Consider the following 54,619-nt stretch of genomic DNA (forward strand, 5'->3'; position numbering starts at 1 on the left):
AAGGCTTCCTCCTAAAAGAAAGCCTTGAATCACGTTCCGTCTGATTTGAGAATCCCAAGAGTCCACACAGCCTAGTCCATTTCGCGAAATTCATGTCATTGGAAACCAAGATACTGAGCCATTTGGCTTCCGCATAAAATAGTAATTCCGTGTATTTCAAATCCCCACGAAGTCTGATGCCGTGCTCCACGGCGGTGCCGCGAACTCGGAGACGCGCAAGACTAGCCGGCACTCAGTTCGGCTATTTGTTGCGGTGTCAGCCAACCTTTTGCGGCTGGAGCGGCACCAGCGTCTTCAAGCTGCGAGGTGCTGCTCGTGCACGGCGTTCGCGGAGGCATCGTTAACCGCCTTGCATAGGAAGCGAGCAAGCGCCGTCTTCCGAGAGTCGCGGTCGAGGGCGTAGGCGGTCTGCTTGAATTCAACACCGTCGAGCAGTCCCTGGATATAGCCGGAGATTGTGTCGGCAGCCATTATGAGAGCGGTGTCAATCGTGTGGATGTACTTGCTTGTGACCGATCCCTTGGCGTGACCGATAAGAGCTGCGATCGTGATCTCGGTGAATCCGAGGTCGTTCGCAATGCTCGCGAAGCTGTGCCTCAATACGTGCGGCGTGATATCGGCGAGTGACGTATCGCGGAAGATTTTCTCCCAATGATTGGGGAAACTGCCGAACGCATTATCGTCACCTTGCCCCGCAAAAACGTAAGTGCCGACCTTGGCCGCCCATCGACCTTCTAGAAATTCCACTACGGGCAACCCGATAGCTCGAGTGGAGGCGCCCTCCTTACTATCTGCCAGACGCAGACAGCTTGCTTCCATGTCAGTCTCGATCCACCGCAGCTTTATCATCTCAGAACGGCGACATCCTGTGAGAGCAATTTGGCGGATGATGTCGGTCGTGATTTGGTAGCTCTCGTCCTCGGCCGCCTTGCGCAAAATTCCACCAAGAATGCGATACTCTGCTTCGGTCAGACGACGGCTACGGACCCTATCCTTCGGCTTGCGAATTCCGCGAGCTGGGTTGGTCTCGATGATGCCGGCGTCGACAGCATAGGAGAGGATCCCTCCGAGGAGACCGACGGTCCGCGTGGCAGTACCGGCTCCTCCTCGCACGATCGCTTTGCCTCGCAATTTTTTGGTCTTGACACTGGCGCGGGTCTTCCCGGCCATGATGTCCTTCAAGACCTTGTTGATGTCAGCCTTGACGAGGTCTTTTACGCGCCTGGTGCCAATCAGCGGCACGATATGGCGGTTAATACGGCCGGTGTCGGTTACGATGGTTGACGCTTTTTTCGCGCGCCCACCTTTTCCAAGTATGAGACCCGCCTTCAGGTCGGTGAAATAGAGGTCGCATAGCTCTTTGACTGTGATCGCATTGTGATCGAGCTGACGCTCCTCGGCCGGATTGTCGCCTTGCGCAACCCGCCCTAACTGAATCTTCGCCTCCTTCCTTGCTAGCTCTGGCGTCCAGACGCCATGCTGCCCGATAGTGTAGCGACGTGAACGGCCGGCCGAACGATACTGAATTAGGTAGCTACGTTTGCCTGACGCGAACACCCGGAGACCAAAGCCGGGCAGTTCGTCATCCCAAATGACGTAGTCCTTTTCCCGGGGTTCCGCGGCGTCGGCGACCCGCTTACTGAGCTTTGTCATCGAATTTCTCCGACTTGAAGCCCGTCTCTCGCGTAAGCACCACGTAAGCAGGTGGAGGGAAATCGGGGCGCACAGCAGGGTAGGAGCTGCGGGCCGCCGGTTCTAGTTTCCACAATGATATTAGTAGGATAGCGAAGCATTGAGTGCCCTATCGCGCATTTGCGTAGGGCAGGTTAAATTGCTCCGAAGGCAAAGGTCACACGTTCGAATCGTGTCGGGTGCGCCATATTGTTGCTTTTTGACCGGTTACACCCTTTGCTTGGCTTACCGCCAACGAGGCGCCGACGGTAGTTCGGATGGGAACGCATCTAGCTGTCTATTCTGAGAAGAATCGGAGTTTTCTTCCGATAGTTACGAAGCTCCCGCTAAAGCCCGAAGGTATAAGACGAGTTTTGGGCAGCCCTCTCCGTTATTGCCTGGGTGCAGAATTCCTCTATCTTCCTGAGCAGTCAGATCGGGCAGGTGAGCTGAAACTTTGCTGGGCCCGTATCGGCTCAATCTCGCTTCCTCAAGTCAAGATGACACGCTCTGTCGACGAGATTGGAGAGTACGATCTCCAATCGCTTGAGCATCTTGATGACGTGAGAATCGGCGATCGATATGTCAAGCGCCAAAAAGAGAAAGACGGCAGGTTCGTAACTGTTGATGAGTTCTGCTCTCAATCGCTAATTGATGGCATCGCGCGTGAACCCGAGGCGCTGTCATCTACATCCCGCGCTGACTTTGAGAATCTGTGCGCAGAGCTTTTTGTTAGACGAGGATTCAAGGTCGACCTGTTTCGGCCATCGAAAGATGGCGGTATCGATTTTCTTGCGGTCCAAGACGAAAGAACTGATCCGATAATATTTGCTGTACAATGCAAGCAGCCCGATATCAGAGAAGGCAAATCGCGACACTCAGTTGGACGTCCGATCGTTCAACAGATTTATGGTGCCGCTAAGGCTTGGGATCTGTCGGGCGGAATTGTTGTGTCCGGTTCAACCTATAGCGTCGAAGCAAAGAGGTTTAGCGAAATAAAGCCGACTGAGATGCAACTCTACTCCGGAGCTGACGTCTTAGAATGGATTACGCGTTACAGGTGGAACGTGGACGAGTGATGCTCGGAGAAGGACCATCCTGACCTACGGCGGCTTCGAATCGGTGTTTCCGTCCTGAGCTTGAACACACTTAGGCTGCACCAGCAATATCTTGGCCCCTCTTGCCGTCGCGAATGTTTTCCGTGCGGAGCGTGATCAAAGGGGCCGTGTCGCATGTTGTGCGGCGTAGGCACCGCAACGATGTACGAGGTCCCGGTCTCGCTCTGCCCGGCGCGCCAGTTTGTCCTTATTTTGCAACCCGGTGTGCGCGCCCCAACCGAGACCGTAGCTCGGTCTCATTCGCGTTGGTCGCTTCGAGCGACATTTCTGGCACGAATGTCCGCTCATTGTCACAAGCGGAGAAACTCGGCTTGAGCGGACGACTTCCGCTCCTCCCGATAACTCACTTCATCGAAATCCTCAGGCCGCTGAGGTTGGCGGCGAACTCCATTCCCGCTTTCGGCCCCTTCAGGATGAGCACGACGCCCTTTTCATTTCTCAAGTTGACGCCTCCTGCGCCGCCAACCAGGGCGCCGCCGGCGCCGACCGCGCTATAGGTGCCGGCAAAATCGGTCACGTCAACTATGCCGGAGGCCCAACCTTCCAGCCGGCTGACGGATGCGCCGGCGGTGACGCCGAGGCTGAGGCCGGAAACCCGGAACGGATAGTTGCGGCCGCGATATGTCAGGACGCCGGTGCCGCCGCCGGCGCCGACCAGCAGGCCCGCTTTCGCGAAATTGACCCGCACGTAGCCCGGCGCTTGCGCTTGCGATGACGTTACCGGAAATACGAAGGCGAGCAGCGCGATCACCGCAAGACGAATTGCAGATGATTCCATTGCAATGTTTCCGCGTTTTCAAGGATTCGTCGCGTCCACCTTCTTCCACGTCTGGTCCGGATCGAACAGATACGTACGCTTGGCGATGACCGCCGTGCGTTCGCCGAGATCCTTCTGATAAACGGTGCCCGCGTGGTTGACCATGAAGGTCATGACACCTGAATTGCCATACTCTGCGGGATAGGCGATCAGCCCGAAGCCGCCGATCATCTTGCCTTTAACGACATAATTCACGGCTCCACCGGGCGCGTTGGGCCCCTGCCCTTTCAGGATTCGGAAGTAGTAGCCGTGGTAGGGCGCGCTGCCCTCCGCGCCAGCCTTATAGCCTTCCGTTGCCGCCTGCGCCGCGAGCTCACCGAGGGGACTTTGGTCGCGATCGTCGCGCCAGAACAGGCCATCCTTCTTGCCGGGAGTGCTGACAATCCGTTGCGCATAGAGCCCGGCGCCGTCGCCGGTGCGATCCTTGTCCGCATACTCGTTCTCGGCATCGACAAAGGCGAGCGCGGTTTGAATGGCATCGAGCTCGTTGCGTCCGATGCGGCGATACAGGATCTCGAGGCGACCCGCGGCGGAATCAAACTCCCAGCCATCCCTGTTGTTAACCAGAGGGATCGGGAACGGGAAGTCATCCGCGCCCAGGATGAGCGTTGCCTTCTTGTTTCCTTCCGCCTTGATCGAATGCTTGGCTTCATACGCGGACACGAAGCGTTCACGCGTCTCGGCGTCGGCGACATCATCGCCTGACGCGATGATGTCCTCGGCGTCCTTGCCGAGAACCTTCAGCACGGCTCTCTTCTCGCCGGTCTTGACGGCGGCAGCCAGCGCGGCCGCGGCGCCCTCCGGCGAAGGATAGGCCTGTTGCGCGTGAGCCGATGTGATCGGGAGCGCCAGCATGATGAGGGCGGCGACAGCGGCCGCGGGGTGCGCCAACCGGAGCGACTGAACGATCGTCATGGTGTTGGCTCCGATGCTGTGGGAATCCGCGCGCCGGCGGCAAGCCAGTCGCCGTAGGTCCGGAATTTCAATCCGAGCTTGTCGTAGTAGACCCTGAGATAGCCGTCGCTACCGCGCGTGACAGCTTCCGGCATGATGCCCTGCACTTCCTGCGCCATCACACCGACATAGGACTTGTTGCTGCCGAGATAGCTGAAGCGGTAGTAGCCAAGACCGTTGGCGAGGTGGCCGAGCAGCACGACGTCATGCTTCAGCGCGATATCGGAGCGCCGTCCGCCGCCACCACGGAAGCCCCCGCCGCCTCCGCCACGGAAACCTCCACCGCCCCCGCGAATCGCGGCGCCCTGGAAACCACCGCCCCCGCGGCCGGCTAAGGCAACAGCGCCTCCCGCCCGTCCGGCAAAGCTTGCCTGGCCTCGGGCGGCCTGCAGATTGGCAGCCCTGCCGGATGACACATTTTTGAAGGCCGTGTCGCGGCCGCCGCCGCCACGCGCCGCATTGCGACCGCGGTCAGCAGCCCCCGCACGACCGCCCCCTGCTTTGGCGCGATCGGCCGCGGCTGAGCGATTGGCGCGATCTCCGCCGGGACGATCACGAGAGGCGACGCCCTCGCGGCCGCGATCACCAGCGCGATCTCCGACGCGATCACCGCCGCCGGGTCGATCCTGTCCGGAACGCAGCACCTGCTCGCCGCCGCGGCCGCGGAAATCCATCCGGTTGGCACTTCCCGCCTTCAGGTTGTTGTTGCCGAAACGCTGCTGAACATTGGCGTTGTTGTATCGGACGCCTTGCCGATGCGCCGGGTTGTGCTGCCAATTGTTTCCGACGTTGGTGACCCTGTTGTAGTGGTTGACGTAGAGGTTGCGGTTGCCCCAATTGAAGCCGCCGCCCCAATAATTACCCCAGCGGCCGATCGCCCAGGCAGTACCGAAGGCAAGGCCCGCCGCGATCACGCCCGCGCCAATATAAGATGGGTAGCCGAAGTAATAGGGCGGATAGTCCGCATATGGCCACGTGCCGTAGACGGTGGCCGGATCGTAATAGGGAACGTACATCGTATTTGGGGCAGCCGAATCGATGACGATCACCTGCTTGTTGTCCTGGGTCTGCACGCTGACCTTCTGCTGCTTGGTCGTCACCAGCTTGTTGTTGGCCTGGGCCTTGGCGCGGAGCCGCTGGATCGCGTCCATCACATCTGGCTGCTGCGCGAGCACGGCATCGCCGAGATTCTTGGTCCAGTCGATCTTGTCGCTCATCATCGAAAGAACCGCTGCGGTGCTGACCAATGCCTTCACGCTGTCGTCCCAGGACTGTTTGTCGACCTCGTTCTTCAGTGCATCGCCCTTCAGGTTCTTGTGCGAAGTCACCCAACGGTCGGCCTGCACGATCTCCAGCGGATAGGTCGACGCCGCGAGCACGTTCGCCAGGAGGTCGTCGGGATAGAGTGCAATCGGCGCGACCAGCGCCTCGAGCTGTTCAGGCTTCAACAATTGTTCGCTCGGCGCAGCCTGTGACGCCCCCTGCGGCTGACCGCCCTGATCGGGCGGAGAACTGGTCGCCTGCGCAAAGGCTGCGACGGGAGCCAACAGAAACAGTGCGAGCGCGAGCAAGATCCTGCCGCAACGAGACATCACAACCTCCATGAGCCTCACATGCCGCAAGCATCAGTCCACGGCATGCGCGTCTCTTGATCGAGATCAAAGAAACCAAGCGCCGTTCATCTGGATAGCGGCATTGCTGCGACGCGACATGTTCGCGCGGATACCTGGATCGGGACCAACTCCCGCGGCGAAGACAGGTCGTGCCGAAGGTTAGCGAGCAAGTGGCAGTTTGATGCGGAACAGCGCCCCGCTGCCGCTCCGGTTTTCCACGGTGATCTGGCCGTGGTGCGCTTCCACGATCGTGCGGGCGATCGCGAGTCCCATTCCCATGCCGTGCGTCTTGGTGGTGAAGAACGGCTCAAAGACATCCTTCAGATGATCGTCGGCGACGCCCGGGCCGGTATCACCGACCAGGATCTCGGCCTGTTCATTCGAGATGCCCATCGCGACGATCACCTCCCGCTTCTCGCTTTGCGATTCCGATATAACGTCGATCGCGTTCATGATGAGATTGAGGACAACCTGCTGAAGTTGGATGGAATCTCCCTTGACGCGCAGCGTCATTGGCGCCGGAACATATTTCAGCATCACATCGCGGCCTTCGGCCGAAGCCGAAATGACGCCGACGGCTTCCCTTACGGTCTCGTTGAGATCAATCTCGCTAACTTCAATTGGCGCCCTTTTCAGCATGTTGCGAAGACGGCGGATCACTTCGCTCGCCCGCTGATCATCACGCCTGATGTCGGCCAGGATTTCTCGTATTTCGTCGAGATCTGGCGAGATCGATTTCAGCATCAGCTCCGCCGTTTCGGTATTGGTGAGAATGGAGCCGAGCGGCTGGTTCAGCTCATGTGCGAGCGAGGTCGCCATCTCTCCGGCAGCCGAATAGCGGTTGACCCGCGCAAGCTCCGCCAGCCGTTGCCGCGCTTCGACCTCAGCGAGACGACGGCGACGACGTTCATGGAGCAATCCACTGATCAGGCCAGCCTGCACCAGAATCACGCTCGCGATGAGCGCGACCTGCCATCGATATCTTTCCCAGAATGTCGGCTCGCGAAACAGGATTTCGCTTCCCGCGGGCAGGTTGCTCTCGCTGATGCCCCAGCGTTGCAGCTCGCGCCAGTCGTATTTCGGAGCTGCAAATCCAATCGGCTCGATCTTGATGTCGGCCGGCTTCTCGCCACCGAGAATCCGGATCACGGCATTGACGGTTTTCTCGCTCGATGCGCTGATGGAATGCATCGGGCCGCCGACCGTGTCCTGGCCGAAAAAGGCTTCCTGGAAGGAAAAGATAGGGGCATTCGCGACTGCATGAAGACTGCGCAATGCGAGATCGCCTTCATGGGCAACACCTGCCGCGTCGACCGACATCAAGCCCCAGAACAGGACGGTGTGTGGCGGAAGTGTCGCCGCCCGCTGCAGGATTTCCTGGAATGACAGGTCCGCGTACCACACGAATGCGATCCGGCTTTCGAACGGCTTCGCTTCCCTTTTTGCTTCCTCGAGCCAGAACTTCTCCAGGGGCGAGGCGCCGATCAGAACGGCAATCGTCTGCGTCTCCGGCAGGACCTTAAGAATGCTGGCGAAAAAGGTTGAGAAATCATTGTGCACCGAAATGACCGTGTCGTTGTCTGTGAGTCCGGCGCGGTTCACCAATCGCTGTTCGACCGCCGTCAGGACCATGGGCGTCCCTGGGAAGAGCTCCGCGCGGTATTTCTGGACGAACCCGGCCGCAGGTGCCCCGATGCTGATCACAATGTCGGGCGCCGCACCCTGATAGAGCGCGCGCAGATAATCGACGAAGGGCGCTTCCGAGCCCGAATTGTTGAATCGCGCCGCCAGTAGCGTCTGTTCCTGGAGGTTCAGCGGCCACGGCGATTGGCGCTCGAGCTCCGCCCGGATGGCCCGGGCAAATTCGCTCCATGGTCGGAAGTCTCGCCCGAACGAATGGAGCAGCAGCACGCGTTTCGGTTCGCCGCGTGCGGCGGCGCTCGCCGGCCCAGGCAGGATGGCAAGCCACGCCAGCAGACAGACGCACAGGCACAGGGCAACAACTGCCCGGCCCGTGCTGACCGCATCAACGATGATGCGTCTGCTCATCTTTCTCCCCGGCAACTTCACCGTTTGGACGGCTGCACTCTATCCCAACTCTAGCGCCAAAATTGCACCGCAGCCTACGGTCTCAACGGTCCGGCCTATAGCTGGCAGCGATGGTACGTGACCTCCATGCCTTCGACGCCGGGAAACAGCCGCGTGACGCTGTTGTCATCGACCACTTTCAGGAAGAATTGCACGTTTGAGAGCATGATGCCATTGGCGCAGCTCACGACGATGTTGATGTTCTGGCCGTCGTCCTTCCTGGACTGATCGAACAGTTCTCGAACTTGCCTCTCAGGCGATCAGGCTCGGCGATGAAGCCACCGCCATAGACGCCGGGAAATCTGGTGAAGGTGACCTGCCTTGCCCTGCCCTTGCGCGTGAATACCTTGTTGCATTGGTCGGCGCTCGTGACCCATGCGCCTGTGAGATCGAACGCGGTCGCCCTTTCTGACAGTCCCAAGACGGAAGCGGCCAATGTTGCAGCAAACAATGCAGACCTGCGAAGTCCTCTCATCTCATGCCCCCTTCCAGAACCCCTCAGGCGCTTTCCGTCCTCACCACGCATCAATGGCCGGTGAACACCAGGGTCTTGATCGGCAACAGCAGCGCCTGGATGCGCAGCAGCAATGCGTGCACCAGTCCCACGCCGTCGACCACGTGCAGCGCGATGCGGCGGCCCGCGCTGGTTTCCTTGTTGGAAATTTCCTCATGATTGCTGGTGTAGGCGTTGACGATGCAACTGCTGCCCGGCGTGACCCCTTCGAGACCTCCCTTAAAGAGCGGCTCCATGAACACCAGGACGGTCCCCGGCCGGAGGATGTTTTGCGCTTCGAGCAGTTGCTCGCCACCTCGGAACTGGCCGGCGGCAATGTAATCCTGGACCGTCGTGACCACCATCGGGATGATGACCCACGGTCTTGAGATGCAGGTCGCTTCCGCCACCATGCCTTCCCTCATCACCTGCGCCTCGATCTGGCCGAACCCGGCCTGCAAGACCCGCCGCCCCGCCCCCTCCGGGATAAGGATCCCGGCCGGCCGCATCAGCGGATTGACGACGTCACCGACGCGAAGAAGGAACTGCTCCACACGCCCATCGACGCCGGCGCGAACGAAAGTCTTGTCCAGATCCACCTGGGCCTGCGCCAAGCTGGCTTCGGCGCTTGCCTTCTCCGCCGGCAGCAGTGTTGAGAGCCGAAGGGTCGCAGACTGCTTGGTAGCCACTGCGGCATCAATCCCGGCTTGCCGCTGATCGACCAGGACTTGAAGTTTTTCAATATCGCGCTGCGGCACGATGCCGGGATTGCGGCGCTGCAGATCGCTCTTGGTATCCAATTCGTCCTTCGCTTGCTGATGCGCGCTCCTGGCTTCCTGTGTCTGCGCCTCGGCCTTGACGACGTCGGCCTCCGCCGCCACCAGCGCAGCATCGACCTCGGCGACTTTGCGCTTGGCTGTCTCAACGGCCGCTTCCTGCTTCGAATTGTCCAGCCTGAAGATCACATCGCCTTTCTTCACCGAGGCACTGAAGCCGAAATTGACTTCCGCGACGCGTCCGGAGGTTTCCGGGAGGATAGGGATCGTCCGGAAGAATAGCGTGGCGCTGTCGGTGGCAGGGTGGAAATAGAAGATCATGGTGATCAGCGCTATCGTGAGCATCAGGCAGCCGGTGATGCCCCACCTCAGCTCGAACCAGACCGAGAAGAACGTGATCTCCTTGCCGAAGCGCTTGCCCTGGACATAGCGGCGATAGAGATAGTCTGGAAGGATCGTCACGAGGGAGCAGATCAGGAGCTCAAGCATTGCTGGGCTCCCTTGCCTTCGTCTCCGATGAGGCGGCCGGAACTGCGGGATCCGGTTTGGTTTCAGGCTTTGCCGCGCCGCCTTCATCCGCTGCGGCACTCGCCATCTTCTCCACCGAGCCGGCAATGCTGCGCAGCGGCGTGCTGAAGTCGGGAAGATCGATCATGGCGAGCAACAGCGCCGCGACCCAGAACAGGTGGATGTGCGTGAAAAGCGCCAGTAAGCCGAGGACCGCGACGATCTCGAACTGCAGCTTTTGCGATTTGTGCGCCATCCGCTCGGGCAGGCTGTGCAGGCGCCAGTAGAGCGTGCCGACCCAGAGCACGACGGCGACCAGGAAGATCCCCATGACAACCATCAGCACGTCGACCTCGTTCGGCGGGGTGATGAAAAAAGGCAGATGGTGGGGCGCCATTGGATGAAGCTGCTCGCTCAACTGTTTCTCCGGGTCAGGAATTGGGTTTGACCCTTCAATCTGGATACCGCCGCCCGGGAGGTCGCTTGATCTGGATCAAAGGTGCGCCCCTACCCGGCCCTAGCCTTTCGCGAACGACCATTGGAAACGGCCACTCAGGAGATGTCAGCCATGCCCGCGAACATTGATGACCTGATCCCCAGCGCCAGCCAGATCCAGAAGGAGGCCGCCCTCCGCGAGGCGGAAAAGGCGGATGAGTATGTCCGCCGCGCGGCCGCCGCCGAGGCCGAGAAGAAAGCACTGATCGAGCGGCTCAGCCGGCCCTCGGGCAAGTCCGAGGAGGAAAAGGTCCAATTGGCATCGACCATCATCCAACGCGCCGTGCGGAATGGATTGACCGAGGTCCTGGTGTATCGGTTCCCGAATTCGCTGTGCACCGACAAGGGCCGCGCCATCAACCAGATGGAAGCGGGCTGGGAAGCCACGCTGACCGGGATTCCCAAGGAGATCTACCAGCTTTGGACCGACTACCTGAAGCCGCGCGGCTACCGCATCCGCTATCAGGTCATCGACTTTCCCGGCGGGGTGCCCGGCGACATCGGCGTTACCATTGCCTGGGGCGATTGAACGGCCGGTTCGAGACGATCTGAAGCAGTGGAAAGCCTAGACATGGCAGATGCGCCCGCCGCACGGATGAAGCGAAAGATCTATGAGAAGGAACTGGAGAAGCTCCAAGTCGAGCTATGCCATCTCCAGGAATGGGTGAAAGCGACCCAGGCGCGGGTCATCATCCTGTTCGAAGGCAGGGATGCGGCGGGCAAGGGAGGCACGATCAAGGCGATCACGGAAAAGGTCAGCCCGCGCGTGTTTCGTGTCGTCGCGCTCCCTGCGCCTTCGGATCGCGAAAAGACGCAGATGTTCATCCAGCGCTACATGCAGCATTTCCCCGCCGCGGGCGAGATCGTCATCTTCGACCGGAGCTGGTACAATCGGGCCGGGGTCGAATATGTGATGGGCTTCTGCACCCCCGCCGAGCACAAGCGCTTCCTTGAGCTGTGCCCCACTGTGGAGCACTACGTCGTTGAGGCCGGCATCGTCCTGATCAAGCTGTGGCTCGAAGTGGGGATGGAGGAACAGGAGCGACGATTCAGGGCCAGGATCAACGATCCGCTGCGACAATGGAAGCTGAGCCCGATGGATACGGAATCCTATCGACGCTGGTACGCCTACTCGCGGGCACGCGACCTGATGTTCAAGGCCACCAACTCGAAACATGCGCCATGGCACATCATCCGCTCCGACGACAAACGCCGGGCGCGGTTGAACTGTATCTCGCAGGTCCTGGACTTGATCCCGTACAAGCGCGTTCGCCGCAACAAGGTCAAGCTGCCAAAGCGCTCCACCAAGGGGCGCTACAACGACCAGACCGCACTGCGCGGGGTGACGTTTGTTGACGAGCGATACTGACGGTTGCGGCGAAGTCTCAAGTTCCTGGATTCTCCGATCGGCTATCCGGGACTCGCGACGCCAGCTTGATCTATGTCAAGGGAGCGACGCCGCGCACAAATAGCATTAGTAATGGCCGCCCATTCCGGCCAAGCAGGGATAGGTTCGAGGATCATCTCACCATCCGTCGCGATTCGCCAACGGCGGCACAGCAATCATTCGGTCTTCGAATCTTGCCCGCAACGAGAGGAGAGCGCAATGACACGGCTGCCAGTGATTGTCGCAGCAGTTCTAGCGATTGCTGCATCTGCCCCACTTGTCTGCACGACAACAAGCCCCGCATCAGCCCAAGGATGGCACGGCAGGGACGGCGATGTGGGCAGCGATTTGAGAGACCTTCTGAGAGACCGGATTCAAACGCGCGAAGACTTGCGGGATCTCATTATCGACCTTCTGCGAGATCGACAGGAGATGCGGGGCCGCCTGCGCGAGCGGATGGGCCAGTGGCGTGATCGCGAGGAGGATGAGGACGATGGAGGCTGGCACGGCGGTCTACGGGGGCGGCTCGCCGAGAGGTTGGCCGAACGACGCGGTGGAGGTGAGGGAGGAGGGTGCTATTTCCTTACCCGCAGCTTGAGCGATGAGGACCGCGACTTTATCCTTATCATTCGTAGGCGCGTGTGCCGCGACTGAGCATCTCAGGGGTGAGCCGGAGCGGATCACGACCAGGATCGTTCCGCTCCGGCGTCTCAACTCGCTCACAATGAGGAGACGCACGATGAATAAAGCCTTTGCCCTCACCGTCACGCTTTTGCTTATCTCTCCGCCCGCCTTCAGTCAGAACGCTCCCAGCTCAGATCAGCGAGACTCATCACACTCCCGAATGGATCGTGATCTGGACGATGTTCTGCGAGCGATCGGCGAATCTGGTCGCGGGGGAGCGCGCCGAGGCGGCGCCTCGTTCTTCCTGCGGAATGGCGACTCGATAGTGGCAGTGCGCTGCGATCCACAAGACTCCATGAAGGCATGCGTTGACACCACTCTGACGCTCCTTGAGCGGGCGCGCTCCATGCAGCCAGGAGGAGGAGCGCAGAGTGGCGCTCCGGGAGCGCAGCCCCAACCTCGCTGACAACTCTGAAAGCCGGAATGTCCGCTTCCATCTACCGTCCAGACTGGCAGGAGGACGCTCCTTGGGCGGATTGACTCTCGCGCATTGCACAAGAGCTCCTCGCCCCCCCGAGAGCGGACCAGGGCAACGCAGCCCTGGCCGCCCCGCGATTATTTCAATCGTATGGTGACGCCACCGACGGCTGCTGACACTTCGGCGCCAATCCTCGGACCGCTGAGCTGCAAGATCACGCCATTGGCATTCTGCAACTGAACGCCTCCGGCGCCGGCGGCAACGGCGCCACCGGCGCCGACCACGGCGTAGCTGCCTTCGATGGACTCAGGCCCCCGCAAATTCAGCGCACGCCCAACAAACTTGGTGGTCGAGGCTCCGATCGTAAAGCCAACGCTCATGCCGGAAACAGTGAATGGATAACGTTTGCCGCGGAGTATCAGCACGCCCTCGCCGCCGCCGACGCCGATGACAAAGCCGCCTTTGGTGAAGACGACTGCAACCTGGCCGGTCTCCGCCCGCGACGGCGTACTCAGTCCTGCCAAGGCCAGCATTGCCATCAGCGCGATCACCCCAACTTGTCTCATGATTTACCTCCAAGAGCGATTTAGAGAAATTTTTCCAACACTACTTCTCGCGTCAGACGCGCTCGACGGCTGATCTCTCCGATCGTCGTGAACGCCGACGTTTGATCGTGCTGGCTCCCTCCGCTGCCCCTTTGATCCAAGTCAATGCCGCGTAACTCGTGGCGAGGTCCTCAGGCGATCGATCATCCGACGGCGTTGCTCTCGCCAAGCACGCTGTCGAGCGTCCGCATCCAGTTGCGGCTATCGGTCTTTTCCGCCAGCCCATCTGCCTGCAACAGGTCGCGCAGTTGGCCATGAGCGCCGACGATGCAGAACGTCACTTCACGATCTGCCAGTTCGTCATGCAGATCATGCAACATGCGCGCCCCGGCCAGATCGATGAAGGGCGATGCCGAGAGATCGCAGACCACCAGCTTGATATCCGACGATTTTCGGAGCGCAGCCAGGACGGCGTCGAGGATCGTCTCGGCGTTGACGTAGAGCAGCGATGCTTCAGGACGGAATGCGATGACGCCAGCCAGCGGCTCCACCCCATGATGCCTGGCGCTGTCCGAATAGCGGCCGGTTCCAGGGAGCCGTCCGAGAAACGCCACATTCGGCTGCGACGCGCGGACGAGCAGCAGGAAGATGGATGCGAGTGCCGCAAGCAGCACGCCTTGCAGGATTCCAAGCAGCAGCACCGAGGCGAGCGCGATCGCCGCAGCATAGAAATCGATCCGGCTGATTTTCCACATGCGCAGTAGCGCCGGGATATCGACCAGCCTGTATACGGCGGCAAGAACGATGGCAGCGAGCACCGCCTTGGGAAGATTTGTCAGCAGTCCCGTGAAGAACAGCAGACACAGCGCGAGCGTGACCGAGCAGAGCACCAGCGCCAAAGGCGTACGGGCCCCAGCCGCGTCGTTCACCGCAGATTGCGACAGGCCGCCGGCAACCGGATAGCCGTGGCCGAACGCCGCCGCGAGGTTGGCCGCACCCAGTCCCAGAAACTCCTGCCGGACATCGAGGCCGTAGCCATGCTTGGCCGCGAAGCTCCGCGCTGCGGAAACCCCCTCGACATAGGCGAGCAACAGACAGCCGGCCGCGATCGGAAACAACTCTTCAGGCTCCGACAGTCCGAATGACGGCACTGCAAACGCCGGCAGCCCTTGCGGGATCGCCCCGGTGATCGGCACTCCGAGCGCCGGCAGGCCAAATATCGATGCGACCAGAATCGACAGTGCGACGACGGCGAGTCCAACCGGCTTGCCCGGCAGGACGCGTTCGCCGATCAACAACAGCAGCAGCGCAGCAAGACCGATCGTCAGAACGAGCAAGTGGACGTCGCCGAGCTGCCCGGCGAGCCGAACAGCCCGGTCAAAGAAGTTGTGGCCACCGCCGGCGACACCGAACAGGCTGGGTAGCTGGGTCATCATGATCGTCAGCCCGGCGCCCGCCTTGAATCCCACCAGGATGCTGTCGCTGATCAGGCGTACCAGAAGGCTCAGCTTGAACAGCCAGGCGATCAGGCAGAGCAACGCCACCGCGCAGGCCACCAGGCTCGCGATGCCGGCGTATCGCGCCGGATCGCCCGCGGCCAAAGCCCCGACCGAGCCGGCGATCATGAGCGAGATCGCGGATGTCGGACCAATCGCTAGCTGACGCGAGGAGCCGAGGAGCGCATAGCCGACGCCGCCAAGCAGATAGCCGTAGATTCCGACATGCGGTGGCAGTCCGGCGAGCGCCGCATAAGCGAGCGAAACCGGTATCGCGTAGGCGGCGAGCGTAATTCCCGCGACGGCGTCCGAAGGCAGAAAGGAAAGCCGATAATTTGTAAGCCACTCCACCGGCGGAAAGAGCCGCGTCCATCCCGGTTGCTGAGATGACGATGACTTCATGTGAATTGGCTCGTCACGAGGCGCTATAGCGGTCGCCGAAATGCTCCGATGAACGGCGGCCTGCGGCCAAGCGGGATTGATCTGGATCAAGCGTCGCTTCGGATTCGATCCGTCAACTCGTCTCGTAACAACGGAGCTCTGATATGGGTCAGGCTTGCTCACGATTCCTGATAATGCTGTTCGTTGTTCTCAGCCAGATCGCGCCGGCGCGCCCTGACGATCAGAACGCTGTCGTGCACATTCAGGAGGAAGTCTGGGCGCTGCCGCTCGTCTTGCCGACCATCGCCTATGTGGTCCGTCCGGTCGGCGGCGGCCCTTTCCCGCTCGCCATCATGAATCACGGCGTGTCACTTGACCCGGTGCAGCGCAGCTTCTTTCCGCTGGTCGAATTCCGCGACGCCGCCATGTGGTTCGCGCGACGCGGCTACCTCGTGGTGGCACCGGTCGGGTCGGGCTACGGCGCCTCGGCCATCGACATACCCGAGCGCGGGCTCTACGGACCGTTCTTCTCCAAGATCGGCAGTTGCACCAATCCGAACTTCCGCGACGCCGGCATGGCTGTTGCGCAGCTCGACCTCTGGATCATCGACTATATGGCTGCCGAGAAGAAGATCGTGCCGAAGGACGTCATCGTGATCGGCCAATCGGCCGGCGGCTGGGCGTCGATCGCACTTTCAAGCGTGAACCCGCCGCAGGTGAAAGCCATCATCACCTTTGCTGCCGGACGCGGCGGCCGCGTCGATGGCAAGCCGAACAACAATTGCGCCCCGGACAGACTGGTCGAGGCTATCAGTGAATTCGGTCGCACCTCGCGGGTGCCGATGCTCTGGATCTACATTGCGAACGACACGTTCTTCGGCCCGACGCTGTCGAAACGGATGCACGAGGCGTTCACCGCCGCAGGCGGCAACGCCGAATACCACCTTCTTCCGCCGTTCGGCGACGATGGACATTTCCTGGTCGGCTCAGCCGACTCCATTCCGATCTGGGCGCCGCCCGTCGGCGCGTTCCTGGACGGGCACAAGTAGCGACGGTGATCGGCGCTGAGGAGCACAGCCATGACGATGCAGCCTCCCGAACCGTTTTCGATCCTGTTCGCCGCCCTGATATTATCAGCGATGATCGCGGCCGGGCCGGCGAATGGACAAAAGGTGCCGACTGGTGCGCAAGCCGGGGAGCCCGAAATCGCGCTTCGCGGCCAACGTGAAGCGCGCGACATCAGGTTCGGCGACTGGGAGAAGGTCTGCTTCAAGCCTGGCGGCGCCAAGATGGTCTGTCGCACCACCATCAGCGGCAGTTTCAATACCGGCCAGACCGCGGTTCGCGTCTATCTGACCGAGCGCGAGGACAATAGCGGCGCGCGGCTACAGCTTTTCCTGCCGGTCGGCCTCTATCTGCCAGCCGGCGCCACGCTCACCGTCGATCAGGGTACGACCTATCGACTTCCGTTCACGTGGTGTCTCACCAATACCTGCATTGCGGGTGACCTCGCCGACCTAAACCTGCTGCACGACATGGACTCCGGCAAGAAACTCCTTCTGCAAGTGGTCGACACGAACTTGCTTTCGGTGAGGACGCTACTCCCGCTCGATCAATTTGCGACCGTGCGCAGAGGCGCACCGGCACGCGTTTTCGAACAGGATATTGATGAGTGAATATCGGCAAGCTCCGCTAGGCGATAGCGGCTGCCATTTTTTCGATCGGCTCGATCAGCGATTTTGCCGAGAACGGCTTGGTCAGGTAAGCGACACATCCCGACTCCGTCGCCGCCGTGCGGTTCGCGTGGCTATCATTGCCAGTGATATAGATGACCGGCAGGGTGATGCCCTTGTCCAGGAGCCGGCGACGCAGATCGATGCCGGATTGGCCATTCAGATTGATATCCAGGATGATGCAGAAGGCGCGGCCGAAATCGCCGTGGCCAAGCAGCGCGCTGGCGGAATCGAACAGCGTCGTGTCAAAACCGTGCTGCCCCAGCAGACGCTTAAGGCTCCTGAGCATGGATCGGTCGTCATCTACGACAAGAACAGATCTTCGATTCGACAAGGTGCTGGCTTCAGCTTTTCGAGGATGTTTTCGGCTATCTTCTGCAGAAGGCGACCTGACCGCGAGCCGAGAAACCATGCTGATTTCACACGCGCCTGATACGCGCTGTCATTAAGATGTGATATTGTCCGTTCGTACAGGTTGTCCTAAGGGAACCCGACAGGGTCTGCGCATTTTTCCTGCAAGATTGCGATACTTCGATTTCGAACGCTAACGGGCTGCATCGTCGCTTGAATCGAGCACGCCGAGCCGTTCCGCGATCGACACCAATTCGGCGAGCGAGTGCACTTGCATCTTTTCCATCACTTGGTGGCGATGTGCTTTCACCGTGCGCTCGGTTGTTCCCAATTGATGCGCGATCTGCTTGTTGATCTTGCCGCGCACGATCAACTCGAACACCTGTCGCTCGCGCGGGGTCAATCTCGCAAGCAGCGAGCGATGGGAATCGAGCCTGATGCGCTGGCTGCGCGTTGCCTCGTGACGGGCAATCGCGCGCTCGATTGCATCGATCAACTGTGCCGAAGACACTGGTTTGGTCAGGAAATCCTCAGCGCCGGCCTTGATTGCCCGCACGGTCGTCGCAGTGTCGGCGTACCCGGTGAGGAACACGATCGGCAGCGTCGAACCGAGTTCGCTGAGACGATCCTGCAGTTCGGGACCGCTCAGGCCTGGTATCCGCACATCGAGCAGGATGCATCCCAGCCGCTCATTGTCCGACAGACGATCCAGTAGCTGCTGAGCGGACGGATAGGTTGCGACCTCATAACCGGCGAGCTTCAGCCGCCGCTCAATGGCCGTCCGAAACGACGCATCGTCATCAACCACGTGAACGAGGCCAGGCAATTTTCCCTCCGAGGAGGCATGGAGCCGCACCGTGACCGGCAATCTCGCCGCCAGTCCGACACCATTGCCTACTTGTCCCATAGTACAATGGTCCGTGGGACAATGATTAGGAATGCTGCCTTCGTCGCAGATCAACCTTGGCGAGACCGGACCCGATACCGAATTCTTGCAGCGCAATAGTTCTAAAGACTGATAGAATTCGTGACGTTCAGGTGAGGAGTTGGGCCATGTTTTCCTATGTTAACATCGATCCGGCAGCGTCCCTACCTAATATGCTCGGCGCGTTCGGCATGGCGAGCGCTTCCAACCCGATGATGACCCTCAACGAATTTACGTACAAGAAAGGGACAGAGATCTACGGCGAGAAAGAGCCTGCCGATTACGTCTACCAGGTCAAGTCTGGCGCGGTGCGAAGCTACAAGCTGCTTTCAGACGGCCGCCGCCAGATTGGCTCGTTTCACCTGGTCGGCGATATCTTCGGGCTGGAGAACGGCAGCGAGCATCGCTTCACGGCCGAAGCGATCGTCGACACCGCGGTGCGCCTGGTGAAGCGTCGCAGCCTTGAACTCGTTGCCGAGAGCGACGCCATGGTCGCCCGCAACCTGCTGAACATGACCACGAACAACCTGCAGCATGCCGAGGATCACATGCTGCTGCTCGGCCGCAAGACGTCGCTTGAGCGGGTTGTCGCTTTCCTGCTCGAAATGGACAAGCGCCTGACCGCGGCCGGCGTCTTGGCGCTGCCGATGTGCCGCCGCGACATCGCTGATTATCTCGGCCTGACGCTGGAGACGGTCTCTCGCGCATTGTCACGGCTGCACGAGCTCGGTATCCTCGGATTCATCGGCAACAACCAGCGTCAGATCGTGCTCCTGGACCGGCCCCAGTTGGCTGGTCTCGATTTGCAGAACTGAACGGCCCTCCCGGTGTCGTCGCTCCGCAATACGGGCGATGGCGACCACAGCGACGGTCACCAGCGCGCGGATCATGATGTTGGATCCGCTGATGGTTGCGACGACCAGGAATTGAAGGGCCATCAGCCACCTCCCGGCCCGCAAGCAAATCAGCTCTTGGGAGTAAACACGCCGGCTGCGGCTTTCATGGCCGATTCGCCCATGCTCCTCCCCTGTTCCATCAGCGCTCGCATCTGGTCCTGGAAGAACTCGGACTGAATTCTGACTACATCAGGCACGTCCTTGGCCTGGATCAGCCGGTCGCAGAGGTCGAAGGTCGCCGAAGTCTGCCGCCGCATATGATCGCAGAACTGCTTGGCCTGCCCGGCAATCGGAAGCTGCGAGGAGCTCAAGCCCTTCTCAAGCATGTCAAAATAGTCCGAATTGGCCTTGCGAACACGGCCGAGATTTTCGGTGAGCATCGCCCGGACGTTGTCCGCTGCCACTTGGGGGTCCGACATTGCATCCTCCTCTCTTGATGAAATCTACTAAAGGTTTCGTCTATTTCGCGAGGCCGCCGAACCAGCCGTCACAGAACGCCGCCAATTCGCGATTCATGCCCAGTGTCGGGCATGAGGACGAGCCGACAGCCCCTCATAGCCTCCGCCATTGTCTTGAAGTCGGCAAGCGAAATCCCGTCGTCCCGCTTACCCAAAAGCGCAAGATGCGGATGCCGGATCTCCGGTATCCGTCACTGCAGCGAATACTCTTGATACAGATCAAAGCGACGCGGTGAGCGGGGACCAGCATCGCACCGGTACTGCCCCGATCAATCGCGTGCCGGCCGGAGTGCCAATCATGAAGGCTATTTCCGTCGAAGAAGCCGTTGCGAAGATCCCGGCCGGCGCGAGCATCATGGTCGGCGGCTTCATGGGCGTCGGGACGCCGGAGCGCCTGCTCGACGAAGTCGTACGCCAGCACAAGACGGGCCTTGCCTTGATCTCCAATGACGCGGCGATACCCGGAAAGGGCATCGGCAAACTGTTCGATGCCGGCCTGGTCTCAAGCCTGACCGCAAGCCACATCGGCCTCAATCCCAAAGCGCAGCAGCAGATGCTGGCCAACCAGATTGCCGTCGACCTGATTCCGCAGGGGACATTGGTGGAGCGCATCCGCGCCGGAGGCTGCGGCCTCGGCGGCGTGCTCACGCCGACCGGCGTCGGAACGACGGTTGCCGAAGGAAAACGCCAGATTGAGATCGACGGAAAAGCGTTCCTGCTCGAGACCGCATTGCGAGCCCAATTCGCGCTGGTCCACGCCTTCCTCGCCGATTACCTCGGCAACCTTTCTTATGCGCTGACCGCGCGCAACTTCAATCCCGTCATGGCGATGGCCGCCGATACCGTGATCGTGACTGCCGAGCACATCGTTCCGGTCGGCGTCATCGCGCCCGACCATGTGGTCACACCGGCGCCGCTTGTCGACTATCTCATAGCGAACGAGTGAACCATGGATGCACAAGAGATCATCGGCCGCCGCGTGGCACGCGAGCTTCGCACTGGCCATCTGGTGAACCTCGGGATCGGCATTCCAACGCTGGTGGCCAACTACGTGCCATCAGACATCAAGGTGTTCTTCCAGTCCGAGAACGGACTGATCGGCACCGGCCCGATCCCGGAGCAAGGGTTGGCCCATCCCCTTCTGACCAATGCAGGTGGACGACCGATCAGCGCGCTTCCGGGGGCCTGCACCTTCGACAGTGCGATGTCGTTCGGATTGATCCGCGGCGGCCATGTCGACGTGACCGTGCTCGGCGGCCTTCAGGTCGACGCGGAAGGGCACCTCGCCAACTGGATGATCCCAGGCAAGATGGTGCCAGGCATGGGTGGCGCGATGGACCTCGTCACCGGCGCCAAACGCGTCATCGTGGCGATGCAGCATGCCGCGAAGGGAAAATCGAAGATCGTCAGACAATGCACCCTGCCCCTGACGTCGTCGCGAACGGTCGACCTCGTCGTCACCGACATCGCCGTGATCTGCTTTCCGGACGGCAAGGCGACGTTGATGGAGACCGCTCCCGGCGTCACGGTCGCCGAGGTCATGGCGGTGACAGAAGCCGAACTCGTCATTCCCGACACAGTTTCGGAAATGACGATCTGACGGGGTAACGAACATGCGGGTATTCAGCGCTGAACGGTCCCAGCCGCTACGGCAGCCGGGTTCACTTAATCGATGATGTGATAACCACCATCGATATACATGACGGTGCCGGTAATGAGTTTTGCACCGTCAAGCGCCAGGAATGCCGTCGCGTTGCCAACGTCATCGATGCTGACGAGGCTGCGGGTCGGCGCCTTCGACTGCGCCTTGTCCATCAGCGCGTCGAAATCAGGAATACCCGAGGCGGCGCGCGTGGCGAGCGGACCAGGTGAAATCGCGTGAACCCGGATACCCTTCGGCCCCAACTCCGCCGCGATGTAACGCACGGCGGCCTCAAGCGCTGCCTTCGCGACGCCCATGACATTGTAGTTCTCGACCACCATCTGGCTGCCGTAGTAAGTCATGGTGAACAGCGTTCCGCCGTTCTTCATCAACGGTTCAGCCAGGTGAGCCATGCGCATGAACGACCAGCATGAGACCTCCATCGTCTTCAAGAAGCCATCCCGTCCGACATCCACGACGCGACCGTGCAGCGCTTCCTTTGGCGAGAACGCGATCGAGTGCAGCACGAAATCAAGCCGGCCCCAATCCTTCTCGATGCGCTCGAACACCTGCTCCATCTGGCCTTCGCTGTTGACATCGAGCGGCATGAAGATCGGCGCTTCCAGCGCCTGCGCCAGCGGCTCGACATGCTTTTTCGCCCGGTCGTTCAGGTAGGTGACGGCCAGATCGGCGCCGAGCGCACGAAACGCCTTGGCGCAGCCCCATGCGATCGATTGATCGTTGGCAATGCCGACAATCAGGCCCTTCCTTCCCTTGAGGGCCACCTTGGTTTCCGGAAGCACGGGAATATTCATGACACCCTCTGACGGTTCGCGTTGGGCGATTGATTGTTCAACAGAACCGACAGGGTGTGCTGCGCGATCATCAGTTCCTCATCCGTCGGTATGACGTACACCGGAATGCGGCTGTCGGACCGCGATATCAGCCGCGCGTGGCCGGCATTCGCGGCCGGATCGAACGCAATGCCAAGCCAGGCCAACTGCTCGACGATGCGTGAGCGAATTCCTGCCGAGTTCTCGCCGATGCCTGCCGTAAAGACGAACGCGTCCAGACCCTGCAGCGCCGCCGCCAGCATGCCGACGTTGAGGCATGTCCGATAGACGAAATACTCGATCGCCAGTATCGCGTGCGGATCGTTGCTTGCCTCCAATTGCCGCATGTCATTGCTGATGCCGGAGAGGCCCTTCAGTCCACAACTGCGGTAGAGGAAATCCTGGACGTTCGAGGCCGACATTCCCTTTTCAGATATGAGATAAAGCACGACGCCGGGATCGATCTGCCCCGGACGTGTCCCCATCGGCAAGCCATCAAGCGCGGTGAACCCCATTGTGCTCTCCACGCTGCGTCCACCCTTCAGGGCGCACATCGACGCACCGCTGCCGAGATGGGCGACGATCACCCGCCCCTTCGCGACATCTGGCGCGATCTGCGGCAAGGTTCTCGCGATATATTCATAGGACAGGCCGTGGAATCCGTAGCGCCGCACGCCCTCGGCGTGGAGCTGATAAGGGATCGCGTAGTGATCCGCTACCGGACCGTGGGTGCGGTGAAAGGCAGTGTCGAAACACGCCACCTGCGGAAGGGCAGGAAAATTGGCGAGCAGCGAACGGATCGGCGCCAGATTGTGGGGCTGATGCAGCGGCGCCAGCGCGACATAGCGCTCCAGGCGCGACACCACGCCATGGTCGATCAGCACCGGCCGCTCATAGTCCGGACCGCCATGGACAACGCGATGCCCGACGGCCATCGGGGAGATGCGAAGCTCGTCCCGCAGCCACGCTCCCGCAACAGCCATCGCGGCCGGGATGTCTGAGACGCTTTCGATCTGGTAGGCCCGCTCCGCCAGCGGATCGCCGTTTGCATCGACAGCGCGCAGGCGCGGACGGCTGCCGATGCCATCCATCTGGCCCTTGATCTGCCGCCGCAGCCTCCCTTCCCCTTCAATCGCAAAGATCTGGAACTTGACGCTGGAGGAGCCCGCATTGACAACGAGGATCGTATCCATGGCGATCACGCAGCCGCAATTGGAGCAAGCCGGCGCCGCGCGTCGGCATAGAGCGCCGCGACCGCGCCGGAGGCCATGCGCGCCCGCGGTGAATCCGCACGGGAGGTCAGAACGATTGGCACCCGGGCCCCGAGCACGATGCCGGCGCTGTCGGCGTTCGCGAAATAAGCCAGATTCTTTGCCAGCATGTTGCCGGCCTCGAGATCCGGAACGACCAGGATCTGCGCGCGGCCCGCGACCTCGGACTTTATTCCCTTGATCCTGGCCGCCTCCACATCGATCGCGTTGTCGAAGGCGAGCGGTCCGTCGAGCAAGCCGCCGATGATCTGCCCGCGATCCGCCATCTTGCATAGCGCCGCGGCCTCGATGGTGGACGGGATCTTGGACGTAACCGTTTCGACCGCGGACAGGATCGCCACCCGCGGCAATGTGCCGAAACCAGCCTGCGTGAAGAGATCGATGGCATTCTGGATGATGTCCCGCTTGTCATCGAGATCAGGGAAAATATTGATGGCCGCATCCGTCACCAGCAGCGTGTCGGGATAGGCGGGGACATCCATCACGAACACATGGCTGATGCGCCGATCGGTCCGCAAGCCGGTCGCCTTTGCCGTGACGCTGCGCATCAGCTCGTCGGTGTGCAGGCTGCCCTTCATCAGCATTTCGCCCTTGGCCGCATGAATCAGCTCGACGCCTTTGGCGGCCGCGGCGTCGCTGTGGGGAACATCGATGATCTCGACACTGGCGATGTCGAGGCCATGCTTGCTTGCCGTGTTCCTGATCTTGGCTTCGGGGCCGACCAGCAGCGGACGGATGATGCCGGCTTCTGCACTGTCCAACGCACCGCGCAGCGAGGTCTCGTCGCAGGGATGCACGACAATGGTCGGCACCGGCGGCACGGCCTTGGTGGCCGCGATCAACCGATCATATTTGGTGTGGGGTCGCACTTCGCCTGAATCTGCGGGCATGACGCTCATGGTGGCGCTCCGGATTCTTCCAACCAGCGTTACGACGCCTTCGCCTTGGGATCGAAAGGGGTAACCTTATCCCTTTGCGACATTTCGCTCGCATCCAGACAGAACAACTCGGCGACGTGCTGCAATCGCTTGGCGACCTCGCCTGAGATTTCGGCACTGGCCGACAGCACCTCGCCGATCGCTGCGAAGGCCGCGCGGCGTTCGTTGGCATTGTCGGGCAGCATTTTCGGAATTGCCGCCAGCGCTCTCCTCTGGTCCAGCAACAGCATGAAGAACTGCTCGCGCACCAGCATTTTGAATTGTGCCAACGTCAATCGCTCACCCCTCTCGCGGCGGATTCGCCGCAGCGCTTCGAGACTGCGCTCGTCCACCATGCCCCGCGCCGACCCGACGTAAAGCAAGCCTCTGATAGCTGCCTCGCGAAGGCCGCCTTCGTCGATCCTGGATTTCAGCTCGCTGATCCGCCGCTGGAGCATTTCGCGGTGCTCGGCCGGCATCCCTTGTCGCGACGGCTCCCAACGCGGATCAACACCGACCGCCGCCTGAAGCGCGGGCGAACCATACACGGCAAGAAAGATGGTTTCGCTGAGTGCTTCCTGGTAGTCCCGCCAACCGTCGAGCGCACTGACGATTTGCCTTGAGATTCCTTCCTGAAGGGCGATGAACAGATTCTCCTCGGCTGCCGGTTTCCGATCATTCCGAATTCTTTCCGCCGTCGTCCCCACGGCAGTCATCAACGGATTTCGGCTGCTGAAAAACTCATATTGCAGGCGCAGCGGGTGGATATTGCGCGTCCACTCCGCCACCTGCGGCGTCACCATGCATTTGATCCAGGGCTGGACGAACTTTTTATAGGCGGCGAGATTGATCTCCGAGACGCGCTTGGCGGTCGCGAAGCGCCGTTCGTCTTCCGACGAGTTGCCGCCCATGGCGCGAATATCATCGAGCGTGCGCGCCTCGCATCGCATCACCCACTGCCCGACCGCAAGATCCGCGTTCGCGGTGTCGGCGCCCTTTGCCTCGAAGGTCGCCTCATAGAGGCCCGGCGGCAGCACGTCGATCAGATCGATGTTGCTGGAAAATTCCGCGTGTTCCTTCTTGGCGATGCCGCCGGACACGAAGATCCCGAGATGGCCGACGCTCTCATGAACCGTGTAGACGATGGTCTGGCCGTAGGCCCTGATCTCGTCGACGTCGGCGTAGAGATCGAGGACCCAGCCCAACGCCTGCTGTGGCGGAGTGATATTGTCTCCCTTGGAGCAGAACACCACGATGGGTGACTTGATGTTGCGCAGGTCGACTGCCTTGCCATCGGACGTCTTGATGCGGCCGGCGGCGAGATTGTTGCCGATGAAGAGCTCATCGACAATGAACTGGATTTCTTCCGCGTTCAGGTTGACATGCCCGCCCCACCAGCGCTCGAATTCGAGATAGCGGTCCGCCTCGGTATCGACCTTCGAATACACATTATATTGTTTGGTCCACAGCGTGTTCGACGGGTTCTGGTTCTCGAAATTCTGCACCAGCCAGGCGCCGTCAAACTTGCCGGCGCCGAGGTCGCTGGTGAGCGCGGTCAACCAGCTCCCGCCGAGCAGGCCGCCCGAGTAGCGCATCGGATATTTGCCGTGCACGCCAGCCCAATAGGCCAGCGGCGCGCCGGCGACGATGATGGGCCCGAACAGTTCCGGGCGCAGCGATGCGAGCATCATCACGGCCCAGCCGGCCTGGCAGTTGCCGATCACGCAGGGCTTGCCGTCGGCATCAGGATGGCGCCTGATGACTTCCTCGATGAACAAGGCTTCCGCGCGCGCGATGCGCTCGATGGTCTGGTGCGGCATCGGCTCCGGCAGGAAGCCGATGAAGTAGCAGGGATGACCGGCCTTCATGGCGACGCCGATCTCGCTGTCCGCCTTGAACCCGCCGATTCCCGGCCCGTGTCCGGCGCGCGGATCGACCACGATGAACGGTCGCCGCTCGAGATCGAGCTCGATACCCTCAGGCGGAATGATGCGCACCAGCGCATAGTTCACCGGTTCGGAGAGCTTGCGCCCGTCCATGACCAGTTCGGCGGCGTAGTGCAGAACATGCGGTGCCGTCTGGGCAATGTGCTGCCGATACTGGTCGCCACGCCGGCGCAGGATATCCAGGAACAGCACAGTGCGCTGCCCGGCATCAATCATGTATTCCACGGCCGAAGCAACGAGGCCTGACATGGGAACGCGCGCAAGCGGTGTTTTGTCGATCGACATGTTCAGACCTCCGTGTCGCGCATCGATTGAATGCGCCGCGCCACCCCGGACTTTGATTTAGGTCAACGTCGTGAAGCGGAACAGAATGGTCCGATTTGAGCGGCTTCGGCTTGCGAGCTATTGTTCCGCCGATTGCGCAAGGCGGCTGCGATCCTGATTGATCCAGGCCACTGTCAACTCCCAAGCGACTGACAGGATGACCGGGCCGATAAAGAGGCCAAGAATTCCGTGTGCAAGCGTGCCTCCGACCACCCCGATAAGGATCACGAGGGCGGGTGTAGTAAGGCCGCGCCCCATCACCAGCGGCTTCAAGATGTTGTCAAGCAAGCCAACAATCACCAGAAACACGGTCAGTGGGAGTGCCGTCGTGAAGTCTTTCGCTGTCCAGAGCCAGATGATCACGGGAAGCAGGACGACCGCCGCACCGATCTGCACGATGCTCAGCAGCAGGATCGCGAAAGCCAACAGGCCCGCATTCGGAATTCCCGCCAGCTTGAGACCGATGCCGGCGAGCAGCGACTGGATGATCGCGACGCCGATAACGCCTTGAGATACCCCACGTATCGTTGCGCCCGCCAATTCCAGGAAGTGTTCGCTCTGCTCGGGAACGACGCGGGACAGGAACCCCCTGCTCGCCGCCACTAGTTGCGGTCCATAGGGGAAGAGAAAGCCGGCCAAAGCAACCGACAGGAGGAATTTGAGCGTTCCAACGCCGGCATTCCCGGCAAGGCCGAGAATCGTCGCGGCCAGCGGCTTCAGATAAGGAGCGATTTCGCGCAGAACGGCGCGGAGGTTGGTCGATGCCTGATCCCAGAGATCGTAGAGCTGCGGGCCGATCAGCGGCCAGTCCTTGATGGGCGCGGGCGGCGAGGGAACCCCGAGGCTGCCCGCGCTGAGTTGTGCAGCAATTTCCCGGAGGCCATCCACCGCGCCCAGACCGAGCCAGGTCGCCGGCCCGATGACTATCGCGAGGTTGACGATAGTGAGAATCGCCGCCGCCAGCTTCGGGCGTCCGCCGAGCAACTTGGCGAGACCGTTAAAGACCGGATGGAACGCCACGGCGAGCACCACGCTCCAGGCCACGATTGGCACGAAGGGTCGTACAAGAACGAAAGTCCAGTAGATCAGAAAAGCCAGCAATCCAAGCCGGATCGCAAGCTGGATGATGTCCTCCCCGGACAAAAGCTGGCGAAGTGTTCTCAAAGGTGCGCCCTCGTTCGAGGCTGCGCGAAAGCGTACCCACCGCGCTGCGCGACGCGGCTTGATTTAGATCAAGCACACCGACCCCCACTGCCCCATCTCGCGAAATCAGTGCCCTCGACCGCTCGGCTTCGTGCTCGGGGATGGGCTTCGCTTTTCCGCCCCATTGATCCAAGATCAACGCCGCGCGCTCGGCGCAGCACTTGCCTGCAAAACATGAGAGGCGAGAGGAAACAGAGATGAAAGTGACATTCGCAGTTCTGTTCGCAGCCATATTCGCGAGCATTGGCATGGCCAACGCCGCGGACGGCTGCGGTCCCGGTTGCCATGCGGCGCGCAACGGTGGGTGCGTCGTCGACGGCTGGGATAGAGGCGCGCGTGTGCGCAATGAGTGTCCGGTCGGGGCTCATCCCCGTCCTCCGTGCTATCGGTGGTTCGTTTGGAGCCGTCGCGACGGAGCCTGCATCATCAGCCCCAACTAGGGGGCGATCCAGATCGGGATGAGCGGCGTCCATCGCGGGAGCCGACCGGAGTGAGCCGCGTCTCGCGGCCCGCGTAGATTCACACGACTATCAAGTGCCCGTGACTAGAGCATTTTCGGTTCTGATAGAATCAGAACCGAAGCTCTAGATTCTAGTTTTGACGCGTTTTCTTCACGCGAACGGTATCCACCCTCGGATCAAGTCCAAGGGCATGCTTCGCTCGAAAACGCTCTAATGGCGACTTGATCTAGATCAAGCACCCTGGTCCCCCGAGTGGCAGGTTTGATTGCCGATGTCACGGCAATCACCTTCGACGAACGCGAAAAGGCGGTGGAAGCGAAATTCGCTCATGACGAGGAGCTGCGATTCAAAGCGATGGCCCGAGCCAACAAGTTGCTGGGCAACTGGGCAGCCGTACAGCTTGGATTGATCGGAGAGGACGCAACTTCCTGCTTTCGCTCGGCACTCTTGGCTGAAACGAGCGCCATGCTCCGGTGCGGGCCTCACACTCCGCCTGATCAGCGAGACCGGCCGTCGAATGATTGGAACAAGAGGCAGCAGATGCCGGAAGCCGCAACCCACACCGCGCACGAGCGTCTGAACGACGGCAGCCACATCGAAATCCGATCGCTTCGGCCGGACGATGAGGCCGACATGCTTGCTGCGGTCGGGCGGGCGAGCACGCAATCCCTGCAACGCCGTTTCTTTGCGGTGAAGCGCGGCTTCTCGGAGAAGGAGCGCGCCTTCTTCATGGACATCGATTTCAGAAATCATGTCGCGCTTGTCGCACTCATCGAGGAAGCCGGTCGGCGGGCGATCGTCGGAGGAGGTCGATACGTTGTATTCGAGCCCGGGCGAGCCGAGATGGCATTCGTGGTCGTCGATGCCTGGCAGGGACGCGGCATCGGTTCGATCCTGATGCGTCACCTCGTCGGCATCGCTCGCAATGCCGGGCTACAGGAATTGACCGCAGAGGTCTTGCCTGAAAATGCCGCGATGCTGAAAGTGTTCGGAAAGTTCGGCTTCAAGCCGGCCATGCGGCGAGACCCACAGACGATCCATCTGGCGCTGACGCTCAGCTAACAACGATGGTCGGAATCCCTGCTGCCATGCGCTTATCATGGCCCTGCTGCCTGGATCACAGGTAGAGCACGGCAACTGCGGTTATTGCCCCAGAAAATATTCCGAGCGAGATCACGGCCGCTTTGAATACCAAGTCATTCTCGGCAACCCACAACAAGCCAGACCTCAATCCGAGAACGCCCTTGCGCCAACGCAATCGGGCGATAGCGAAGATCACTATTGTTTTCGCCCGGTTCGGATTTGAGAACGACGGCATAGACCCGATACTCCACACCGCCATGATGTGGCTGCGGCTGGCAATTGACCAGTGCAGTTTGTGCCACCAAAGCTCGCGGCATAACAACGCTTGGTGGCTGAAGGCGCAGCCTCGTTTTTTTCCGACGCTGGTCGCATGTGATATCTCCGCCTCTCATAGGACGGCAATCGCTCAGCTCGCGGCGGCCCCCTTCGTCTTCGGCTCGAGCGACGCAAGCCCTTCAGTCGTCATCATCTCCTTGAATCGAGAGGCCTTGGCCATACGGGTTCGTCGGGCTATCCGGTACGTGGGGATTTCCAGCACCGAAGGATTGTTGACACTATCCGGAGAAAAACGACTCCCATAGCGGCCGTATGGATTTGAAATCGAATCCGGATCATACCGGTTGCTACTTAGGCGCCCACGATAGTTTCCCTGGCTGTCATACAGCTTGGGTGCATCCATCGCGTACGGATTGTTGGCGGAGCTGTTGCTGTGGACGCTGCCATATCGCCCGTACGGATTGTTGATGCTGTTTGGATTGTAGGGACTGCCAGCACCGAATGCGTTTCCCGTAGAATTCGAGGCATATGGGTTGGCGGAATAGTTGCCGAGATATTGCGCGGCGGCGCTAGATGTCATCACGACCAACAGAGCGCTGCTCAAGGCCATATTCATCTGCACTTCCTCTTCGTTCCAACATCACGGGCGCGCTCGCCGGACGTACAGCCCTCGCGCGACATGACCGCCCCTGCAGGGCGACCTTAGCGCAGGCTTCGCCATGGCACCCAGCTCACACATCCACCACGTGCGGTCAGAGGTTATCGCTACCTCAGCCCGAGAAGGGAACGGCGGTAGCCGCTCGCCTGGGCTTCGCTCCTGCACACAAAACTTCCGGTGAGACCCAGCCCGTAACGTTTCTGCCCTTTCAAATAATAGCGCTCGCGCCGAAAATCGAGCCAAACCACGGAATCACCCGGGCAATGGCGTTGCGCCTGGGCTTGATAGCGGAACGGCGTGAGCGGGACGGCCTTAGCCTGGTGTGCGGTGCACACGAAAAGTGAGAAGGAAACGACGAGTCCACTGCGTTTGACCCAGATCAACAGGCGCTCCCCCGGCGTTTCCACCGCCCGATCCATAGCATTTTCGGCACGCTGCCTAAAGACGGTTCGAACGGACTGTGCTAAATTTCAGTCTCGATCGAGCGAGCAGCAACATGCTCACGATACCACATCTCACCGCGCAGGCGCTCGGCGCCTTTCTGGCCTCCGAGACAAACGGACGGTTCGGCGCGTCTTACGGTTACCTCAACGAGCTCCTGCCATATGCGGCACGACTGGCGCTCGAATGCATCGGCAACAGCGACGCGCTCTATCACGATATCGAGCACTCGATGCTGGTCACCCTGGCCGGCCATGACATCCTGATGGGGCGCGCCTTGTCGCGGCCGACGACGGCCGAGGACTATTCAAATTTCATCCTGGCCTGCCTGATCCACGACATCGGTTATGTCCGTGGCGTCCTTCAAGGAGACGGGGACGACGTCTATGTCGCCGATGTCACCGGCACGACCATCCGGCTTCCGCGCGGCGCGTCCGATGCAGCGCTCGCACCCTATCACGTGGACCGGTCCAAACTGTTCGCGCTGGAGCGCTTCGATGGTGTTGAGCACGTCGACGCCAACCGGATGGCGCGCGCGATCGAATACACGCGATTTCCCTACGCACCGTCATCGTCCGACGACGATCTGAACAATGAAGAGGGCCTGCTGCTGCGCGCCGCGGACCTGATCGGCCAACTTGGCGACCCCAACTATCTGAGGAAGGCCAACGCTCTCTTCTATGAATTCGAAGAGACCGGGATGAACAAGCAGCTCGGCTACGATACCCCGGCCGATGTCGTGTACAAATATCCGCAGTTCTATTGGAACACCGTCGCGCCGCAGATATCGACCGCCATTCGATACCTGAACGTCACGTCAAGCGGCCGCCAATGGATCGCAAACCTTTACAGCAATGTGTTCAGGGCGGAACGAGAGATGAGGCTGTCCGGTCCGGAGCTGTGACGCTGATCAATTGCCAGGGCGCACGCGGCATGTGGCAGATGTAACCGAATTTTCGGACGCCTGAAATGCCCGCGTAACCCTGACCTCCCAAGTTCCGACACGCGGCACCGCTCGCGGTTACCGCGAGATGCATTCGTTAGCGGGGGCACAAGGAGGAATTCATGACAAACAAACTCGCACTGGCTGCATCAGTCGTCATCCTCATCGCATTCTCGGGCGCGGCGTTTGCAGGCAGCTCCAAAACGCACGCGCGCACGCATTGGTCCGCGGCAGCTTACGCTGCACAAGCCGCGTACTACCCTTACGCTTTCGAGCCGGCACCATACTGGCCCAACGTGCGCCAGTATCACGGCGGACCGAAGTCCAACTATTGAGATCGCGGACATAGCCAGCCGGCGGGCCGGTTATATGGCCTACCGATTAACGGTGATGTACCGCTTGCGCGCTACGCCGCCAACCGGTCGAGCAGAGCGAGCATGACCGGAGCGTCCGGCATCGGCAACACCGCGTCGATGCGCTCGATCAGGCGGGACTGCAGGAGTGCGTTGCGCGCCTTGCCGATGGTGCCGAGCGGGCCGCGGAATCCGTGATCCTCCCAGGCCATCTCGAGCAGGCTTTCGCTCATCAGCGCATCGATGAGGTCGTCGGCCTGGCGCTCGATGCTGATTAACGGATGCGCGGAGAACACCGTCGGCTGCGGATAGAGGATCACCGGCTTGGCCGGCGCATTGGCCTCCAGCCGCTTCCAGCGCTCGGCATCCTGCAGCACCCACTCCACCAATTGATTCTCGTAGCCGACGATCAGCGGCTGCGCGCCGGCGCCGCCGGCAACATAATCGTCGAACAATTTTCCCGAGGACGGCGGCTTGAAGCCCATACGGCGGAACACGGTGGCGACGTCGCCGTCGATGCGGCTCAGGGTGTCCGGCATCACCACGTCGCCCGAGAGCAGGCTCGCGGCGAGGCCCGCGAACATGAATCCCGAATTGGACTTGTTCGGATCGGTGCAGACGATGCGGGCGCGGCCGAACAGATCGGAGACGCCGATCGCGGCCCAGGTCTCGCCGGCGATGATCGCCTTGAGCAGCTTCGAAAGGTCGGCCTTGTAGCGCGGGCCGCCCATCGGCTCGGCGAAACCGCCCTTCACCAGGCCATCGGCAATGCGGTCCCATGAATAGAGCACGATTGGCGAATTGAAGATCACCTGGTCGCGCGAAATCTTCAGGCCCGAGCTGCGCGCCACCTCCACCAGCACGGAGGACGACGGCCACAGGAACTGCGGCTTCTGGTCGAGCAATGCACGCTCGCGCACCATCTCCACCGATCCGGCGCGGCGCCCGTCGAGCACCAGCCCAAAGCGGCGCTCGAGCACGCCGCGCACACGCGCATTGGCGAGGAAGCCTTCCTTCTCGCCACCGGCGAATCCGAACAGTTTCTTCGCTTCGCCGAAGCGGCCGGCGATCTCAGGATGTTCCCGAAGGTAGAGATAGCCGCCGGTCGCCGCGGCGCTTGCGGCAACGAGGCCGATCCCGAACGCACGACGCGACATGGCCATCAGGTTGTTCCCTTCCTCTCCCCGGACGGGATGCCGGTCCGCGCCGGTCCGATATCCTCGTCGAGCGAGCTTTTCAAAAGCTTGAGTTCGATGTCGAGCTTGTCGAGATCGGCATCCTGCAGATTGGCCGCGTAGCGTGTGAAGGCGCCATCGAGCCGGTCGATCAATTCACTCGTCGCGGCGAGGCGTGCGGTGTCGGGGACAATGCTGCGCTCGAGCGAAGCATAGGCCTCGGCGATCTCGGCCGCGCGCGGCAGGTAATAAGTGAGGAAGCGCCTGACACGGTCGATGCGCAGCGGGTCACGCTCGATCGCGGCAAAAATATCGCGGGCGATCTTCACGAGATGCCGGATGCGCTCGGCCACCACGCGGGTCCGGATCGCTGCCGCCGCGGTTTCCATGCGCTCCGTCAGCGGCTCTGCCTCCGTGAGGAGTTCGCGCGCGAATTCGATGCGGCCGCGCGCCGCGCCGCTGGCGTCGAGTTCGGCGAAGCGCCTGCTCGGCGCCATCACCGCGACAATGCCGCCGCCGGCCAGCGCGCTGACGAGGACAGCGATCCAGAATGGCATCCCAACGCCGATCGCAAGCGAAGGCAGCAAGACCGCGGCGGCCGCGCCACCGGCAATCCAGCCGAGCCCGGACGGCACGGCCGCCATCAATTATATCCTCGCACCGAGCGGAACGCGTCCGTCAGGCTCTTGGTGCCGTCGAACACCCTGCCGCCGGTCAGCTTCGCCAGATTGTCGAGCTGGCTGCGATCGACCTGGTCGCCGAACGTGACCCCGAACACTGGCACACGCCGGCCGTCCGCGCGCCACGCGGCCTCAAACGTCGACAAATAGCCTTGGCTCTTGCCATCGGTCATGATGACGATGGCCGGCAAATGCTCGCCGCTGGCAAGCAGCGGCTTCATGGCGACGAGCGCCCGCTCGCCACAGGTATAGAAGTCGGTGCCGCCGCCGGCATGCAGCTCCAGCGCCTGGGTGAGAAGCGTGGCCTGCTCGGCCTCTCCGCCTGTGGCGCGCGCCGTCCACAGCACATGATCGTTGAACGGCAGCAGCAGGATTTCGTCCGCCTTGGTCCATTGCACCAACAGCTCGCGGGTGCGGGCGGGCGTCAAAAGGAAACGCATCGCGTCGAGCAACTGGGTCTCGCCTGCTCCTTGCATGCTGCCGGAGACGTCGAGGCACAAAGCGGTGAGCGAGGGACGTCGGAGCGCCTCCTGATAGATCGACAGCGCCTTCTGGATGACCGCGGGCTCGGGTGGCCGGATGATTGTCAGCGCGCGCGCCGGATCCAGATTGGTCTTGGGATCGGCGCGAAGCGGCGCCGCGCGGCCGACCTCCACCCGCCGTCCGGTCTTCGCGATCCGCGCCTGAACCTCGCCCTTGAGCAGAAAGGCTTGCAGATCGGCAAAGAAGGTTTCGACGTCCTTGCCACGGCCGCGATCGACGAAGCCGAGCGGAGAATCGGCGACCGCGACGCCGTCTTCCGGATAGATCGCGTAAAGCGGCTCGTGGCCATCGGCGATCAATTTGTCATTGGTCTCCTTGATAACAGCCTCATAGTTCCAGATCGCCTGATAGTGCGCTCCATTCCGCTCGCCGTCGCGATAGAGATCGGCGAGCCAGCCGCTCGAACCCGCGCTGCGCTCAACCCCTTTGAGAAGGCCGCGCGCCGTCGCCAGCACCTCGGGCTTGTCGAGATCGCCGGCTTCGATCAGGTCGGGCTTGCCGATGCCGGCCGCGAGCATCGCGAGATAAGCAGCCGCGCCGGAGTTCGACTGCGTCGCCGAGGTCATCAGGAATTTCAATCGGCCGGCCTCGACAGCGGCGAGAATGTCCTTCGCAGTCACCTTGGCGCCGATCCAGTTCAACTCTTGTGCCTTCGAGCGGCGCACGCCGAGGATCACCGGCATCTGCACGATCGACTTGACCGACTTCACCCGCCGCTTGGTGTCGAACATGTCGATCCAGATCGAGGCCGCCGGCCACACCGCGTCGGCCGGCGGATCGTCGCCCTTGAGCGCCAGCGCGATGTCAAGCGAGCCCTGATAGCGCATCGTGCAGACAGCATTGCGCGACTTGCAGAATTCCTGCACCAGCGGCTCGAGCACGTCATTCTCCGAGCCTGACAGGATGGTGAATTGCGGCCCCGGCCCGCCGCTGCAGCCGGAGAGCAGCACGGCGATCAGCGGTGCCGCGACATGCAGCGCAAGCCAGCGCCGCGGGAACAACGCGAGGCTCATGCGGACGCCTTGGTGACCGCGGATTTCAAATCGTCGGTCAGTTGCGACATGCGCTCTTCGATCTCGGCGCGCTTGGTCCGACCCTGTTCCTGCACCGCGAGCACGCCCGAGATGGTGTCGATCAGGTCGCGATTGGTCTTTTCCAGCGTCGTGATGTCGACGATGCCGCGCTGTGACTGCTTCTCGATCTCGATCGCCTGGGTCTTCATCATCTCGGAAGCCTGGCGCATCATCTCGTTGGTGGCATCCGTGACGGTCTTCTGCAACTCGAGCGCGGATTTCTGCCGATTCAGCCCGAGCAGCAGGATCATCTTCTGCTTCCACACCGGGATTGTGAGTTCGGTCGTGGCCTGCAGGTTCTCGATCAGCGTCTCGTCGCCCGATTGCACGATGCGGATCTGCGGCAGTTGCTGGATGCCGATCTGGCGCGCCTGCTGCAGATAGAAGATGCGCTTCTCGAGCCGGTCGAGCGCCTGGAGTGCGTCCTGGTAGGTCTGCGCCGCGAGCAGGGCGTCGCTGCTTTGGCCTTGCGCGGTCGCGGCCCGCTCCATCTCGAGCAGCTTGCCGCGGCGAAAGTCCTCGGCGAAAGCCTTGCCGGCGCTAATATGCGCGTCGAGCTGCCCGAGTGCGGTCCTGGTCTGCTCATAGAGATCGTCGAGCAGCGCGATGTCGCGGCGCAAGACCTCCTTGTTGCGATCGAGCTCGACGCAAACGCGATCGATCTGCGAAGCGACATCGCTGAACTGCTCGGCAAAGCGCCGCAGCCGTGCCTCCGCCGACGAGAACAGGCGCGTCAAGAGGCCGCTGTCCTTAAGATCGGCGGGATCGAGCCCGCGCGCCTTGCCCAAAATGTCCGACAGGAGCTTGCCGGTCGTTCCGAGCTCGCGATTTTGCGTCTGGGACAGAATGCGGTCGGCGAATTCGACCACTGACCGCTGGGCGCGCTCGCCGAACGTGACGATGCGCGAACGATCTGAAATATCGATTTCGGACTTGATACGTGCAATCGCAGATGCATCAGCCGGCAACGCCGGGACATCGGTCGTTTCGCTCACTACCTCACTCCCTCTCTGCCACGGCCATGATAGCATGTCGGGCTGGTTCCGCAGCTAAGCGCAGGCGATACGACAGATTGATGACACTCCCGCAGGTTGATGACAGGCTTGTTGATGAAGTCCTTTCCGAAACGGCATAGGTTACCGAGGGTCGCAAAACCCGATCCGGCGCGAGCTCGGTGCATGAAGAGATTCTTGTTTGATTTCAAATATATGTGAGCAGATCATCCACACTACCGACCTGCCGTGCGTTCACGTTGTAGCGCGGCGCCGCGATTCCCCCGCCCCTCATGCTAACGTCGAACCGCCGACGAATCGTTTGCAGCACGAAAGGTCCGCACACATCCAATGCAAAACCAAAACGCCAAAGCGCTGAAATCCGTCTGTATCTTCTGCGGCTCCAGCCCGGGCCGTGATCCGATCTATCTGGAGACCGCGGTCGCCACCGGACAGGCGCTGGCAAAGGCCGGCATTACCATCGTCTATGGCGGCGGGAAGGTTGGGCTGATGGGAACGGTGGCAGACGCGGCGCTCGCGGCGGGCGGACGCGTGGTCGGCGTCATTCCGCGCGCGCTGGTCGAGCGCGAGATCGGACACACGGGCCTGAGCCAGCTTCACATCGTCGAGACCATGCACGAGCGCAAGACGATGATGGCCGAGCTATCCGACGGCTTCATCGCGCTGCCGGGCGGCGCCGGGACGCTCGAAGAACTTTTCGAGGAATGGACCTGGGCCCAGCTCGGGATTCACCAAAAGCCGTGCGGCCTGCTGAACGTGAAGGATTACTTCGCGCCGTTGATGGCGATGGTGGAGCGGATGGTGGCTGAAGGATTCACGATCAGAGCCTACGCCGAGATGCTCATCATCGAAACCAAGCTGGAGGCGCTGCTCAGCCGCTTTGCGGCCTACCAGCCGCCGCCACGAAAATGGCTGCGCACGGACGCGGCCGCCAAGCCATAAGAGACGGTCCGAAAAGAGCATGCTCAAACGGAGAGGTGAAACCGTGATCCGATTCCTTTCAATCGGATCACGATTTCAGTCGCTTCACCCGCCATGCTTCTGCGGCTTATGGCCGCTCTGACCGGAATCGTTGTGCTTGTTGTGGTGGCTTTCCTGGTTCAGCCCGCCGCGGCTCACCGGAAATTCCGACTGGCGCGCATCCTGTTTCGGACGTCTTACGGTCGCATCTTCCACATTCCGCGCGCCTCCTTGCTCGAGATTGCGCGCATCGGGAACATCGGGCTTGCGTTCCAGCATCCGCAACTGCTGCTCATGGGTCTTCTTGCCCTGCAGCACCGTCTTACGCGATTTTGGCGTCTGATCGCGCGACGGGCGGCCGCGCCGGCGATCCGGCGCCTCGATACCACCCTGCGGGTTGGTGTCGTTCTCGACGTCGCCCTCGAACGTGTTCTCGCCTTCGACATCCTCCAGATCGTCTGGTGTCGCCTGCGCCATTGTGACGCCCTTCGATCCCCCGATCAGCGGATTGCGATAGAGGTCGATGTCGCTCGGCCGTTTCGTTTTAGCGTGTTTCGTCATGATCACCCCTTCGATGCCGGATGCGTACCCCCGCCCTTGTGTTCCGGTTCGTGCGTGTGGTGGCTGTCGCGCTCGCCACCGCCGCCGGAAATCCGGCTGTGACGTCGCCTGGGATCGTCGGCGGCCGGCTTCTTGACCTCAAGCGGCGCCTGAACGTTTTCGTCCGCAGCACCGGGGCCGCCCTGGCGAATGCTCGCCGGCGTCTTGGTTGAAGTGGACATGATGCGCTCCTTCAGCGATCCTGCTGATAGCCCTGATGGGTGGTGTTCTGCTTGGCGTTCGCCGACTGCCCCTGCTCGTCGGGATTTTCCACGTGCCCGCGCGTCGTGCGCGCCTGATGGGCATTGCCGGACTTCGGATCACCCGTACCCTTGCGACTCTGGTTCTCCGGCGGCACCGGTGGTGGCTTGGTCATGATGGACTCCTGTTCCATCCAAAGTGACGTAGGATAACGCACGCGAAATGCATGGGTTCACTTCACTGTCATCGAAAACCCGACGACGTAACGATCAGGAAACCGGCTCCGCGCGCCGCGGCGTCCTCTTTGATTCCGGCCACATCGCGCGGACTTCCTCCGGCAATGCGTGGCGGATCTTCTCGACCTGACCAGGATCGACATAGTGGTTTAGCACCTGGAACACAGCATGGTGGTTTAGCACCTGGAACACAGCATGCGCCGCGTCAGGCGCGCTGACCGGCCGTGTCGAGCTTAGCTCGGCCGTGATGATCGACAGGAACTGTTCCGCTGACCGCCAGTTTTGCGGAGCATCGCTCGGGCGGAATCGATCATAATACGTGCCGCGCACGATCAGCGGAAGCTGTGCGCCGAGATGCGCCGCGAGTTCGATCGGAACCCGATCGCGTATGGTCCGCAACACCGCGCCCAGCGCATGCGACGCCAGCTGCCGGTCGCGTGGCAAGGTTTCCATGATCTCATCCAGCCATGAATTGGTGAGGTGGATGGTTCTGTCGAATACCTCGAGACCTGTCGCACTCATGGGGATCACCCTTCGTTTGCAAGACGCAGGGCTAACGATGCGCGGACGCATAGGTTCGCGAATATTGCAGTCGACGAGCGGGCGCCGGTTTTTGTCGCTGGGCGGCCGGGCAGGCATCTACAATGGTGGCAGCGCCGCCACCGGCACCATTCAGGCCGCCCGCACGGTCTGCAGGAACCGGCTGACTTCCGTCTGGAGCCGGCTGCTGTCGCGGGACAGCGATTGCGCGGACGAGAGCACCTGCGAGGACGCCGAGCCTGTCGCGGTGGCGCCGCGCTGGACATCGGTAATCCGCGAAGAAACTTCCTCAGTGCCTTGCGCGGCCTGTTGCACGTTGCGCGCGATCTCCTGCGTCGCCGCGCCCTGCTCTTCGACCGCAGCGGCGACCGTCGAGGCGATCTCCGCCAGCGATTCGATCGTGTTGCTGATCTGGCCGATGGCGCCGACCGATTGATCGGTCGCGGTCTGGATCGCGGCGATCTGCTGACCGATTTCGCCGGTCGCCTTCGCCGTCTGCTCGGCCAGCGCCTTCACCTCGGACGCGACGACCGCAAACCCGCGGCCTGCGTCGCCGGCGCGCGCAGCCTCGATAGTGGCGTTGAGCGCCAACAGGTTGGTCTGGCCTGCAATGGTGTTGATGAGCTCGACCACATCGCCGATGCGGCTTGCGGCCTTGGACAGTTCGCTCACACGCTCGGTGGTGGCGCGCGCCTGGCCGACCGCGTCCGCCGCGATTCGCGCCGAGTCCTGGACCTGGCGGCTGATCTCGTTCACGGAAGACGACAGTTGTTCCGTGGCAGTCGCCACCGATTGCACGTTGGCCGACGCTTCTTCGGAAGCCGATGCCACAGCGACCGTTATTTCCTGGGCGCGCTCGGCCGTCGAGGTGAGCGCCTTTGCCGATTGCTCCAGCTCCGTCGACGCCGACGAGACCGTGCTGACGATCTCGCCCACCGCTCCCTCGAAAGCGTCCGCAAGCTTGATCATCTCGGCCCGGCGCTGCCCGGCGAGGAGGTCATCCTGCCGGCGCTTGGATTCGGACTCGAGCATCGCCTTCTCTTCCGCCTTGACCTTGAAGGTCTCGACGGCCTGCGCGACCGCGCCGATTTCGTCCTTGCGCCCGATGCCAGGCAACTGGACATCAAAATTGCCATTGGCGAGTTCCTGCATGGCCCGGCTCAGGCTGCGCATCGGTCCCGCGATCGAAAGCGCCGACAGCACCGAGGTCACGATCAGCAGCAGAGCCGCAACGCCGCCGATTGCGAGCGACATCCTGTCGGCCGAGGCGGCCTGCTGCGCCGCCTTTTCGATCTCGCCGGCCATGACCTGCTTGGCGCGGTCCACGATCGTATTGGCGTTCGACTCGAGCTCCGCTGAAAGCGGCAGCATAACATCGTTGGCAATCTGACGTGAATCCGTCGTCAACTGGGCGGCGCGCGCCTGAGCCTCACTCGAGATCGTGAGCCCGGAAGCTTCGACAGAGGCAATTTCCAGAAGCTCGGTTTTCATCTTCGCGAGTTTCTCGGCGGCGGACTCATAGGCAGTCGCCGTGCTCTTCAGCTTCTCCAACCGCGAGCGCGTATCGGCGGTCGACAGACGGGAGATCTCATCGATGAACCCGAGGAATCCTTTGTAGCGTGCCGCCAGATACTCGGTGGCCTTCTGCAACTCTTCATCGATGGTTGCAACGCGGATGTTAGCCGCGCCGACCTGCAGGCCGCGCGCTGCCGCCTTGGCGTCGATTGCCGCGCGCGCGATGTTGGACTGCAGGAGCACGCTCTCGTTGGTGCGGCTGACTGAGGCATTCGTTGTCAATTGATTGATGATCATCAGCGCGACGAAGATCACGCCGAGCGCGGATGCGATGCCAAGCTTGGCTCCGATCCGCAAGTTTTGAATACCTTTGATCATGCCCACCCCGTTGCAGTCTGGCCTTTGGCCCAACCTCGTCAGCCGGGGCGAACTTATTGCTGCGGCTGTTTAAGTAACGTTAAACGACGGCAGCGAAAGCGATGAAACAACCCGAGAGCGAGTGATGATTGCTTGCAGAAAAAGCATGCTTCATATGCCGAGGCGCGAACGCTCAGTCCGCACAACTCCCTGATGTATCTCTTCGTCCGGAAGACGGTTGGTCAGGAAAATTCGGTAGCGCACTCATCCGCAAAGGATACCGTCAGCAGAGCATCTCCTTCAACTTCAACACGGCGCTATCCGGCGTCGTGAGCACCGGTCGTCCGGACGCTTGCTCAACCGCCGATGCCGCCGGCGCCATGCTGTATTGCGCGAGCGCGATGACGTCGCAGTTGCGCAAGTCTTTCGACGTTTCGATCACAAGCCGATCATGCTCGGCGCGGTCGCCGCGATCGAGCGCCGCCAATGCACCTTCCGCGAGTTTCAGCACGAGCTCGACGGAGTCGGGAAACTCACGAGGCATGGAAGCCAAAGTCGGCGGAAATGTCGAGAGCAGGCCGACCTTCCGGCCGCTTCGCGCAGCCTGCTCGATCATCGCCTCATTGGGCTTCAAGACCGGCATCGGCGCATGCGCCCGCGCCACCGCCTCGATGCAGGGTCCGAAGGCGGAGCAGGTGAACAGGATCGCATCGGCGCCCGTGCTCACGACATAGCGGCCGAACGCGAGGAAACGCTCGGTCATGGCGTCGGTGAGCCGGCCGTCGCGCGCGAGATCGGCCGACAGGCTGTCGTCGAGCAGGTTCATCAGCCGCGCCTCCGGCCACAGCCTGGCGAACGATGATTCAATCGGCTGAATCGAATGCTTCAGGGCGTGAATAAGGGCGATGCGCATTGTCGTTGTTCTACTCTCGATCAGTTGCCGATGCCGGTCAGCGCTCTGTCGACGGCGCGGCCGAGCCGGTCGACGTTCACATTGCTGTCGTCAGGCGTCCAAGCCGAGCTTAAGCGGAGATCGCCATGATAGTCTATCGCGGCACGCTTCTTGCTACTCCCGGGACTTCCCAGGGGAAATTTCCATGCAGTTGATGACCAGAGTGACCGCGATCCTTGCCCTGCTCGCAGCCATTGCGGCGCTGCCCGCCCCCTCGCAGGCGCAGGACAAGGTCGCCGTCGGCGTATTCCCGCTGTCGTCGTCGCTGCCTTATTTCGTCGCGCTGGAACGCGGGTTCTTCAAGGAACGGAACATCGAGCCCGAGATGACGAAGCTTTTGGGTGGGCCCGCCAACGTCGCGGCGCTGATGACCAACCAGATCGAGGTCTCGGCGGTTCTGGTCACGCTCGAAGGCCTCAACGCCAACGTCAAGAAGCCGGGAGTCGCCACCTATATCAGCCTCAACAGCCAGACCAAGGTCTGGAAGATGGAACAGTTCGTCGTCCGCAATGGCTTTGCGGCGAAAACGATCGCCGATCTCAAGGGCGCCAAACTGATGTCGGCGCCGGGACCGGCCAACATCAACACCGCAAAGGCGATCCTCGCCAAGAACGGCCTGAAGGCAGGCGACTACACGATCGACCAGCTCGACATGGGCCAGCACGTCAACGCCATGACGGCCGGCACCTTCGACGGCGGCTACACGCTCGAGCCGAATGCATCGATGATGATCAAGGCAGGCGTCGCGCACCCGATCGAGGCCGGGGTGATCTCGAAATACATCCTCGGCAATGAGAATGCCAACGCGTACGCCGCCGGCTGCGCGATGACAGCCGATTTCATCCAGAAGCGACCGGATGTGGCAAAACGCTTCGCGGCCGCCTGGGCCAAGGCGATTGCCTTCATCAACGCCAATCCGGATGAAGCGCGGAAACACCTCGCCAAGAACACGTTCACGCCGGATAACGTGGTCGATATGGTGCCGATGCTTGGCTATGTGATGGTCGGCGATATGACAAAGGAGCAGCTTGCCGATCTGCAGGCATTGTCGGATTTCGGCAACTCGATCGGCGTCGTGCCCGAAAAGATCGACGTCACCAAGTTCCTGCGCAGGTTCTGAGGCGCGCATGACGATCCAAGGCTATCGCATTTGGCTATTTGGCGGCTATGGACGAGGCGGGCCTCATGGTTCGAGACGCGCCGCAAGCGGCGCTCCTCACCATGAGGGTCTAGGATTCCGCCACGGAATCAGACCTCATCCTGAGGAGCCCGCCAATGGTGGGCGTCTCGAAGGATGGGCCGCGAAGGGACCGCCCTCCATGTGCGATAGCCCTGCATGACCAGCACGACCGCAAGCGTGGCGAGCGGGCTGGCCAGCGGCTTCGACGAGTCGCGCCGGACGGCGCCGCATGTCACGATCCGCGGGCTTTCCAAGCGTTATCCCGACGCTGTCATCTACGACGCCTTCGATTTCGATATTCCGCGCGGCAAGCTCATTTCCGTGTTCGGACCAAACGGCTGCGGCAAGAGCACGCTGATCAACATGATCGCAGGGCTCGTGCCCGCTGACGCCGGCGAGGTGCTGTTCGACGGGCGGCCGCTCAGTCGCGTCAAGTTCGGCTATGTGTTCCAGAACTATCGCGAGGCCCTGTTTCCGTGGCTGCCAGCGTTCGACAACATCGCCTATCCGCTGAAGCTGATGGGCGTGCCGAAGGCGGAACGCAAGCTGCGCGTGGAGCGGCTGGTGGCGCATCTCGGCGTCAAGATCGACCTTGCGCTCTATCCCTACTACCTCTCCGGCGGACAGCAGCAACTCGTCTCGATCATGCGCGCGCTGATCGTCGAGCCGGAGGTCCTGTTCCTCGACGAACCATTCTCCGCGCTCGATTACGAGATGACGCTGTTCATGCGCGAGCAGTTGCAGCGCGTGTTCATGGAGACCAAGACGACGACGGTCCTGGTGTCGCACGACCTCGAAGAGGCCGTATATCTCTCCGACCATGTACTGCTGCTGTCGCGCCATCCGGCACGGGTGGTCGAGTTCGTGCCCTATGACGCGCCGCGGCCGCGCACGGACAAGACGATGTCAGAGCCTTCCTTCGTCGCCACCAAGGCGCACTGCCTGAAGCTGTTCCAGCACGAGGTGCGCCGCGGATGACGGGACGCCAGCAAATCGCGAGGGCGTTGCTGCCGTTGGTTGGCGTTGCGATGCTGCTCGCCGTCTGGACGCTGGTGAACGGACTGAAGCTGGTCGATCCCGTGCTGCTGCCCTCGCCCGCCGAGACGTTCAGGACCTTGTGGGAAGGCATGGCCAGCGGCAAGCTCGGCGTCGACTTCGTCAAGACGGTGGCGCGGACGATCTCCTCCACCGCAATTGCGGCCGTCATCGCCATTCCGCTCGGCATCCTGCTCGGCTCCTCGGAGAAGCTCTATCGCTCGGTGGAGTTCCTGATCGACTTCTTCCGTTCGACGCCCGCCTCCGCGATGTTTCCACTGTTCCTGGTGCTGTTCGGCGTCGGCGACCGCACCAAGATTTCCGTGGCCGCGTTCGGCGCCGGCCTCGTCATCCTGTTCAACGTCGCCTACGGCGTCATGAACGCGCGGAAGACGCGCCTGCTTGCCGCCAAGGTGATGGGCGCATCGCGCACGCGCGTGCTGTTCGACGTGATGCTCTTGGAATCGCTGCCGCAGACCTTCGTAGGCTTGCGCAACGGCGTGTCGCTTGCGCTCGTCATCATCGTGGTCGCCGAGATGTTCATCGGCTCGACCGACGGGCTCGGCCAGCGCGTATTCGAAGCGCAGCAATTGTTCGACATGCCCGGCATGTATGCGGCGATCTTTGCCGCCGGCGCGCTCGGCTACGCGCTCAATCTCTTGTTTCTATTGATCGAACGCCGCTTCGTGCACTGGGCCGGCCGCTAGCAGCGGCGCTTTCCGGCCTCAGGACGAGGTCGTGCGAACCCGAAATATCCCAGTCGGCCGAATGGCCTATCTTCTAGGCCGCCGGACGTATGCCCGATCGAAACCTCCATTCCCCAGGGAGAACCTCATGGCCCGCACCGTTGCCGACCAGATGGTCGAGACCTTTGCCGCAGCCGGCGTGAAACGCATTTACGGCATTGTCGGTGACAGCTTGAACGGATTCACTGACGCGCTGCGCCGCCACGGCGGCGTTGAATGGCTGCATGTGCGCCATGAGGAAGTCGCGGCCTTCGCCGCCGGCGCCGAGGCGCACATCACCGGCGAACTCGCGGTCTGCGCCGGAAGCTGCGGCCCTGGCAATCTGCATCTGATCAACGGCCTGTTCGACTGCCATCGTTCGCGTGTGCCGGTAGTGGCAATCGCCGCGCATATCCCTTCTCCCGAGATCGGCTCGCACTTTTTCCAGGAAACGCATCCGGAGCATCTGTTCAAGGAATGCTCGACCTATTGCGAATTGGTGTCGAGCGCCGAACAGATGCCGCGCGCGATTGAGATCGCCGTGCGGCGTGCGATCGGCGAACGTTGCGTCAGCGTCATCGTGATTCCCGGCGACATCGCGCTCAAGCCAGCCACCGGCACCTCGGCCTCGACATCGACCGGGCTGGTGCTGTCGCAGCCGGCGGTGGCGCCATCGGATGCCGCGCTTAAGCAACTCGCCGACCTCCTGAACCAGTCAGAGCGCGTCACGCTGCTCTGCGGCAGCGGCTGCGCCGGCGCACACGACGAATTGATGCAGCTTGCGGAAGCCCTGAAATCGCCAATCGTCCACGCCATGCGCGGCAAGGAATATGTCGAGTGGGACAATCCTTACGACGTCGGCATGACCGGCCTGATCGGGTTTTCCTCGGGCTATCACGCCATGGAAAACTGCGACACGCTGCTGATGCTCGGCACCGACTTCCCCTATCGGCAGTTCTATCCGAAGGGCGCGCGGATCGCGCAAGTCGACGTCAGGCCCGAGGCGATCGGCCGGCGCGTGCCGGTCGAGCTCGGCGTCATCGGACAGGTCGGCCCGACGGTGCGCGCATTGTTGGCGCGACTGACGGCCAAGGATGATCGGCGGTTTCTCGACGGTGCGCGCAAGCATTATGCCGAAGCACGCCGCGGCCTCGACGAGCTCGCCTCCGGCCGCAAGGGCGGCACGCTGCATCCGCAGCAGATCGCGCGTGTCGCAAGCCAGCTCGCCAGTGAGGACGCGATCTTCACCTGCGACGTCGGCCTGCCGACAGTCTGGGCGGCGCGCTATCTCGCGATGAACGGCAAGCGCCGCCTGATCGGCTCGTTCTGGCATGGCTCGATGGCCAACGCGATGGCACAGGCGATCGGCGGCCGCGCCGGGACGCCAGGTCATCTCGCTTTCCGGCGATGGCGGCTTCACCATGCTGATGGGCGATCTCCTCAGCCTTTCCCAGCTCAAGCTGCCGGTTAAGGTGATCGTGTTCAACAATGGCGCGCTCGGCTTCATCGGGCTCGAGCAGAAATCCTCCGGCTTCCTCGACACCGGCACCGAGCTGAAGAACCCGAACTTTGCCGCCATGGCGGAGGCCACCGGCATCAAGGGTGTCCGCATCGAGGATCCGTCCGAGGTCGAGGGCAAGCTTGCCGAAGCCTTCGCGCATCCCGGACCCGTCGTGATCGACGCCGTCGTCAACCGCCTGGAACTCGCCATGCCGCCCAAGGTGACCACCGAGATGGCCAAGGGCTTTACGCTCTACATGGTGCAGGCAGTGCTGAACGGCCGAGCCGACGAGGTCGTCACGCTGGCGCGGACCAATCTCTTGCGGTGAGAGGCTCCCTCTCCCGCTTGCGGGAGAGGGCGGGGTGAGGGTGTCTCCGCATCGGGATTCCCTGAGTGGAGAGAACCCTCACCCGGCGCTTCGCGCCGACCTCTCCCGCAAGCGGAGAGGTGAGATCACCGCCGCTACGTGCAGCGCGCCGAAAAACCCGATCCCGCGAGCTTGGCCAGCACATCGTCCAGATGCGCGCGGTCACGGGTTTCGATCACGAGCTCGAGCAGCGTCGCCTTGGCCGGGAGCGCCGAGAAGGTGCGCTGGTGCGAGACTTCGATGATATTCGCACCGGCTTCGGCGAGCAGCGCCGAGACCGCGGCGAGCTGGCCGGGTCGGTCGACAATGTCGAGCGTGAGCTGCGTCAACCGTCCCTCGCGCGCGAGCTCGCGCGTCAGCACCGAGGCGATCAGGCGCGTGTCGATGTTGCCGCCGGTCAGGACCAGGCCGACCTTCTGCCCCGCGAAGCGCTGCGGCGCGGCCAATACCGCCGCGAGGCCCACGGCACCGGCCCCTTCGACGACCGTCTTCTCGATCGAGATCAGCATCGATACCGCGCGCTCGATCTGATCTTCCGTGACCAGCAGGATGTCGTCGACCAATTCGCGCACGATCTTGGTCGTGATCTGGCCCGGCGACTTGACCGCAATGCCCTCGGCAAGGGTGTCGCCGCGCATCGGCAGATGCTCGTTCCTGATCGCGTTGTGCATCGACGGGTAGAGCTGGGCCTGGACGCCGATGATCTTCAAACCGGGCTTGAGCGATTTGGCTGCGATCGCGATGCCCGAGATCAACCCGCCGCCGCCGATCGGCACGACGAGCACATCCAGATCCGGCACGGATGCCAGCATCTCCAGTGCAATCGTGCCCTGGCCAGCCATGATCAGCGGATCGTCATAGGGATGGACAAAGGTCATGCCGCGTGTCTCGCAAAGCTTGCGGGCAAACTGCGCGGCGTCCTCCAGCGTCGCGCCGGAGATGATGACTTCGGCGCCATGGCGCCGCGTATTCTCGATCTTCACCATCGGCGTGCCGATCGGCATCACGATCGTGGCGGGAATGCCGAGCCGCAAGGCGTGGTAGGCGACGCCCTGCGCATGATTGCCGGCCGACATCGCGATCACGCCGCGCTGTCGTTCCTCCGAGGACAAAGCTTGCAGGCGGTTCAACGCCCCGCGTTCCTTGAAGGAGGAGGTGAACTGCAAATTCTCGAATTTGAGCCAGATCTCGCAGCCGCAGATCTCGCTCAGCGTCCGGCTCTGGTTGCAGGCGGTGACGATGACGGAATCGCGGATGGTGGCCGCGGCGGCCCTGATATCGGCCAGGGTGATCGGAAGGTTTTTCAAGTTGACCTCGGTTTGTCCTGTAGCTCCTGTTGGCGCGCCTGTGGCATGCTCACGGCCTCCCTCCTTGGATACGGTCTGGAATGCCAACCTATATTGCCCTGCTCCGTGCCGTGAATGTAGGCGGAACCGGCAAGCTGCCAATGGCCGAGCTGAAAGCGATGTGCGTCGCCGAAGGATTTGCAAGCGTACAAACCTATATCGCCAGCGGCAATGTGGTGTTCGACAGCAAATTGCCCGCCGGGAAGGTGAAGGCTGCATTGGAGAAGCGGCTGCAGGCCTATGCGGGCAGCCCGATCGGCGTGGTGATCAGGACTGCGGAGGAGATGGCCGCGGTGCTGAAGGCCAATCCGTTCCCCAAGGCGCAGCCGAACTGGACGGTTGCGATCTTCCTCGACGAAGCGCCGCCGCCCGATGCGCTTGCCGCGATCAGGGGGCAGCAGGACGAGGACGTGCGCCTCGGCAAGCGCGAGATCTATGTCGCCTATCGCTCAGGCATGGGTCGCTCGAAGCTGAAGATACCGGCAGCCGCAAACGGCACCGCGCGGAACATCAATACGATCGCCAAGCTCGTGGAGCTCGCGCCGGGCAGTTAGAGCATCCCTGGGCGAAGTGGAGACCGGCTCAGGCGTCCTGGAGTGCGGCCTGGGCGTGCTCGCGCGGCCTCACCGGCTCGGCCCGCTCGACCACGTCGCAATTCTCACAATGCAGGACGGTACGGAAATGCTTGTCCAGCGCGACGGTCCGTTGCCGGCCGCATTGGCAGCGCATCTGCTTGTCCATGGGAATGACCCTGGTTGTACTGGTTCGCGGGAAGGTCAGTGCGCCTAGCTAGCCGCTAAGGGTTAACCTAGTGTGACGACGATGACGCAAATCGGGCGCGGCTTCGACAAGCCATCTTGCCGCGGCGCCGATTTTCCTGCGGTTCGAGGCCGACCCGGTCGCGGGCTCAATGGCGCCGAGGGCCAAGCTCAGAGGCTCGGCACTTCCTCCAGCGCGACCGCTTGCAAGCCGCCAAAGCGGCGTTCCCGGCCATGGAAGGAGGCTAGCGCCTCGGCGAGATCGTCCCCGTCGAACTCCGGCCACATCCGATCGGTGAAGTGCAGCTCGGCGTAGGCGCCTTCCCACAGCATGAAATCGGACAGGCGCTTTTCGCCGCTGGTGCGGATGATGAGATCGACGTCGCGCAGATTCGGCTCGCCGGTGACGAGCTCTGAGAAGGCCTCGCGCGTGAGCTTGCCAAAGCCGGCGACCCGGGTCGCGGCGTTGAGGATGGCATCGCGGGCGGAGTAATCGATCGCGATGCGCAGATGCAGGGTGTCGCCATCAGCCGTCGCGTCTTCCGCGCGGCCGATCGCAGCCGCAATGCCGTTGGGCAGACGGTCGCGGCGGCCGATCACGGTGAGGCGAACGCCATTGCGCACCAGCGCCTGGATCTCGTTGGCGAGGTAGAAGCGCAACAGGCCCATCAGCGCCGTGACCTCGGCCTTCGGCCTGCGCCAATTGTCGCTGGAGAAGGCATAGAGTGTCAGCGTACCGATCCCCTGTTCGGGCGCTGCCTCGACGATGCGGCGGATCGCTTCGACCCCGGCCTCGTGGCCGCGCAGGCGCGACAACCCCTTCCGCGTCGCCCATCTTCCATTGCCGTCCATGATGATGCCGACGTGAAGTTTGGAGGAAAGATCACTTTGCATTACAAAGTCTCCGATCAAAAAAGGGAATCGTGATCAGGCCGGCAGGATGCCGAGCTGGGAAGGCGCGGCGCCCTCCTTGCCCGCGGCCTTGGCGGCGTCGCGCACCAGCCGTTCCAGCACAGCCAGATAGTCGAGGAAGCGGCGGCGGCCCGCCTTGGTGAGGCGGCAAGTGGTGTGCGGGCGATTGCCCTCATACCTCTTGGTGACTTCGACGAGTCCGGCTTCCTGCAACACCTGCAGATGACGGCTGAGATTGCCGTCGGTCAATCCGCAAAGCTGCTTGAGATCGGCAAACGCCAATCCCTTGGGATGCGTCATCAGCGAGGTCATCAGCCCGAGTCGCGCCTTCTCGTGGATCACGCGGTCAAGACCGTCATAGGAGAACGGCGCGTTGTTGGCTTCAATCTTCGACATCGTTTTCTCCGGTGGCGAAATACAACAGGGCAGCCATCAAAACCTGACCGACGACGAAGGGCAGGCCCATGGTCCAGGGCGACAAGGCGTGGCTCTGGCTCGCGACCACCAGCACCGCAAAGCCCGAGAGGAAATACCAGGCGCCGGCAAAGGCGATGCTGCGCGGCAACGAGCGGACAGAGGCGAACACGCCGAGGCTCACCAGCACCTGCCACAGGCCGGGCAGCATCCACAGCGTTTCAGGCGCGAACTTCCACAACAGGATCGCGAGCAAGACGCCGGCGACGCCCGCGGGCAGGAACTGCTCGACCGCTTGCTGGATCATGGCGTCCGCGAGCCCGGAATGATGCCGGCGCGAGCGCGCCCGCATCTCGGTCCAGATCAGCGCGGCCGAAAGCAGCGCGGCGACGGTCCAGCCGCCAAAGAAGGTGAGCGGGTTCCCGGTCGGATTGTTGAGCCAGAGGAACTGCAGGATGGCTGTCAAGAACGCGACGCCGCCGGTGGCGGCCACGGTCGCCGGGCCATAGCCGCGGAACGCCGTGCCCGCCGCAATCTGGCTGCGGATGGCAAGAATGTCGGCCAGGGCCTTGTCGAGATCGCGCATCGGTTGTCCGAACTTTGCATTGCAAAGTACACCGAGTCGCGAGACGGGCGCAAGTCAGCCAGCGGCCGACTGGATCACTTCGGCCGTCTCCATGGAAACAGTTTGTGTAGCGCCAGCGCCGCTACACCTTCACCAGGCTCGCAAATCCGCCATAGATCATGCGCTTGCCGTCGAAGGGCATCGACTTTCCGTTCATCATGGGTTTGAGACGCTCATCCGCCATCACCTTGGCATTGATCTTGTCGCGCTGGGCACGCGATTTGTAGGTGATCCAGGCGAACACGACGGTTTCGCCGGGTTTCAGCTTGACGCTTTGCGGGAACGAGGTGAGCTTGCCGGGCTTGACGTCCTCGGCGACCCATTCGCGATAGTCCAGCGCGCCATGCTCGCGCCAGATCTTGCCGCACTTTCGCGACATCTGGGCATAGGCGGCGAGATTCTTCTTCGGGACGGCGACGATGAAGCCATCGACATAGGGCATGGGCGATTCCTGTTGTTGTTCCCGTCATTGCGAGGCGCGAAGCAACGAAGCAATCCATTTCTCTGCTTGCGGTGGATTGCTTCGCAATGACGGTTTGTGGGTGCGTCAGCTATGGCAACAGGATGCCTGAAACGGCATCGGCTGGTATTGGTCACGGTGCCGCACCCAGTCCATCGGATAAGGCAGGCCCTCTTCATGCCGGCCGAGCGGCGTGAGATCGAGATAGTGGTAGGCCGCATTCATCATGTCGGTACCTCGGGCAAAACACGAATAGGTGTGAAAGACGTTGCCGGTCTCGTCGCGGTAGAACACGCTGATGCCAGGCGCCTCCTCGATACCAAAGCCGGACGTGCCGAAATTGTAGATCTTAGCGCCCGACTTCACTTCTTCCGGCGTGAACGACACCGCGAAATCATGGTTGAAGTCGCTGTTGGCCGAGGACAGCCAGTCGAACGTCCAGCCCATCCGTTTCCTGAACGCTTCCAGCTTCTCGAATGGCGCACGCGAGATCGCCACCAGCGTGGTGTCGCGCGCTGCAAGATGCGGGATCATGCGCTCGTATCCGTCGGCCCAGAACGAACAGCTCTTGCAGCCTTCGTCCCAATCGGGCCCGAACATGAAGTGCTGCACCACGAGTTGCGGCCTGCCCTTGAACAGGTCGGCGAGCGCTATCTTGCCGTTCGGGCCGTCGAACATGTAGGCCTTGTCGATCTTGACCCAGGGCAATGCCCGACGCTCCGCGCTGAGGGCATCGCGGGCACGGGTGAGCTCCTTTTCATGCGCCATATGGACCTTGCGGGCTTCAATCCACTCCTCGCGTGACACGACTTTGTGTGGCTGCATGGTGTCCTCCCTTGACAGTATTCAAGCGATGAAACTTTCCAGCTTGGTGAACAGCTCCGTCCATCCGCGCTCATGATTGTCGCGCGCGGTCTCGTCGACGAACTGCTCGTGATGGAAGGTCAGCAGCGTGCCGGCGCCATCTGACCTCAGCGATACCGTCACCAGCGACTCGCGCTCGGGCGTCGAATGCCAGGCCCAGGTGAACACCAATCGCTCGTTTGGCACGACATCGCGATAGACGCCGCCGACTTCGTGATATTCGCCGTCGTTGCCGGTGAAACTGATGCGGTAGCGCCCGCCGGCGCGAACGTCGAGCTCAGCCCGCACCGAGCCGGGCTTCACATTCGCCGGCCCGAACCACTGCACTAGGTTTTCCGGTTCGGTCCACGCGGCGTAGACTTTTTCCGGCCGCGCACGGAGGCGGCGCGTGAGGGTGAGGCCGGGGCGCGCGGCGGGGCCGGAGCTGGCGGTGCTGATGGCCATGGGTCTTCCTCCACGAAGGCGGCAAGGCGATCGAAATTGTCGGACCAGAAGCGCACATAGCGATTGAGCCAGTCCATCGCCTGCTCCATCGGGCGCGCGGTCAGCCGGCACGCCACCGTGCGGCCGGTCTTCTCCCGCATGATCAGGCCGGCATCCGACAACACGTCGAGATGCTTCATGATCGCGGACAGCGACATCTGAAATGGCTGCGCGAGCTCGCTCACGGACAAGTCGTCCTTCTCGCCAAGCCGTGCCAGAAGCGCACGGCGGGTGGGATCGGAAAGCGCCGCGAAAGTGCGGTCCAGCGTCTCGTCGAGATACTTAACCATATGGTTTAGTATAGACGCGATCGATCACGAGTCAATGGCGCGTATCGCGAGAACATTCACGAAAATTTGGCGCGCAAGAGAAGGGGACAGAAGCGACTAGCGCGCGCCGTTCTTTCCTTCTCCCCTTGTGGGAGAAGGTGGCGCGCATGCAATGCGCGACCGATGAGGGGCTGTCTCCGAGCGACGGTGATTGTGGAGACAACCCCTCACCCTAGCGGGTCTGTTGCTGACGCCGGCGCAGCCCTCTCCCACAAGGGGAGAGGGCACATCAACTCACGCCGCGAAGGCGCACCGCGTGAAGCGCGCCGTTCGCAAGCTCAGTCGTAATAATAATTGTCCCTATGCACGCGCCCGCGACGCGGCGGCTGCTGCTGACCGAAGGCTACGCGTGGATTGATGTTGCAATAGAGGTTGCGGCCGGACGCGCTCGCCATGCATTGCCCGTAGGTTTGATACGAGCAGTCGCCCGGAATGCCGAAGCCCCTGCCTTGGGCGCACCAGGGATAGTCATAGGCCGCGGCAGGAGCGGAGCCGGCGGTGACACCCGCCCCGACGGCCGTCACGGCCAGCACTGCCAACATCAGTTTGCGCATCGTCGTTCTCCTTCGCCTGGGCCAAGCTGACCATTGCCCCGCATCTGCGTAGTCGCATCGCCGGCGTCAAGGTTCAGAACGCGATTGCCGCAGGAAGGTTCTGGCTGGTGCGCGCTTGTGTCCTATTCCACCTTGAGCCCGGCGCCCTCGACGACTTTCCTCCACTTTTCGGTCTCGGCGACGATCTCCGCGCCGAACGCCTCCGGCGTCTGGATGCGCGGCTCGCCGCCCAGTTCAACCAAACGTGTTTTCATCGCCGGCTCGGCCATCACAGCGTTGATCTCGCTGTTGAGCTTGGCGATGATCTCCTTCGGTGTGTTCTTTGGCACTCCCATGCCGAACAAGGCGCTCGCCTCATAGCCCTTCACGGTCTCGCTGATGGCCTGCACGTCGGGCAGTTGCGATGAACGCTCCGCCGTGGTGACGCCGAGCGCCCGCAATGAGCCGGAGCGGATATGCTGGATGATCGAGGGCATGTTGTCGAAGATCACGTGCACTTGACCGGCAAGCAGGTCGGTGATGGCCGGCGCCGCGCCGCGATAGGGCACGTGCTGCATCTTGGCGCCGCTCATCGCCATGAACATCTCGCCGGAGAGATGCACCGAAGTGCCATTGCCCGATGAGGCCATGTTCACCTTGCCGGGATTGGCCTTCACATATGCTATGAACTCGGCGACGTTTTTGGCCGGGACATCCTTGTTGACGGTCATGACGTTCGGCACCCGCTGGAACGAGGCGACCGGCGCGATGTCGCGAACGAAATTGAACTTCAAATTCGCATACAGCGTGGCGTTGATGTAGTTCGCGGGATTGACCAGCAGCACGGTGTAGCCGTCCGGCTCGGCATTAACAGCGGCCTCCGTGCCGATATTGTTGCCGGCGCCGGGCTTGTTCTCGACCACGAATTGCTGTCCGAGCTTTTCCGACAGCCGCTGCCCGATCAGACGCGCCAGGATATCGGTGGCGCCGCCCGGCGGATAGCCGACGATCCAGCGGACCGGCCGAGCCGGATAGTCCGCCGCTGCCGAAGCGCGGCCGATCGCAAATGTCGAAATCCCGGAACC

At 61.9% G+C, this 54,619-nt stretch carries 59 protein-coding genes and 2 pseudogenes (1 of these 61 cut by a window edge); 20 read left to right on the forward strand and 41 right to left on the reverse strand.

Annotated features, from left to right (window positions below):
- Positions 1-294: 294 nt before the first annotated feature.
- Positions 295-1,653, reverse strand: a complete 1,359-nt coding sequence (locus tag AC5ZGW_RS18245) for a tyrosine-type recombinase/integrase (protein WP_130231534.1) — start codon at positions 1,651-1,653, stop codon at positions 295-297.
- 392 nt (positions 1,654-2,045) lie between these two features.
- On the opposite strand from AC5ZGW_RS18245, the gene AC5ZGW_RS18250 reads away from it, so the two are divergent.
- Positions 2,046-2,750 (forward strand): restriction endonuclease, encoded by a 705-nt coding sequence (locus AC5ZGW_RS18250; protein WP_165435637.1) that lies wholly within the window; start codon positions 2,046-2,048, stop codon positions 2,748-2,750.
- A 382-nt stretch (positions 2,751-3,132) separates the two neighbouring features.
- On the opposite strand, the gene AC5ZGW_RS18255 is transcribed toward AC5ZGW_RS18250, so the two are convergent.
- The 4 genes from AC5ZGW_RS18255 to AC5ZGW_RS18270 form a co-directional block, all read right to left on the reverse strand.
- Positions 3,133-3,567, reverse strand: coding sequence for a hypothetical protein (locus tag AC5ZGW_RS18255; RefSeq protein ID WP_130231530.1), 435 nt, complete (start codon positions 3,565-3,567; stop codon positions 3,133-3,135).
- A gap of 18 nt (positions 3,568-3,585) precedes the next feature.
- Positions 3,586-4,461 carry a DUF2950 domain-containing protein gene (locus tag AC5ZGW_RS18260; RefSeq protein WP_463327119.1) on the reverse strand — a complete coding sequence of 292 codons (876 nt, stop codon included), beginning with the start codon at positions 4,459-4,461 and terminating at the stop codon, positions 3,586-3,588.
- A gap of 56 nt (positions 4,462-4,517) precedes the next feature.
- The gene (locus tag AC5ZGW_RS18265; protein ID WP_496113944.1) at positions 4,518-6,152 is read right to left on the reverse strand and encodes a DUF3300 domain-containing protein; all 1,635 of its coding nucleotides are present in this window, start codon (positions 6,150-6,152) and stop codon (positions 4,518-4,520) included.
- Between the two features lie 180 nt (positions 6,153-6,332).
- Positions 6,333-8,222, reverse strand: a complete 1,890-nt coding sequence (locus tag AC5ZGW_RS18270) for a sensor histidine kinase (RefSeq protein WP_130225822.1) — start codon at positions 8,220-8,222, stop codon at positions 6,333-6,335.
- 117 nt (positions 8,223-8,339) lie between these two features.
- Here AC5ZGW_RS18270 and AC5ZGW_RS18275 point away from each other — a divergent pair, with 117 nt between their 5' ends.
- Complete coding sequence (locus AC5ZGW_RS18275; RefSeq protein WP_165435202.1) at positions 8,340-8,489, forward strand: hypothetical protein; 150 nt, start codon at positions 8,340-8,342, stop codon at positions 8,487-8,489.
- A gap of 297 nt (positions 8,490-8,786) precedes the next feature.
- On the opposite strand, the gene AC5ZGW_RS18280 is transcribed toward AC5ZGW_RS18275, so the two are convergent.
- Positions 8,787-10,019, reverse strand: coding sequence for an HlyD family secretion protein (locus tag AC5ZGW_RS18280; protein WP_463327101.1), 1,233 nt, complete (start codon positions 10,017-10,019; stop codon positions 8,787-8,789).
- A complete protein-coding gene (locus tag AC5ZGW_RS18285; protein WP_207231020.1) occupies positions 10,012-10,455 on the reverse strand; it encodes a hypothetical protein in 444 nt (147 codons plus the stop codon). The genes AC5ZGW_RS18280 and AC5ZGW_RS18285 overlap by 8 nt, the downstream gene beginning before the upstream one ends.
- Before the next feature lie 150 nt (positions 10,456-10,605).
- On the opposite strand from AC5ZGW_RS18285, the gene AC5ZGW_RS18290 reads away from it, so the two are divergent.
- Positions 10,606-11,061 carry a hypothetical protein gene (locus tag AC5ZGW_RS18290; protein ID WP_130225821.1) on the forward strand — a complete coding sequence of 152 codons (456 nt, stop codon included), beginning with the start codon at positions 10,606-10,608 and terminating at the stop codon, positions 11,059-11,061.
- A 42-nt stretch (positions 11,062-11,103) separates the two neighbouring features.
- The gene (gene ppk2, locus AC5ZGW_RS18295; RefSeq protein ID WP_130225820.1) at positions 11,104-11,901 is read left to right on the forward strand and encodes a polyphosphate kinase 2; all 798 of its coding nucleotides are present in this window, start codon (positions 11,104-11,106) and stop codon (positions 11,899-11,901) included.
- 321 nt (positions 11,902-12,222) lie between these two features.
- On the opposite strand, the gene AC5ZGW_RS18300 is transcribed toward ppk2, so the two are convergent.
- From AC5ZGW_RS18300 to AC5ZGW_RS18310, 3 genes are all read right to left on the reverse strand, one after another.
- A complete protein-coding gene (locus tag AC5ZGW_RS18300) occupies positions 12,223-12,426 on the reverse strand; it encodes a hypothetical protein (protein WP_165435201.1) in 204 nt (67 codons plus the stop codon).
- Between the two features lie 732 nt (positions 12,427-13,158).
- The gene (locus AC5ZGW_RS18305; RefSeq protein WP_028162473.1) at positions 13,159-13,587 is read right to left on the reverse strand and encodes a hypothetical protein; all 429 of its coding nucleotides are present in this window, start codon (positions 13,585-13,587) and stop codon (positions 13,159-13,161) included.
- Between the two features lie 182 nt (positions 13,588-13,769).
- On the reverse strand, positions 13,770-15,464 hold the full coding sequence (locus AC5ZGW_RS18310; RefSeq protein ID WP_130225817.1) for a SulP family inorganic anion transporter: 1,695 nt from the start codon (positions 15,462-15,464) through the stop codon (positions 13,770-13,772).
- Between the two features lie 173 nt (positions 15,465-15,637).
- Between AC5ZGW_RS18310 and AC5ZGW_RS18315 the strand changes: the two genes are divergently transcribed.
- Together AC5ZGW_RS18315 and AC5ZGW_RS18320 are read left to right on the forward strand one after the other, a co-directional pair.
- The gene (locus tag AC5ZGW_RS18315) at positions 15,638-16,492 is read left to right on the forward strand and encodes an alpha/beta hydrolase family protein (protein ID WP_245474706.1); all 855 of its coding nucleotides are present in this window, start codon (positions 15,638-15,640) and stop codon (positions 16,490-16,492) included.
- 30 nt (positions 16,493-16,522) lie between these two features.
- A complete protein-coding gene (locus tag AC5ZGW_RS18320) occupies positions 16,523-17,119 on the forward strand; it encodes an invasion associated locus B family protein (protein ID WP_245474705.1) in 597 nt (198 codons plus the stop codon).
- Positions 17,120-17,135: 16 nt separating this feature from the next.
- On the opposite strand, the gene AC5ZGW_RS18325 is transcribed toward AC5ZGW_RS18320, so the two are convergent.
- Both AC5ZGW_RS18325 and AC5ZGW_RS18330 read right to left on the reverse strand, forming a co-directional pair.
- Positions 17,136-17,588, reverse strand: coding sequence for a response regulator (locus AC5ZGW_RS18325; RefSeq protein ID WP_349645071.1), 453 nt, complete (start codon positions 17,586-17,588; stop codon positions 17,136-17,138).
- A gap of 132 nt (positions 17,589-17,720) precedes the next feature.
- Positions 17,721-18,353 (reverse strand): response regulator transcription factor, encoded by a 633-nt coding sequence (locus tag AC5ZGW_RS18330; protein ID WP_165435205.1) that lies wholly within the window; start codon positions 18,351-18,353, stop codon positions 17,721-17,723.
- A gap of 227 nt (positions 18,354-18,580) precedes the next feature.
- On the opposite strand from AC5ZGW_RS18330, the gene AC5ZGW_RS18335 reads away from it, so the two are divergent.
- The gene (locus AC5ZGW_RS18335) at positions 18,581-19,267 is read left to right on the forward strand and encodes a helix-turn-helix domain-containing protein (protein WP_028162479.1); all 687 of its coding nucleotides are present in this window, start codon (positions 18,581-18,583) and stop codon (positions 19,265-19,267) included.
- A 149-nt stretch (positions 19,268-19,416) separates the two neighbouring features.
- On the opposite strand, the gene AC5ZGW_RS18340 is transcribed toward AC5ZGW_RS18335, so the two are convergent.
- Positions 19,417-19,767 carry a phasin gene (locus AC5ZGW_RS18340; protein ID WP_130225814.1) on the reverse strand — a complete coding sequence of 117 codons (351 nt, stop codon included), beginning with the start codon at positions 19,765-19,767 and terminating at the stop codon, positions 19,417-19,419.
- 337 nt (positions 19,768-20,104) lie between these two features.
- On the opposite strand from AC5ZGW_RS18340, the gene AC5ZGW_RS18345 reads away from it, so the two are divergent.
- Both AC5ZGW_RS18345 and AC5ZGW_RS18350 read left to right on the forward strand, forming a co-directional pair.
- Positions 20,105-20,752, forward strand: coding sequence for a CoA transferase subunit A (locus AC5ZGW_RS18345; protein WP_130225813.1), 648 nt, complete (start codon positions 20,105-20,107; stop codon positions 20,750-20,752).
- Between the two features lie 3 nt (positions 20,753-20,755).
- Complete coding sequence (locus AC5ZGW_RS18350; RefSeq protein ID WP_130225812.1) at positions 20,756-21,406, forward strand: 3-oxoacid CoA-transferase subunit B; 651 nt, start codon at positions 20,756-20,758, stop codon at positions 21,404-21,406.
- Positions 21,407-21,471: 65 nt separating this feature from the next.
- Here AC5ZGW_RS18350 and fabI read toward each other — a convergent pair whose 3' ends face one another.
- From fabI to AC5ZGW_RS18375, 5 genes are all read right to left on the reverse strand, one after another.
- A complete protein-coding gene (gene fabI / locus AC5ZGW_RS18355) occupies positions 21,472-22,263 on the reverse strand; it encodes an enoyl-ACP reductase FabI (protein WP_130225811.1) in 792 nt (263 codons plus the stop codon).
- A complete protein-coding gene (locus tag AC5ZGW_RS18360; protein ID WP_130225810.1) occupies positions 22,260-23,474 on the reverse strand; it encodes an acetate/propionate family kinase in 1,215 nt (404 codons plus the stop codon). Before AC5ZGW_RS18360 ends, fabI begins: the two co-directional genes overlap by 4 nt.
- 5 nt (positions 23,475-23,479) lie before the next feature.
- Positions 23,480-24,451, reverse strand: a complete 972-nt coding sequence (locus AC5ZGW_RS18365) for a phosphate acetyltransferase (RefSeq protein WP_283813257.1) — start codon at positions 24,449-24,451, stop codon at positions 23,480-23,482.
- 29 nt (positions 24,452-24,480) lie between these two features.
- On the reverse strand, positions 24,481-26,700 hold the full coding sequence (locus AC5ZGW_RS18370; protein ID WP_130225809.1) for a DUF3141 domain-containing protein: 2,220 nt from the start codon (positions 26,698-26,700) through the stop codon (positions 24,481-24,483).
- Between the two features lie 117 nt (positions 26,701-26,817).
- Entirely contained in the window at positions 26,818-27,903 is a 1,086-nt protein-coding gene (locus tag AC5ZGW_RS18375; protein ID WP_130225808.1) for an AI-2E family transporter, read from the reverse strand.
- 287 nt (positions 27,904-28,190) lie between these two features.
- Between AC5ZGW_RS18375 and AC5ZGW_RS18380 the strand changes: the two genes are divergently transcribed.
- From AC5ZGW_RS18380 to AC5ZGW_RS18390, 3 genes and pseudogenes are all read left to right on the forward strand, one after another.
- Positions 28,191-28,382, forward strand: coding sequence for a GCG_CRPN prefix-to-repeats domain-containing protein (locus AC5ZGW_RS18380; RefSeq protein ID WP_433994492.1), 192 nt, complete (start codon positions 28,191-28,193; stop codon positions 28,380-28,382).
- Positions 28,383-28,655: 273 nt separating this feature from the next.
- Positions 28,656-28,820 (forward strand): annotated as a pseudogene (locus AC5ZGW_RS18385) (ATPase inhibitor subunit zeta); the annotation flags it as partial.
- A gap of 123 nt (positions 28,821-28,943) precedes the next feature.
- Positions 28,944-29,465, forward strand: a complete 522-nt coding sequence (locus tag AC5ZGW_RS18390) for a GNAT family N-acetyltransferase (protein WP_130225807.1) — start codon at positions 28,944-28,946, stop codon at positions 29,463-29,465.
- Between the two features lie 427 nt (positions 29,466-29,892).
- Here AC5ZGW_RS18390 and AC5ZGW_RS18395 read toward each other — a convergent pair whose 3' ends face one another.
- Complete coding sequence (locus tag AC5ZGW_RS18395; RefSeq protein ID WP_207231019.1) at positions 29,893-30,378, reverse strand: hypothetical protein; 486 nt, start codon at positions 30,376-30,378, stop codon at positions 29,893-29,895.
- Positions 30,379-30,527: 149 nt separating this feature from the next.
- Positions 30,528-30,839 carry a hypothetical protein gene (locus AC5ZGW_RS18400; RefSeq protein ID WP_130225806.1) on the reverse strand — a complete coding sequence of 104 codons (312 nt, stop codon included), beginning with the start codon at positions 30,837-30,839 and terminating at the stop codon, positions 30,528-30,530.
- Between the two features lie 77 nt (positions 30,840-30,916).
- On the opposite strand from AC5ZGW_RS18400, the gene AC5ZGW_RS18405 reads away from it, so the two are divergent.
- Both AC5ZGW_RS18405 and AC5ZGW_RS18410 read left to right on the forward strand, forming a co-directional pair.
- On the forward strand, positions 30,917-31,765 hold the full coding sequence (locus AC5ZGW_RS18405) for a hypothetical protein (protein WP_028162492.1): 849 nt from the start codon (positions 30,917-30,919) through the stop codon (positions 31,763-31,765).
- Between the two features lie 161 nt (positions 31,766-31,926).
- The gene (locus AC5ZGW_RS18410) at positions 31,927-32,139 is read left to right on the forward strand and encodes a hypothetical protein (protein WP_130225805.1); all 213 of its coding nucleotides are present in this window, start codon (positions 31,927-31,929) and stop codon (positions 32,137-32,139) included.
- A 71-nt stretch (positions 32,140-32,210) separates the two neighbouring features.
- On the opposite strand, the gene AC5ZGW_RS18415 is transcribed toward AC5ZGW_RS18410, so the two are convergent.
- The 4 genes from AC5ZGW_RS18415 to AC5ZGW_RS18430 are packed head-to-tail and all read right to left on the reverse strand — an operon-like array spanning position 32,211 to position 36,623.
- Positions 32,211-33,320: a hypothetical protein gene (locus AC5ZGW_RS18415; RefSeq protein ID WP_130225804.1), complete on the reverse strand. Its 1,110-nt coding sequence runs from the start codon at positions 33,318-33,320 to the stop codon at positions 32,211-32,213.
- Positions 33,320-33,976: a 5-bromo-4-chloroindolyl phosphate hydrolysis family protein gene (locus AC5ZGW_RS18420; RefSeq protein WP_463327104.1), complete on the reverse strand. Its 657-nt coding sequence runs from the start codon at positions 33,974-33,976 to the stop codon at positions 33,320-33,322. The genes AC5ZGW_RS18415 and AC5ZGW_RS18420 overlap by 1 nt, the downstream gene beginning before the upstream one ends.
- Positions 33,976-35,568, reverse strand: coding sequence for a vWA domain-containing protein (locus tag AC5ZGW_RS18425; protein WP_130225803.1), 1,593 nt, complete (start codon positions 35,566-35,568; stop codon positions 33,976-33,978). Before AC5ZGW_RS18425 ends, AC5ZGW_RS18420 begins: the two co-directional genes overlap by 1 nt.
- Positions 35,565-36,623 (reverse strand): toxic anion resistance protein, encoded by a 1,059-nt coding sequence (locus AC5ZGW_RS18430; RefSeq protein ID WP_130225802.1) that lies wholly within the window; start codon positions 36,621-36,623, stop codon positions 35,565-35,567. The genes AC5ZGW_RS18425 and AC5ZGW_RS18430 overlap by 4 nt, the downstream gene beginning before the upstream one ends.
- A gap of 348 nt (positions 36,624-36,971) precedes the next feature.
- On the opposite strand from AC5ZGW_RS18430, the gene AC5ZGW_RS18435 reads away from it, so the two are divergent.
- On the forward strand, positions 36,972-37,583 hold the full coding sequence (locus AC5ZGW_RS18435; protein ID WP_130225801.1) for an LOG family protein: 612 nt from the start codon (positions 36,972-36,974) through the stop codon (positions 37,581-37,583).
- An 84-nt stretch (positions 37,584-37,667) separates the two neighbouring features.
- Here the strand turns inward: AC5ZGW_RS18435 and AC5ZGW_RS18440 are convergent, their stop codons facing one another.
- From AC5ZGW_RS18440 to AC5ZGW_RS18465, 6 genes are all read right to left on the reverse strand, one after another.
- Positions 37,668-38,162 carry a hypothetical protein gene (locus AC5ZGW_RS18440; protein WP_245474702.1) on the reverse strand — a complete coding sequence of 165 codons (495 nt, stop codon included), beginning with the start codon at positions 38,160-38,162 and terminating at the stop codon, positions 37,668-37,670.
- A 2-nt stretch (positions 38,163-38,164) separates the two neighbouring features.
- Positions 38,165-38,383 (reverse strand): hypothetical protein, encoded by a 219-nt coding sequence (locus AC5ZGW_RS18445; RefSeq protein WP_130225800.1) that lies wholly within the window; start codon positions 38,381-38,383, stop codon positions 38,165-38,167.
- An 11-nt stretch (positions 38,384-38,394) separates the two neighbouring features.
- Positions 38,395-38,577 (reverse strand): hypothetical protein, encoded by a 183-nt coding sequence (locus AC5ZGW_RS18450; protein WP_130225799.1) that lies wholly within the window; start codon positions 38,575-38,577, stop codon positions 38,395-38,397.
- Positions 38,578-38,671: 94 nt separating this feature from the next.
- Positions 38,672-39,160 (reverse strand): DUF2267 domain-containing protein, encoded by a 489-nt coding sequence (locus AC5ZGW_RS18455; RefSeq protein WP_130225824.1) that lies wholly within the window; start codon positions 39,158-39,160, stop codon positions 38,672-38,674.
- A gap of 150 nt (positions 39,161-39,310) precedes the next feature.
- A complete protein-coding gene (locus tag AC5ZGW_RS18460) occupies positions 39,311-41,071 on the reverse strand; it encodes a methyl-accepting chemotaxis protein (protein WP_130225798.1) in 1,761 nt (586 codons plus the stop codon).
- A 262-nt stretch (positions 41,072-41,333) separates the two neighbouring features.
- Positions 41,334-41,963, reverse strand: a complete 630-nt coding sequence (locus AC5ZGW_RS18465) for an aspartate/glutamate racemase family protein (protein ID WP_130225797.1) — start codon at positions 41,961-41,963, stop codon at positions 41,334-41,336.
- Between the two features lie 184 nt (positions 41,964-42,147).
- On the opposite strand from AC5ZGW_RS18465, the gene AC5ZGW_RS18470 reads away from it, so the two are divergent.
- From AC5ZGW_RS18470 to poxB, 4 genes and pseudogenes are all read left to right on the forward strand, one after another.
- Positions 42,148-43,122, forward strand: coding sequence for an ABC transporter substrate-binding protein (locus AC5ZGW_RS18470; protein ID WP_165435199.1), 975 nt, complete (start codon positions 42,148-42,150; stop codon positions 43,120-43,122).
- A gap of 216 nt (positions 43,123-43,338) precedes the next feature.
- Complete coding sequence (locus tag AC5ZGW_RS18475) at positions 43,339-44,160, forward strand: ABC transporter ATP-binding protein (protein ID WP_130225795.1); 822 nt, start codon at positions 43,339-43,341, stop codon at positions 44,158-44,160.
- Positions 44,157-44,924: an ABC transporter permease gene (locus tag AC5ZGW_RS18480; RefSeq protein WP_130225794.1), complete on the forward strand. Its 768-nt coding sequence runs from the start codon at positions 44,157-44,159 to the stop codon at positions 44,922-44,924. Before AC5ZGW_RS18475 ends, AC5ZGW_RS18480 begins: the two co-directional genes overlap by 4 nt.
- Before the next feature lie 127 nt (positions 44,925-45,051).
- Positions 45,052-46,771, forward strand: a pseudogene (gene poxB, locus AC5ZGW_RS18485) (ubiquinone-dependent pyruvate dehydrogenase).
- Between the two features lie 134 nt (positions 46,772-46,905).
- On the opposite strand, the gene AC5ZGW_RS18490 reads toward poxB, so the two are convergent.
- Positions 46,906-48,117: a threonine ammonia-lyase gene (locus AC5ZGW_RS18490; RefSeq protein WP_165435198.1), complete on the reverse strand. Its 1,212-nt coding sequence runs from the start codon at positions 48,115-48,117 to the stop codon at positions 46,906-46,908.
- Positions 48,118-48,197: 80 nt separating this feature from the next.
- Between AC5ZGW_RS18490 and AC5ZGW_RS18495 the strand changes: the two genes are divergently transcribed.
- The gene (locus AC5ZGW_RS18495) at positions 48,198-48,710 is read left to right on the forward strand and encodes a DUF1697 domain-containing protein (protein WP_130225792.1); all 513 of its coding nucleotides are present in this window, start codon (positions 48,198-48,200) and stop codon (positions 48,708-48,710) included.
- A gap of 28 nt (positions 48,711-48,738) precedes the next feature.
- Here AC5ZGW_RS18495 and AC5ZGW_RS18500 read toward each other — a convergent pair whose 3' ends face one another.
- The 10 genes from AC5ZGW_RS18500 to AC5ZGW_RS18545 all read right to left on the reverse strand — a co-directional run.
- Positions 48,739-48,897, reverse strand: coding sequence for a hypothetical protein (locus tag AC5ZGW_RS18500; protein ID WP_165435197.1), 159 nt, complete (start codon positions 48,895-48,897; stop codon positions 48,739-48,741).
- 188 nt (positions 48,898-49,085) lie between these two features.
- Complete coding sequence (locus AC5ZGW_RS18505) at positions 49,086-49,808, reverse strand: di-trans,poly-cis-decaprenylcistransferase (protein ID WP_130225791.1); 723 nt, start codon at positions 49,806-49,808, stop codon at positions 49,086-49,088.
- 33 nt (positions 49,809-49,841) lie between these two features.
- Positions 49,842-50,222: a winged helix-turn-helix domain-containing protein gene (locus tag AC5ZGW_RS18510; protein WP_130225790.1), complete on the reverse strand. Its 381-nt coding sequence runs from the start codon at positions 50,220-50,222 to the stop codon at positions 49,842-49,844.
- Positions 50,209-50,826 (reverse strand): hypothetical protein, encoded by a 618-nt coding sequence (locus tag AC5ZGW_RS18515; RefSeq protein ID WP_130225789.1) that lies wholly within the window; start codon positions 50,824-50,826, stop codon positions 50,209-50,211. Before AC5ZGW_RS18515 ends, AC5ZGW_RS18510 begins: the two co-directional genes overlap by 14 nt.
- Positions 50,827-50,947: 121 nt before the next feature.
- Positions 50,948-51,307: a DUF1428 domain-containing protein gene (locus AC5ZGW_RS18520; protein ID WP_130225788.1), complete on the reverse strand. Its 360-nt coding sequence runs from the start codon at positions 51,305-51,307 to the stop codon at positions 50,948-50,950.
- Between the two features lie 105 nt (positions 51,308-51,412).
- The gene (locus tag AC5ZGW_RS18525; RefSeq protein ID WP_130225787.1) at positions 51,413-52,150 is read right to left on the reverse strand and encodes a DUF899 domain-containing protein; all 738 of its coding nucleotides are present in this window, start codon (positions 52,148-52,150) and stop codon (positions 51,413-51,415) included.
- 21 nt (positions 52,151-52,171) lie between these two features.
- Positions 52,172-52,516 (reverse strand): SRPBCC family protein, encoded by a 345-nt coding sequence (locus AC5ZGW_RS18530; RefSeq protein ID WP_245474701.1) that lies wholly within the window; start codon positions 52,514-52,516, stop codon positions 52,172-52,174.
- Entirely contained in the window at positions 52,516-52,962 is a 447-nt protein-coding gene (locus AC5ZGW_RS18535) for an ArsR/SmtB family transcription factor (protein ID WP_130225785.1), read from the reverse strand. The genes AC5ZGW_RS18530 and AC5ZGW_RS18535 overlap by 1 nt, the downstream gene beginning before the upstream one ends.
- A 317-nt stretch (positions 52,963-53,279) precedes the next feature.
- Positions 53,280-53,555 (reverse strand): DUF3551 domain-containing protein, encoded by a 276-nt coding sequence (locus tag AC5ZGW_RS18540; RefSeq protein ID WP_130225784.1) that lies wholly within the window; start codon positions 53,553-53,555, stop codon positions 53,280-53,282.
- Between the two features lie 122 nt (positions 53,556-53,677).
- Positions 53,678-54,619, reverse strand: the 3' portion of a protein-coding gene (locus tag AC5ZGW_RS18545; RefSeq protein ID WP_130225783.1) for a Bug family tripartite tricarboxylate transporter substrate binding protein. Its footprint extends 33 nt past the window's final position; the window shows 942 of its 975 coding nt (coding positions 34-975); its start codon lies off the right edge, out of view; it ends in the stop codon at positions 53,678-53,680.

Source organism: Bradyrhizobium sp. Crot121 (genome assembly GCF_059512385.1).

Bases quoted from the DNA above. Each gene is read 5' to 3' on its own strand.
- AC5ZGW_RS18310 (WP_130225817.1), bottom strand. From the start codon at position 15,464: ATGAAGTCATCGTCATCTCAGCAACCGGGATGGACGCGGCTCTTTCCG.
- AC5ZGW_RS18265 (WP_496113944.1), bottom strand. From the start codon at position 6,152: ATGTCTCGTTGCGGCAGGATCTTGCTCGCGCTCGCACTGTTTCTGTTG.
- AC5ZGW_RS18425 (WP_130225803.1), bottom strand. From the start codon at position 35,568: ATGAGCCTCGCGTTGTTCCCGCGGCGCTGGCTTGCGCTGCATGTCGCG.
- AC5ZGW_RS18315 (WP_245474706.1), top strand. From the start codon at position 15,638: ATGCTGTTCGTTGTTCTCAGCCAGATCGCGCCGGCGCGCCCTGACGAT.
- AC5ZGW_RS18455 (WP_130225824.1), bottom strand. From the start codon at position 39,160: ATGAGTGCGACAGGTCTCGAGGTATTCGACAGAACCATCCACCTCACC.
- AC5ZGW_RS18540 (WP_130225784.1), bottom strand. From the start codon at position 53,555: ATGCGCAAACTGATGTTGGCAGTGCTGGCCGTGACGGCCGTCGGGGCG.
- AC5ZGW_RS18255 (WP_130231530.1), bottom strand. From the start codon at position 3,567: ATGGAATCATCTGCAATTCGTCTTGCGGTGATCGCGCTGCTCGCCTTC.
- fabI (WP_130225811.1), bottom strand. From the start codon at position 22,263: ATGAATATTCCCGTGCTTCCGGAAACCAAGGTGGCCCTCAAGGGAAGG.
- AC5ZGW_RS18325 (WP_349645071.1), bottom strand. From the start codon at position 17,588: ATGGTTTCTCGGCTCGCGGTCAGGTCGCCTTCTGCAGAAGATAGCCGA.
- ppk2 (WP_130225820.1), top strand. From the start codon at position 11,104: ATGGCAGATGCGCCCGCCGCACGGATGAAGCGAAAGATCTATGAGAAG.
- AC5ZGW_RS18320 (WP_245474705.1), top strand. From the start codon at position 16,523: ATGACGATGCAGCCTCCCGAACCGTTTTCGATCCTGTTCGCCGCCCTG.
- AC5ZGW_RS18410 (WP_130225805.1), top strand. From the start codon at position 31,927: ATGACAAACAAACTCGCACTGGCTGCATCAGTCGTCATCCTCATCGCA.
- AC5ZGW_RS18415 (WP_130225804.1), bottom strand. From the start codon at position 33,320: ATGGCCATGTCGCGTCGTGCGTTCGGGATCGGCCTCGTTGCCGCAAGC.
- AC5ZGW_RS18495 (WP_130225792.1), top strand. From the start codon at position 48,198: ATGCCAACCTATATTGCCCTGCTCCGTGCCGTGAATGTAGGCGGAACC.
- AC5ZGW_RS18380 (WP_433994492.1), top strand. From the start codon at position 28,191: ATGGCCAACGCCGCGGACGGCTGCGGTCCCGGTTGCCATGCGGCGCGC.
- AC5ZGW_RS18335 (WP_028162479.1), top strand. From the start codon at position 18,581: ATGTTTTCCTATGTTAACATCGATCCGGCAGCGTCCCTACCTAATATG.
- AC5ZGW_RS18520 (WP_130225788.1), bottom strand. From the start codon at position 51,307: ATGCCCTATGTCGATGGCTTCATCGTCGCCGTCCCGAAGAAGAATCTC.
- AC5ZGW_RS18365 (WP_283813257.1), bottom strand. From the start codon at position 24,451: ATGAGCGTCATGCCCGCAGATTCAGGCGAAGTGCGACCCCACACCAAA.
- AC5ZGW_RS18345 (WP_130225813.1), top strand. From the start codon at position 20,105: ATGAAGGCTATTTCCGTCGAAGAAGCCGTTGCGAAGATCCCGGCCGGC.
- AC5ZGW_RS18390 (WP_130225807.1), top strand. From the start codon at position 28,944: ATGCCGGAAGCCGCAACCCACACCGCGCACGAGCGTCTGAACGACGGC.
- AC5ZGW_RS18395 (WP_207231019.1), bottom strand. From the start codon at position 30,378: ATGAATATGGCCTTGAGCAGCGCTCTGTTGGTCGTGATGACATCTAGC.
- AC5ZGW_RS18340 (WP_130225814.1), bottom strand. From the start codon at position 19,767: ATGTCGGACCCCCAAGTGGCAGCGGACAACGTCCGGGCGATGCTCACC.
- AC5ZGW_RS18450 (WP_130225799.1), bottom strand. From the start codon at position 38,577: ATGACCAAGCCACCACCGGTGCCGCCGGAGAACCAGAGTCGCAAGGGT.
- AC5ZGW_RS18440 (WP_245474702.1), bottom strand. From the start codon at position 38,162: ATGACGAAACACGCTAAAACGAAACGGCCGAGCGACATCGACCTCTAT.
- AC5ZGW_RS18245 (WP_130231534.1), bottom strand. From the start codon at position 1,653: ATGACAAAGCTCAGTAAGCGGGTCGCCGACGCCGCGGAACCCCGGGAA.
- AC5ZGW_RS18500 (WP_165435197.1), bottom strand. From the start codon at position 48,897: ATGGACAAGCAGATGCGCTGCCAATGCGGCCGGCAACGGACCGTCGCG.
- AC5ZGW_RS18370 (WP_130225809.1), bottom strand. From the start codon at position 26,700: ATGTCGATCGACAAAACACCGCTTGCGCGCGTTCCCATGTCAGGCCTC.
- AC5ZGW_RS18470 (WP_165435199.1), top strand. From the start codon at position 42,148: ATGCAGTTGATGACCAGAGTGACCGCGATCCTTGCCCTGCTCGCAGCC.
- AC5ZGW_RS18445 (WP_130225800.1), bottom strand. From the start codon at position 38,383: ATGTCCACTTCAACCAAGACGCCGGCGAGCATTCGCCAGGGCGGCCCC.
- AC5ZGW_RS18535 (WP_130225785.1), bottom strand. From the start codon at position 52,962: ATGGTTAAGTATCTCGACGAGACGCTGGACCGCACTTTCGCGGCGCTT.
- AC5ZGW_RS18260 (WP_463327119.1), bottom strand. From the start codon at position 4,461: ATGCTGGCGCTCCCGATCACATCGGCTCACGCGCAACAGGCCTATCCT.
- AC5ZGW_RS18280 (WP_463327101.1), bottom strand. From the start codon at position 10,019: ATGCTTGAGCTCCTGATCTGCTCCCTCGTGACGATCCTTCCAGACTAT.
- AC5ZGW_RS18350 (WP_130225812.1), top strand. From the start codon at position 20,756: ATGGATGCACAAGAGATCATCGGCCGCCGCGTGGCACGCGAGCTTCGC.
- AC5ZGW_RS18400 (WP_130225806.1), bottom strand. From the start codon at position 30,839: ATGGATCGGGCGGTGGAAACGCCGGGGGAGCGCCTGTTGATCTGGGTC.
- AC5ZGW_RS18405 (WP_028162492.1), top strand. From the start codon at position 30,917: ATGCTCACGATACCACATCTCACCGCGCAGGCGCTCGGCGCCTTTCTG.
- AC5ZGW_RS18460 (WP_130225798.1), bottom strand. From the start codon at position 41,071: ATGATCAAAGGTATTCAAAACTTGCGGATCGGAGCCAAGCTTGGCATC.
- AC5ZGW_RS18505 (WP_130225791.1), bottom strand. From the start codon at position 49,808: ATGCAAAGTGATCTTTCCTCCAAACTTCACGTCGGCATCATCATGGAC.
- AC5ZGW_RS18290 (WP_130225821.1), top strand. From the start codon at position 10,606: ATGCCCGCGAACATTGATGACCTGATCCCCAGCGCCAGCCAGATCCAG.
- AC5ZGW_RS18510 (WP_130225790.1), bottom strand. From the start codon at position 50,222: ATGTCGAAGATTGAAGCCAACAACGCGCCGTTCTCCTATGACGGTCTT.
- AC5ZGW_RS18305 (WP_028162473.1), bottom strand. From the start codon at position 13,587: ATGAGACAAGTTGGGGTGATCGCGCTGATGGCAATGCTGGCCTTGGCA.
- AC5ZGW_RS18360 (WP_130225810.1), bottom strand. From the start codon at position 23,474: ATGGATACGATCCTCGTTGTCAATGCGGGCTCCTCCAGCGTCAAGTTC.
- AC5ZGW_RS18515 (WP_130225789.1), bottom strand. From the start codon at position 50,826: ATGCGCGATCTCGACAAGGCCCTGGCCGACATTCTTGCCATCCGCAGC.
- AC5ZGW_RS18480 (WP_130225794.1), top strand. From the start codon at position 44,157: ATGACGGGACGCCAGCAAATCGCGAGGGCGTTGCTGCCGTTGGTTGGC.
- AC5ZGW_RS18465 (WP_130225797.1), bottom strand. From the start codon at position 41,963: ATGCGCATCGCCCTTATTCACGCCCTGAAGCATTCGATTCAGCCGATT.
- AC5ZGW_RS18475 (WP_130225795.1), top strand. From the start codon at position 43,339: ATGACCAGCACGACCGCAAGCGTGGCGAGCGGGCTGGCCAGCGGCTTC.
- AC5ZGW_RS18420 (WP_463327104.1), bottom strand. From the start codon at position 33,976: ATGGCGGCCGTGCCGTCCGGGCTCGGCTGGATTGCCGGTGGCGCGGCC.
- AC5ZGW_RS18435 (WP_130225801.1), top strand. From the start codon at position 36,972: ATGCAAAACCAAAACGCCAAAGCGCTGAAATCCGTCTGTATCTTCTGC.
- AC5ZGW_RS18525 (WP_130225787.1), bottom strand. From the start codon at position 52,150: ATGCAGCCACACAAAGTCGTGTCACGCGAGGAGTGGATTGAAGCCCGC.
- AC5ZGW_RS18270 (WP_130225822.1), bottom strand. From the start codon at position 8,222: ATGAGCAGACGCATCATCGTTGATGCGGTCAGCACGGGCCGGGCAGTT.